The following is a 52,017-nucleotide window of genomic DNA, read 5'->3' on the forward strand; positions in this document are numbered from 1 at the left end:
ATCGTCCGGCCGATCATCCGCTGCAGTTCTACGCCGCGACCAAGCGCGCCAACGAACTGATGGCACACAGCTACAGCCATTTGTTCGGGCTGCCGACCACGGGGCTGCGTTTCTTCACGGTGTACGGCCCCTGGGGGCGTCCCGACATGGCGCTGTTCCTGTTCACCAGGAGCATCCTGGCCGGCGAGCCGATCAAGCTGTTCAACAACGGCAACCACACGCGCGACTTCACCTATATCGATGACATCGCCGAAGGCGTGATCCGAGCCAGCGACAGTCCTGCCGCCGGCAACCCTGCCTGGGATTCCGGCCATCCGGACCCGGCAACGAGCATCGCGCCTTGGCGCATCTTCAACATCGGCAACAACAATCCGGTGAAGCTGACCGCCTATGTCGAGGCGCTGGAAGACGCGCTCGGCCGCAAGGCCATCATCGAGCTCTTGCCGCTGCAGGCCGGCGACGTGCCGGACACCTTCGCCGACACCTCGGCTCTGCAAGACGCCGTCGGCTATCGCCCCGGCACGTCCGTGTCCGATGGGGTAGGGCGGTTCGTCGAGTGGTACCGGGCGTATTTTGGTAACGACTCTAGGATATAAGCCGGGGCTGGCATCAGCTTTTTCCAGGTGTAGTATGGCTACCACTGCTGCCGAGGGGGTTTGGGCATGTCAGGGAGAGCTTCTTGAAAGGAATTATCCTTGCGGGAGGTAGTGGAACACGCCTTTATCCGCTGACGCTGGCAGTCTCCAAGCAAATTCTCCCGGTATACGACAAGCCGATGATCTACTATCCGCTGAGCGTACTGATGCTCGCGGAAATTCGCGAGATCCTGGTTATTTCGACGCCGCGAGATCTGCCCGTTTTCCGTGAATTGCTCGGCGACGGATCGGATTTTGGGCTGGATATCTCCTATGCGGAGCAGCCGCACCCCAATGGGCTTGCCGAAGCTTTCATCATCGGCCGCGACTTTATCGCCAAGGACAGTGTGTCGATGATCCTGGGCGACAACATCTATTTTGGCGACGGGCTGTCGCAGCTTTGCCGCACCGCCGCTGCGCGCGACACCGGCGCTTCGGTGTTCGCCTACCGCGTCGATGATCCTGAACGGTATGGTGTCGTATCCTTCGACAAGGCCACCGGAACCGCGCTCACCATCGAGGAAAAGCCGCAAAAGCCGAGATCCAACTGGGCCGTCACAGGGCTGTATTTCTACGACAACACCGTCGTCGACATCGCTTCGTCCATTCAACCTTCCGCCCGCGGCGAGCTCGAGATCACGGCGGTCAACAACGCCTATCTTGATCGCGGCCTGCTGCATGTGCACCGGCTGGGGCGTGGCTATGCCTGGCTCGACACAGGGACCCATGACAGTCTGAACGACGCGTCTTCCTTCGTGCGCACGATCGAACATCGGCAAGGCATCAAGGTCGCTTGTCCTGAGGAGATCGCCTTCGAGCAGGGCTGGCTGACGGCAGAGCAAGTGCTGCAACGCGCAACCCGGTTGGGAAAAAACGAATATGCCGCCTATCTGCGCCGGCGCGTTGCCGATCTGTCGGAGGGCTGAACCTTGGAGATCAGGTCCCTCGGCCTCGAAGGCGTGCTGGAAATTGTTCCAAAGCGGCATGGCGATGCACGTGGTTTCTTCATGGAAACCTATAGTGCCGAGCGCTTCGCGCAGGCTGGGATAAAATTGCATTTCGTCCAGGACAACCATTCCTATTCCGCGGCGGCAGGCGTCTTGCGCGGGCTCCATTATCAGCTTGCGCCCCGCGCCCAGGACAAGTTGCTGCGTGTGATCCGCGGTCGAATCCTGGACGTTTGTGTCGACATTCGCCACGGTTCGAAAAGCTTTGGGAAATGGATGGCTCACGAGATCTCGGCCGAAAATGGCAACCAGATTCTGGTGCCAAGGGGCTTCGCACATGGCTTTGTGACGCTCGTGCCCGACACCGAGGTGCTCTACAAGGTCACCGACACCTATTCGCCCGAGCATGAACGCTCGATCCGTTTCGACGATCCCGCCATCGGTATCGAATGGCCTTCGCTGGCTGGCGGGTTTCAGCTTTCGGACAAGGACCTCAAGGCGCCGTTACTTGCCGACGCCGAAGTGTTTGCCTGATGAGGATAGCGGCATGAATTTCCTGGTGACAGGTGGGGCTGGCTTCATCGGTTCGGCGGTGTGCCGGCATCTGTGCGCCAATCCGGCCTACCGGGTGACCAATCTCGACAAGCTCACCTATGCCGGCAACCTGGCCTCGCTGCGCCAGATCGAGAACGCGCATAATTATCGCTTCGCCCATGCCGATATCTGCGACGAGAGAGCGGTGCTGGACATACTGCGCCGTGACGATATCGATATCGTCATGAACCTCGCCGCCGAGAGCCATGTCGACCGTTCCATCGACGGGCCCGGCGCCTTCATCGAGACCAACATCGTCGGCACCTACCGCATCCTCAATGCGGCGCTCGAATATTGGCGCGGCCTTGCCGACGACCGGAAAAGCCGCTTCCGCTTCCATCATGTCTCCACCGACGAGGTGTTCGGCGATCTGCCTTTCGATGGCGGCATGTTCGTCGAGGAGACGCCTTACGCACCGTCCTCGCCCTATTCCGCCTCGAAGGCAGCCTCGGACCATCTGGTGCGGGCGTGGCACGAGACCTACGGCCTGCCGGTCGTGCTCTCCAACTGTTCGAACAATTACGGCCCCTATCATTTCCCCGAAAAACTGATCCCGCTCGTTATCCTCAACGCGCTCGACGAAAAACCACTGCCGGTCTACGGCGCCGGCGCCAATGTGCGCGACTGGCTTTTCGTCGAGGATCACGCGCGGGCCCTGGAACTGGTGGCCACCAAGGGGACGCCGGGCGAGAGCTACAATGTCGGCGGCAATTCGGAACGGACGAACCTCACCGTCGTCGAGACGATCTGCGACCTGCTCGACATCAGGCGTCCCCGCAGCGGCGGCAAGCGCTATCGCGAGCTGATCTCCTTCGTCACCGACCGTCCCGGGCACGACCGCCGCTATGCCATCGATGCCTCCAAGATCGGCCGCGAACTCGGCTGGGCACCCAGGGAGAATTTCGACAGCGGCCTGGCCAGAACCGTGGACTGGTTCCTCGACAACAAATGGTGGTGGGGGCCGATCCGCGAGCAGCGCTACGCCGGTGAGAGGCTGGGTGAAGCGCGCAAGGGTGGCGCGTGAGGCTCGTCGTCACCGGACGCGACGGCCAGGTCGCGGCAAGCCTGCTGGAGGCCGGCCAGGCGCACGCCGGTGTGGAGGTCGTCGCCATCGGCCGTCCGGAGCTCGATCTGGCAAGACCCGAGACCATCGTCGACGCCATCGCGCTTGCCAAGCCGGATGTCGTCGTGTCGGCCGCCGCTTACACGGCGGTGGATCTGGCAGAAGACGAGCCCGACCTGGCCTTTGCGGTCAACGCGACCGGCGCCGGCAAAGTTGCTGAAGCGGCAGCGCGGCTCGGCGTTCCGGTCATCCATCTTTCGACCGATTACGTCTTCGACGGCAGCGCTTCTCGTCCCTATCTCGAGACCGACGCGACGGCACCGCTCGGCGTTTACGGCGCCTCCAAGCTCGCCGGTGAACAGGCGGTGGCCGCCGCCGGCCCGCGCCACCTGATCCTGCGTACCGCCTGGGTCTACAGCCCGTTCGGCAAGAATTTCGCCAAAACCATGCTGCGGCTGGCTGCCGACCGCGACGAGATTTCGGTGGTGGCCGATCAGTGGGGAAACCCCACCTCGGCGCTCGATATCGCCGACGCCATCCTGCATGCGGCCGCGATGCTGCATGGCGACAAGAGCGTCAGCGCGTTCGGTACCTATCATGTGGCTGGCACGGGCGAGACCAACTGGAGCGGCTTTGCCCGTCACATCCTGGATACAAGCCAGGCGTCTGGTGGATCCTGGGCTGATGTGCGCGATATCGCCACCAAGGACTATCCGACCAAGGCGCGGCGCCCTGCCAATTCGCGGCTGTCGAGCGCGAAATTCGCCGCCGTATTCGGATGGAGCGCGCCGGAATGGCGAGAATCCACCGAGCGGGTCGTGCGCCGCATCCTGGATCGTCCGTGAACAGCTCGCAGTTTTCAATCGACGCTTGATTTGCCCACTCGCCAGGCTTGGTCCGTAGCCCTCAGGGTCGCTGTAGCCTGAATCCCCTGCAGCGTGTTGAAATCGAACTCGGTCCCGTGTCCGACATTGACAAGCCATTGCGCGAAACCTAAGCACGGGCAACTTGGGTGTCAGGTGGGGGCTTGGCAATTCACGGAGAGCTTCTTGAAAGGAATGCTCCTTGCTCGAGGCAATGAGAGCCGGCTGTACCCAGTAATATTAGCGGTCTCTAAGCAAGAACTGCCGGTATATGAAGATCAGGTCGCTGGCTTTGATCTATAGTAGTGCGCTGTCCGATGGTGTCGCTCTCCAGCCTTCATGCTGTCGCAGGCTTCGACAGGTGAGGGGCCTAGTCGCAATGCGCGCCGGGGCGGCATTCCTGGAAAAAGGTAGCTATCCGTGACGCTAAGGTTCGGCACCAGCGGGCTGCGCGGTCTCGTCAGCGAGCTCAGGGGACCTCCGGCGCGCACCTATACAATTGCGTTCGCACGCATGCTTTTGGGGCGAGGTGTCTTGAGCGAGGGCGACAAGATCCTCGTTGGACGTGACCTTCGCTCGTCGAGTCCCGAGATTGCGGGGATTGTCCATGCTGCGATCGCCGAAGCCGGTTTGGTGCCGGTCGATTGCGGCACCTTGCCCACGCCGGCACTCGCACTTTATGCCACCGGCAAAAGTGCCCCGGCGATCATGGTGACCGGCAGCCACATTCCCGACGACAGGAATGGGCTCAAATTCTACCGGGCGGACGGCGAGATCGACAAGCGCGATGAGCTTGAGATTGTAGCAATCCACGCAGGCTTGCAGGCCGCCAATCGACCAGAGCCGTCAGTTGAACCCGTCCAGCTGGGCTCCGAACCGTCCGCAGACTACAGGGCTCATTTGCTTGGCTTCTTTCAGCCGGATAGCCTGTCTGGTCTCCGGGTCGGCGTCTACCAGCATTCGTCCGTGGCAAGGGACATTATTGTCGATATGCTTTGTGCGTTGGGGGCCGAGGCGGTTCCCCTGGGCAGGTCCGCCCATTTCATTCCGGTGGATACCGAAGCGCTCAGGCAAGAGGATCTATCGCTTCTCAAAGGCTGGGCGGCGACGGAGCCGTTCGATGCCATCGTGTCCGCTGACGGCGATGGCGACCGGCCGCTTGTGGCTGATGCACATGGCAGTTTCGTGCGCGGCGACCTGATCGGCGCGATCACGGCGCGTTTTCTGGATGCCGACTGCATCGTCACGCCGGTCAGTTCCAATTCTGCCCTGGAGCGCTGCGGGCATTTCGCGACGGTGCTGCGCACACGCATAGGCTCGCCCTATGTCATCGAAGGCATCGGCACGGCCCTCGCTCAAGGGGCGAAATGCGTCGTGGGCTTCGAAGCCAATGGCGGCGTTCTTCTGGGTTCATCCGTCGAGAAGGATGGCCGCACGCTCGCAGCCTTGCTGACCCGGGATTCGCTGCTGCCAATTCTCTGTGCGCTGTCAACGATTGCGGCGACAGGTCGCCCGCTCGCCGAGATCGCGGCCGGTTTCGGATTCCTCGCCGCGACGAGCGGCCGGCTTGAAGGCGTCTCGGCGGAAGACAGCGCGTCTTTCCTCAAAGGACTGGCGACGGATGCCGTCTATACCGGAACTCTTTTCGAGGTTCTCGGGGGCGTCGCTTATATTGACAATCGCGACGGCGTGCGTATCACCGCCCGCAACGGAGAGGTTGTTCACTTCCGTGCGTCCGGCAACGCGCCCGAATTGCGGTGCTACATTGAGGCAAAGACAGAATCCCGCGCAGACGAATTGCTCGGTTGGGGTCTTGACCTCGGCCGAACTCAAATCCTGGAAAGCTGAAGTTTGACCAATATCGTTCCTGTCATCATAAGTGGCGGTGTCGGTTCCCGCCTCTGGCCTATTTCTCGTGCGTTGCACCCAAAACCCTTTATTCCCTTGCCGGGAGGGGGAACCCTCATTCGCAGGACCTACGCCCGCGCGGCCGGACTTGCAGGCGTCGATCAAATTGTGACGGTCACCAACCGCGATCTGCTGTTCCTGACGGCGGACGAGTATGCGGAGGTGGCGGCGCCAGGTGTAAAGAACACGTTCCTGCTGGAGCCGTTCGGGCGTGACACGGCGGCCGCGGTCGCGCTCGCCGCGTTGCAGGTCGCGCGCGACAATCCATGCGCGGTTCTGGTTGTGCTGCCGGCCGATCACCTGATCTTGGACGAAGCCGGCTTTGGCGCGGCCGTGGCGAAGGCGGCGGCGATCGCGGCCACGGGACGGATCGTGACGTTTGGCATGAAGGCCGAGAGCCCTGAAACTGGGTTTGGCTATATCGAGGCCGAGGGCGACACGGTCCTTCGGTTCGTGGAAAAGCCGAATGCGGAACGAGCGGCCCAATTTATCGCCAGCGGTCGTTTCTTCTGGAATTCGGGCATGTTCTGTTTTGCGGCCCGCTCGATGATCGCCGCGATGCAGGAACTGTGTCCGGATGTGTTGTCCAATGCGCGCACGGCGCTCGATAAAGCCAGGACAAGCGATGCCGCGGACCGCACCACTGTTGAGATAGACAGGGATGGCTTCGCCGCCGTTCCTGCTGTTTCCATCGACTATGCGGTCATGGAGAAAGCGAAGAACGTGGGTTTCGTGCCCTGCAGTTTCGATTGGTCCGATATCGGCTCATGGAACGTTCTTTCGAAGCTTGTTCCAGCCGACGACAGCGGCAACCGCACGACCGGGGAGACAATGCTCCATGGCGTGACGAACTGTTACGTGCACAGCGAAGACCGGCTTGTGGGGCTTGTCGGCGTCTCGGATCTTTTGATCGTCGACACGCCGGATGCGCTTCTTATCGCCCACAAGGATAAGGCGCAGGAGGTCAAGGATCTCTACAATCGCCTCAAGACGGAGGGGCATGAGGCGGCAACCGTGCACCGCACCGTGCATCGTCCATGGGGTACCTATACCGTCCTGGAGGAAGGTCCGCGCTTCAAGATCAAGCGCATCGAGGTAAAGCCGAACGCGCGGCTCAGCCTTCAGGCGCATCATCACCGCTCCGAGCACTGGGTGGTGGTGAGCGGGACTGCGAAGGTCGTCAACGGCCAGAGTGAAATCCTGCTGGCGACAAACCAGTCCACCTATATCCCGTGCGGCCACAAGCACCGCCTCGAAAATCCCGGCATTCTTCCGCTCGTCATGATCGAAGTGCAGAGCGGGGAATATCTTGGCGAAGACGATATCGTGCGGTTCGATGATGTCTATGGCCGCGCGTGATCCGAAGACAACCCATCGGGCACATCTGCGAATTGGGTACGTTTTGCGTTTTTGGGCAGACGGTTTGCATTTCCTGAAATAGCGATCAAGAAGGTAGAGACAGGTTCACCATGAATTCCAAAACAGCGTTTATCACCGGCGTGACCGGGCAGGATGGAGCCTATCTCTCGAAGTTCCTGCTTGAGAAGGGATACGAGGTCCACGGCCTTTTGCGGCGTAGCGCCTCGGCCGATGTGGTCGGTTCACGGCTGAAATGGCTTGGCATTGCCGACAAGATCGTGCTTCACGACGGCAATCTGACGGATCTCTCCGGCCTCATCCGGGTACTCCAGGACGTTCGCCCGGCCGAAGTCTACAATCTTGCCGCCCAGTCCTTCGTCAAATCGTCTTGGCAACAGCCGCTTTTGACTGGCAACGTGACGGGCATCGGCGCAGCCAACGTGCTGGAAGCGGTGCGGATAACGTGTCCCGAAACCCGTTTCTACCAGGCATCCTCTTCGGAAATGTTCGGGCTGATCCAGGAACCGATCCAGTCGGAAAAGACCCCGTTTTATCCGCGCTCTCCCTATGCTGCGGCCAAGCTCTATGCACATTGGATGACGGTCAACTATCGCGAGAGCTTTGGGCTGCACGCGTCGAGCGGCATTCTCTTCAATCATGAATCGCCCCTGCGCGGCATCGAATTCGTCACCCGCAAGATTACCGACGCTGTCGCGCGTATTAAGCTTGGGCTGCAGGACAAGCTGGCGCTCGGCAATTTGGACGCCAAGCGAGACTGGGGTCACGCACGCGACTATGTGGAAGCTATGTGGCTGATGGTGCAGCAAGACACGGCAAGCGACTATGTGGTCGCGACGGGTAAGACCGTGTCGGTTCGGGACTTCTGCAAGCTCGCCTTCGAACATGCCGGTCTCAATATGGAGGATCACGTTTCTATCGACGAGCGCTTCCTGCGGCCTGCGGAAGTCGAAGTTCTGCATGGCAATCCGACCAAGGCCAAAGAGAAGTTGGGCTGGGAGGCAAAGACGAGCCTCAAGGAACTCGTGATTGAGATGGTCGAAGCCGACCTTGAGCGTGTAAGACGTGACCGACACCTTTGAGGCGCGGTTAGCGAGGTCGGCATGCGGGTTTTGATCACGGGCGCGCGGGGCTTTGTCGGTCCCTATGTCCATGACGCGTTGCGCCGCATCTGCGGTCGCGACATGACGGTTGTTGCGACCTCCAAGGACGGAGGACCGCATCCCGTATTTGGTCAAATCGGAGCGCTCGACGTGACGGACAGGGCTGCTGTTCGTGAGGCTGTTGCTCGTCACAAGCCGACGCACCTTGTCCATCTGGCCGCCGTCGCCGCCCTTGGCGCCGCCCAGGCTGACCCTGAAAACACCTGGCGCATCCACGTCCAGGGCGCGCTCAACGTGGCCCATGCCATTCTCGACGAGGCGCCGGAATGTTGGTTGATCTATGTCGGGTCGGGTCTGGTTTATGGCGAGACCGCAAAAGCTGGCCGGCCGGTTGACGAAAATGCACTGCTTGCACCGATGGACGACTATGCCGTGACCAAGGCCGCGGCCGATCTCGCCTTGGGTGCGCTTTCCCGTCACGGCCTTAAATGCATTCGAATGCGCCCCTTCAACCACACGGGTCCAGGGCAAACCGAGGCATTTGCCGTACCTGCCTTCGCCATGCAGATCGCGCGGATTGAAGCAGGTTTGGCTCCGCCGGTCATTCGCGTCGGCAATCTTGACGCGAAGCGGGATTTCCTGGACGCGCGAGACGTCGCCAGCGCTTATGCGTACGTCGCCTTGAACAGCGACGGTCTCGTGCCCAACACCATCTTCAATGTTGCTTCGGGCATCTCATGGCGGATGGGAGATATTTTGGAGCAGCTCCTGGCGCGAAGCAGTGTCAAGATCGTCACCGAACAAGATCCGCTGCGGCTGCGACCGAGTGATCTGCCGTGCATTTTGGGGGATGCGACCCGCGCCCGAACGCGTCTTGGCTGGGTGCCTGAGCATCCATTCGAGGAGGCCCTTGCCGCGGTTCTGAAGGATTGCCGCGCACGGGTGGCCCAAGCGTAGAGAACTGCAGTCGATGCACTTTGAATCAATACCCTTTCACCAACCAATTGACAGTCAGAATTCATGAACGAGGTAAGGTATCACGCCATCGAGACCTGCCGTGTCGGCAAGGACAGGGATCTCGTCTCCGTGCTCAATCTTGGCGAGCAGGCGCTCACCGGAGTGTTTCCCAAATCGGCGTCTGAACCCGTGACCAAAGGGCCGCTCGAGCTGGTCTGGTCTCCGTCCAGCGGACTTCTGCAGCTGAAACATTCCTATGAGCCGAGCGAAATGTACGGCGACAATTACGGCTATCGCTCGGGCCTCAACCAGTCGATGGTCGATCATTTGACGCATAAGGTTCGCTTCCTGGAGAGGCTCGCCTCGCCACGCGGCGGTGACGTCGTTCTCGACATCGGAAGCAATGATTGCACGACCCTCAAGGCCTATTCGACCGCGGGGTTGACGCGCATGGGCATCGATCCGACGGGCAAGAAATTTGCGCAGTATTATCCGGACGATGTGAAACTGGTGCCTGATTTTTTTTCGGCCGAGGCATATCGGAGCATCTCACAAAAGCGAGCCAAGATCGTGACGTCCATTGCGATGTTCTACGATCTTGAGGATCCCATCGCCTTTGCGCGTCAGGTGGCCGAGGTCCTTGCCGAAGACGGCATCTGGCATTTCGAGCAAAGCTACATGCCATCCATGCTTCGCCTCAACTCCTATGACACGATTTGCCACGAGCATGTCGAGTACTATTCCCTCGGCGTTGTTGCGAAGATACTGGAAGCGGCTGGCCTCAAGGTCGTCAACGTTGTCATGAACAACATCAACGGCGGCAGTTTCGCTGTCACGGCCACCCACAAGGGCAACACAAGCCTCAGACCCGATCAGCCGGTCATCGATTGGCTGCTGGAGCAGGAAGACCGCATGGGATTGGCCACGCCGCGGCCCTTTCGCGACTTCGAGGAGCGCGTGTTCCGGCACAAGGACGACCTGTCACGTCTTATCAGGACACTCGTGGCCGACGGCAAGAAAGTGCTGGGCTACGGCGCTTCGACCAAGGGCAATGTCGTCCTGCAATTCTGCAACTTCACGCAAGCCGAGATCCCGGCCATCGCCGAAGTCAATCCGGAAAAGTTTGGCCGCATGACCCCTGGGACGCACATACCGATCATTTCTGAAGCCGAAGCGCGCGCGATGAAGCCGGACTATTTTCTGGTCCTGCCTTGGCATTTCAAGGACGGTATCCTGCGTCGTGAACGCGAATATCTCGCCGACGGTGGGAGATTTATTTTCCCGTTCCCCGAGATCGAGATAATATAGACAGGGTTTTCAAGGATATCGCCGGTTTCTGGAAGGTGGAAATACGACAGAAGGCTGAAATCATTATTTCTTGTGGTTTCTAGGATCGGTCGACTTGGCTAACCGTCAAACTGTGTGACAGGAATGCTGATTTTCATTGCCGGAATGCCGCGCAGCGGATCCACCTACTCCTTCAACGTTGTCAGGCGGGCCCTGTCGCGGAGAGGTAGTGTTGCTTCGGTCACTTCCGACAAACGCGCACAGTTTACGTCGAACGAGACTGCCCATGCTATCTATAAGGCACATGATGCCGACGATGAGCTGCTCTCTTTGCTGCGGAGCGGCTCGGTAAAATCGATCTGCACCATCCGAAAGCCGGAAAGCGCGGTTCTCTCGTGGCTAAACACGTTCGGAGGAGAACCTGCGCACGTGGTCGATACGGTGATGCTGCCGTGGATGCGCCTCTACGAACGGATAGCGGCGCACTCACTCATCCTCAGTATGGACGAGATTGAGAATCGAAGGCTTCTCTCTACATGGAAAGTCGGTCGGTATGTTTGTCCAGACTATAGCCTGTTGGAATGGGCTAAGGATTGCCACGATTTGAGCAAACGCCGTGTTTCACACCTTCTGAAGGAAATCGAGAGCAGGAAGCGCCAGGTCGTCGACGGCGGGTGGACTTACTATGACGAAGAGACTTTTTTTCATCGTCGACATATTTCAGACCGCAACCAGTTCATAACGAAGCCTGATGTTTTGGCGGACATTCGCAAGCGTTTAGCCCCCTGGTTAGACAAGAATGGCGATCTCATACGATTAGACCGTAACTTGATGTCGCCAGGGCAATAATGTATCGAACCTTTCGCACACAGCCGGGCCTGGGCAGAACACACGATCGGGACATCTCGACATATGCTGCCGACTAAAACGGGCGTCCTCGCAGAAGCCTTCGCCGACATAAGAGCCGCGCTGAAGAAACACCATCTGGCGACGACGTTCAGCTGGCAGGACGTGGCCCAGCGCTACCGACGCTCGCGGGTCGGAGCGTTTTGGCTGACCATCAACATGGGCGTGCTGATCGGCGCGCTCGGCTTCGTCTTTGGCACCCTCTTTCGCACGCCGATGCAGGAGTTTCTCCCCTACATTTGCGTCAGCCTGATCTTCTGGGGTTACATTTCGTCGTCGATCAACGAGGGATGCATGGCCTTTATCGGGGCCGAGGGCATCATCCTTCAGGTGCGCATGCCGCTGTTCACCCATGTGTTGCGCGTGCAGTACCGCAACGCCATCATTCTGGGCCACAACATTCTCATCTACCCGCTCGTCCTGCTGGCCGTCGGGCGCATGCCGACATGGCACGTTTTCCTGGCGCTGCCCGGCTTTGTCATCTTGTCGCTCAACCTGCTCTGGATCATGCTCATTTTGGGTGTGCTGTGCGCACGCTACCGCGACATGACGCAGGTGATGCAGAACCTCCTGCAGGTCATCATGTACCTGACCCCGGTGATGTGGATGGCCCGAACGCTGCCCGAGGGCATCTCGCGGCTGTTGCTGGACCTCAATCCCTTCTACCACTTCATCAGCGTCGTGCGCGACCCGCTGCTGGGCGAACTCCCGTCCGCGACGGGCTGGATGGCCTGCATCGTGTTTGCGATCGTTGGCTGGACGGTCGCGCTGTCGCTGTTCGGCCGTTATCGTCACCGCATCCCCTATTGGCTATGATCCCTGCTATGGCTTCCATCATATTGGCCGGCGTCTCGGTCGAATTCCCGGTCTTCAACGCGGCAAGCCGCTCGCTCAAGAACAGGGTGCTGAGCGTCGCCACGGGCGGCGCGATCGACCGTCGGGGCGATGGCCATGTCATCGTGCGCGGACTTGAGGATGTGAGCTTTTCGGTGCACGAGGGGGACCGGATCGGCCTCGTCGGCCACAACGGTTCCGGCAAGACGACGCTGCTGCGTGTGCTGTCGGGCATCTACAGGCCGACGAGCGGCTCGGCGGAAATCCACGGCGAATGCGTATCGCTTATCAACATCTCCCTGGGCATCGATCCGGAAGCGACGGGCCGCGAGAACATCAGGCTGCGGGCAGCGATGATGGGCATGCGGCCGAACGAATTGCGCGAGCAATTCGATGACATCGCCGAGTTCACCGGACTGGGTGATTTTCTGGACATGCCGTTCCGGACCTATTCGTCGGGCATGCAGCTACGCCTGGCGTTCTCGACCTCGACGGCGATCCGGCCGGAGATCCTCGTGATGGACGAATGGCTTTCGACCGGCGACGAGGACTTCAAGCAAAAGGCCGACCGGCGGCTGCGTGAGATCGTGGAGACGACCAAGATACTCGTCCTTGCCAGCCACTCGCGCGATCTGCTTCGAAAGAATTGCAACCGCATCCTGTGGATGGAACATGGCCGCGTGCGGATGGACGGCCCCACCAATCAGGTTCTGACAGCCTATTTCGGTTGAGTTCATCGTCTGGAAACAAGAATAAATGCAAACAGGTTGTAGACGATGCCAATCGCAACCTCGTATGTTTGTCCAGGCTGATGCCCGGCTAGGGCGCGAACGGATGAGACAGTGTGATAAAGAAGAAAATTCGATTCGATCCGTCGAACCCGCTCTTCGCGCTACCTGCTTAGAGATCCGAGAGACGGCGCGTGACAATAGGCCGAACTAGGCCCCAATCGAGATTTGGACACAACGGTACTTCCTTTGACCTTCATTTCATACGCCCAGAATTTTGAAGATGTTATGCTTTGGCGGGCGCTCAAGCATATTCCGCAAGGATTCTGGATTGATGTGGGCACCGCGGACCCGGACGAATACTCTGTTACGCGGGCCTTTAGCGATCATGGCTGGTGTGGGATCAACATCGAGGCCAATCCACCCTATGTGGCGCGCATCGCGGGCGCGCGCCCACGCGATGTAACTTTGGGTGTCGCAGCCGGCGCCAGTGCGGGGAGCGTGCCTTATAGTCGCGGTCGCGAGTGGCCGTGTGAATCTGAGCGTCGAGCTTCCGCCGGTGTCGTCAGACAAGACCGCCCATTCATTCTGGCCTATCAGGCTGCGCGATTAGCCAAATTCAGTTGGTTTGTAGTGACTATTAAAGGGTGGTCGCCGCCCTTTTCTGGAGAACTTTGATGGCAGCCAGCATCATGAACCAGTACCGCAATTTTGAGGAGCGATTCAGAGGAGACCGGGAATCCATCCTACACACATTTTCCGTGTATCTGCCGCTCTTGGACGTCATTCGTTCCGAGAGCGATGCCGATCCAACTGCGCTTGATCTCGGCTCCGGAAGAGGAGAATGGTGCAGTCTTTTGAAAGGTAGGGGATGGCTGTGCACTGGGGTCGAGAACAATCCCACGATGATCGCGGAGGCTGAAAGCAACAACTTTGTATCGGTCAACGCGGATGCTCTCGAATTTGTCAGAAACACGAAGAATGAGAGCTACGATGTCGTTACAGCTTTTCATCTGGTTGAGCATCTCCAAAGCGAATATGCCATAGAGTTGCTGGAGCAGATTTATAGAACACTGAAACCCGGTGGGATTATCATTGTTGAGACGCCAAACCCAGAGAATCTCGCTGTCGCAACTTGGGCGTTCCACATGGATCCAACCCATGTTAGGCCGATACCGCCACCGTTAATGGTCTACTACGCTGAGCTTGCTGGCTTCAGGGCGAACAGGATTCTTAGACTCAACGGCAAACCAGCCGCCGAGGATTTTGGCCCTATCCAATCGTTGATAAACACACTGTTTAGCTTGGGACCCGATTATGCGCTGGTCGCGTTGAAACAGTCGGGCCTAGATACAGCCAGAAAATTGAAATTTGAATCGTATTGCGCATCTGTTCCGCAGCAAGGACCCGCTGACATGCGACGTCTCATGCAATTGGCGGAAGAAGCCGATGCGGTTCATGCTCGTCTTAAAGGTGTTGAACATGCACTAGAGGAGAACAGGCGTGAACATGCGTCAAAAGACATCGCGGTGGAGAAATTTATAATTGAACAGATGGAAATGAATTATGTGATACATTCGCACTTGCAGGAAATAAAGAGCAGGGTGTCAAATATTAACCTCTCCTGGATGGTCACGGAGGCACTCCAAAGAGTGCAACGTCAATCTCGATCATCGGCAAAGAGAATTTTTTATAAGAGTAAAAATATATTAAGAACTTACCCGCGCTTGTGGCGTCATCTTGACAGGTCAATTAGGTGTTTTCCGACCCTCCACCGCTATCTGGCGCGCGTATCGTCCTACCCTCCTTTGACCGAAGCATATCCAACACTTTTGGAAAAAGGCTTCCTGATTGACTTTCCCGATGTGACGGCCAAAGGGATCGAAAATTTCACTGAACGATCCATAAAATTTATTGGCCATTTCAGCGGAACATACAGCCTCGCCTATATCAACCGCAATTTGGCTGAGAAGATGTATTCGCTTGGGCTGGGACGGATCAATATCGTCCCATTTCATGGACGACGTGAGGACGCTATTTCGACCCCCAACGATACATCGACGGCGGTTCTCACGCGCATGATGCGGGATGGGTTTGCCGACGAATCCTATATTACCCTTGTTCACCATTTTCCGGTGCTGGACCGCTCGGATGACGACAAGCGCGCCTATATCATGTTTTTCTGGGAGGAATCGTCAATCCCGTTCGGAACAATCGAAAAGCTGAATGGCTACGACGCCGTTGTCGCTCCGTCTCGTTTCGTAATGAAAACGCTGCAGGACAACGGCTGTCGTAGGCCAATCGTATTGGCGCCGCCGCCCGTCGTGGATATTCCGGCCGCAGAACCGAAATCCCCCCGGGTGTCAGGGGTAATCAATCTTCTGCACATCTCTTCCTGCTTTCCTAGGAAAGGTGTCGATCTTCTTCTGTCAGCGTTCGACGTCGTCTCGAGAAATCATGATATCCGCTTGACTATAAAAACATTTCCTAATGAGCACAATAATGTCGATCAGCTGATTTTAGACATCGTGGCTCCAGAATTTAGAAATAATATTCGCGTCATTTTTGATGACTATACGACTCTGAAAATGCAGGAACTTTACGATCAATCAGATGCGATAGTCCTACCATCTAGGGGCGAAGGTTTGAATTTGCCGGCCATCGAAGCGGGACTTCGTTATCTTCCCGTGGTTGCAACCGGTTTCGGTGGACAAGCGGATTTTCTCTCCGATGAGAACAGCTGGCGAATTCCCTTTCACTTCGTTCCTTCCTCGTCGCACTTATCCAGCGGTGCATCATTTTGGGTTGAACCTGACCAAAAGGCATTAGCCTCTATACTCGACGACCTGATCAGCGATCTTGGCGCGGGAGGAAGCCGCTCGCAGCGACGGGCGCGACTGCTGTTCGACCGGGTGAGTCAGCTTTATGCTTCGGACGATGCGGCCAAGCATTTTTTAGGCGCTATTAACAGAATTGAGGAGATAGAGGAGGGCTTTAAGCGACCGCTTGGTTTGACGGTGGTGTCGACTTGGCGTGAGCCATGCGGGATTGCAGATTACTCGGATCGTTTGATCGGCGCTTTACATCTTAAAGATGTTTCAATTGTCGGTCCAAAAAATAAAGTTAGGGAAACTCATACCTCTACGTCGAGCGAGGATGTGAGGGTAACAAGAGAATGGTTAAAGAACGCCCCAACATCGGGATTTGCCAGCGCGGATATCAGATTATGGAAAGAAGTTGTTTGGTTTCAACATCATTTTGCCTTTTACGAAATTGATAGAGAGCTACTATTAACTGTCAAGGAGCTTAAAGCTTTAGGGAAGGTCGTTTTCATCACGCTACATACTTCGCGGCCAATTCTACAATTTGATTCGGCGCGACGGAGCACTGTTGTAGAAACCCTGAAGCTTTTTGATCGAGTCATCGTGCATACAGTGACTGACCTCAACAATTTGGGTCAATGCGGGCTGGGTCACAACGTGACAGTTATGCCGCAGGGCATTCCATATCGCGGCAACACCCGCCCTGCAGAGAGATTGACCAAGCGGATCGGATCCTTTGGCTTCTTGTACCAACACAAGAATGTGAGGGCATTAATCGAGGGGTTTGCGAAATTTATCGCGGCCCGACACGATGGCGAACAATTCAGGCTGTGTCTGCTGAATGCTGTTCGCACGGATTCCAATTCGAAGGAGGAGCTTGAAAATTGCAAGAAAATGATAAGAATCATGGGTCTTGAAGATCAAGTAGAGCTGTACCCGGATTACCTTGAAGAAGCGAAGGTTGAGGAAATGCTTTCGGAGTGCGACTTGGTCGTACTTCCCTACTTGGATAATCCAGAATCTTCCAGCGCCGCTGTAAGGACCGCTTTGGCTGCCTGCGCGTTTGTAGCCACATCTCCTGCACACCTGTTCGATGAGGTTCGCGGGATAACGATCGGGTTGAACGGCTTCGCCCCCTCGAATATTGCAACCGCCTTACGTGAATTCTATGACGATCCCAGAGGGTCCAATCTCGATAATATCGCCAAGCGTCGATCGGAGTGGGTGGAAGAGAACAGTTGGGAACGGATAGGGCAACGCTCATTGGCGATGATGCTAGGCGCCAGAGCTGAGGTCTGAGATTGTCAGTATAGGCAGCCGCCGATAATTCCCCCGGTCCGGTTGCCGCTGAAATGTCCTACCTGCTTCCGGAGATAGGCTTGAGAATCGGCATCGATGGCAGGAATCTCGGCTCATCCACCGATCGAATCGGCCGGTTCTTCCACAATTCCATCCGACTGGCCGCAGCTTTGTGCCCGCAAGGATAGGGGGTTCGGTCTCTCGAAGCCGGTGGCGCGCTAAAGCGGGGAGCATAGCCCGGCCCCTGACGCTCTGCCCAACCCGAAATCAAAAAAACTCTGGCGATGGCTGCAACTCCACGCTATGCGATGACTGCAGCGGGGGCTGAGGATTAGAACTTCGAAGCGATCGGCGAGGGATGTCATTCGATCGCGCGAGGCTGTAATGTTCGAATCCTTGCTGGAGTATAGTACTGGCCAATGACTTCCTATGTAAAAGCCGTATCCGGAAGTCGGCCGAAGATGCGGCGCGCCTTCATCATGGTCCAGGATTTGGCCATGGTCCTGGTTGCGGTGGCGCTTAGTCTCGTCCTCTCCAGATCAGACCTTTCGTTCGATGCGTTCTCCTACGAAGGCTTTGTCACCTGGGCGGGGGTCGTTCTCATCAGCCACCTGCTGTTCAGATATTGTGGCCTCTACACCACGATCTGGCGCTTTGCCTCGACCCCGGACTTTTTCAACATTCTGAAGAGCTGCGCGATTCTGACGGTTGTGCTTTATACCGTTTCGCTGATGTCTCGTTTCCTCCAGCCCGTGGCTGGCCTCAACGAACGCCAATTCATCGTCTTCTTCCTCGTTTCCTTCACCATCATATCGGCGCCTCGGCTGTTCTACCGATTTCTTCGCGACGGCGCGAGCTGGGGCATCCTCACCCAGAAGGCCAATAAAACACAGGCCAAGCGGGCGCTGTTCGTCGGTCGGCTTGGCGAGGCCGACCTGATCATTCGCTTCACCCGCACGGCAGAGCCGGCCGACTATTCAATCGCCGGCATCATGGCGACCGAGCGCGGCGCTCCGTTGGGCACACGGATTCAAGGTGTTCCCGTGGTGGCGTCCCGGCCGCGCCTGATCGATGTGCTGGAGGACTTCGCCGCCGGCACCAAGAGCATCGACCTGCTTATTTTCGGCAGCGGCGTCGAGCATGAGATCGAGGAATATTCCGAGCTCGTGCGTGTTGCCCGCCATGGCGGCATAGCCGTCGTACAGTTCTCGAGGCTTTCGCAGCTGGGGCAGGAGGGAAAGATCGTTCTCGACGAAGTCGAGATGGAAACGATCCTGCGCCGTCCGACGGTGCCGTCCGACATCGAACGCATTGGCGCTTTCGTCGGCGCCAAGCGCGTCCTGGTGACCGGAGGCGCAGGGTCTATCGGCCGCACACTGGTCAAGCGGTCGCTGGAGCTGGGGGCAGGGGCGGTGCTGGTCGCCGACAATTCCGAGTTCGGCATCTTCCAGTTGAGCCAGTATGTCGACGAGAAGGACCATGATCGCCTGAAGGTCCGCATTGTCGATGTCGCGGACCGGCGCCAGATGACGCGTGTCGTCACGGAATTCAAACCGGACATCATCTTCCATGCCGCCGCGCTCAAGCACGTTCCGCTGCTCGAGGAAAACTGGGAATCGGCCATCCAGACCAATGTTTTCGGCACGCTTGTCTGCGCTGAGGTTGCCGCCAAATGCGGCGTTCCGCAGTTCCTGCTCATCTCGAGCGACAAGGCGGTGGATCCGACCTCGGTGCTTGGCATCACCAAGAGAGCGGCCGAGCAGCTCGTCAGCTCCCTGCACGAAAGCCATGCAATCGCGGCGGATGGGCGTCGTTCCGGCACCAAGTTCATAGCCGTGCGGTTCGGCAATGTGTTTGGCTCCAATGGTTCGGTGGCGACGATCTTCCAGGCACAGATCGAGGCCGGCGGCCCGGTCACGATTACCGATCGACGCATGACCCGCTATTTCATGACGGTGGCGGAAGCTGTCGACCTCGTCATCATGGCCGCCGCTGACGCACAGTCGCGTAACGGCAAGGACGACTATGCCATCTACATGCTGGACATGGGCAAACCCGTGCCGATTCTCGAAGTCGCGGAAACCATGATCCGCATGGCCGGCAAGACGCCCTATGCGGATATCCCGATCCGCTTTACCGGCATCAGGCCCGGCGAGAAGCTGCATGAGACGCTGCAGGGCGCCAATGAAGAGATCGTCACGCTCGACATCGCCAAGATATTCGGTCTCAGGACCGATGTCGTGGCGTGGCCGGCGATTCAGGCCGCACTGGCTGCGCTGCAGGCGGCAATGAAGAACCAGGACAAGGCTTCCGCCCTTGCCGTGTTGGCGGAACTCCATCGGCCGGAGACATCAGCGTCAGACACGCGGCAGGAAACTGGCTCGAGAACAGTCGGGCAAGCAGGTTAGAGACGTTGCAGCTGACGGTTGAACGGCGAGATCTTCCTGGGATATCGATCCCGCGCTGGCGGTTTTAATGATCCGGGGAAGGCTGTGAAGCGACTGAAGCGAGCCTTCGATCTCGTCGCGACAGCCCTGCTGTTGCTGGTGACGTCGCCTGTTCTATTGCTCTGCGCGCTTGCGGTGCGGGCATCGTCGCCCGGTCCGGTGATCTTTTCGCAAACGCGGGTCGGCCGCGATGGTGTGTTGTTTCGCTGCCACAAGTTGCGGACGATGGTCCAGGGAACGCCGTCCTTGCCCTCGCACGAAGCGCCGGCGAATGCCGTGACCGCGGTCGGAAAGATCTTGCGGAAGTTCAAGCTCGATGAGCTGCCGCAATTCTGGAATGTTCTCAAGGGCGAGATGAGCCTGGTCGGGCCGCGCCCTTGTCTGCCGACACAGACGGAACTGATCGAGCGTCGCAGGCGGCTGGGGGTTCTGGCAGTACGTCCGGGCATTACCGGCATGGCCCAGATCAGGGGCATCGACATGTCGAACCCACAGCTTCTGGCCGAAACGGATGCCGCCTATCTCAAGGCGGCGTCGTTCTGGCTCGACCTTCGCATCCTGTTTGGAACGCTCTATCGCAACGGCGGCGATTGAGCGTTTTCGAGCCGCGCTATCTCGGCCAGCCGCTCCAGCGTGCCGGTTTCCGGCAGCCAGCCTTCCGATACGAGCAGGGAAGGGTCGCATATCTGTGTCGCGGTCAAGCTGTCCCAGGACGTCCGCTTGCCCAACAGGATCGCGGCTGCCCGCAACGGCCCGGCCGGCACGGCTACCAGGCGCGTCGGCCGTCCGAAACCGCTGCGAAAGGCGCCGACGATGTCAGCGATCGAAACCGGCGGCACATCGCCGGCAACATAGATCGGGCACAGCGGTCCCGAATGGCTGAGCAGATGCCACACCGCGCCTGCCGCCGATTGCGACGACAACAGCGAGCGGGTTCCCGTCAGCGCGCCTGCCGGCAACGGCAGAGCCGTGTCGGCCAGGCGCATCAGTGTCGCCAGGTTTCCTTTCATGCCGCTCCCGTAGACCGGAGGCAGCCGCAGCACGGCGGCGTCGAAACGGCCATGCGACGCATAGGTGTCCAGCACCCTGATCTCTGCTTCGCGCTTCGAGCGCCCATAGGCGCATTGCGGATCGGGTATCGTGTCCGCGTCGATCGTTGCGCTGACGCGCGCGCCGATCACGGCCCGGATCGAGGAGAGCTGGATAAACCGTCCGCTTGCCTGTTCGGCCGCCGCTTGCGCCAACCGTGCGCTCAATTCCGCATTGGCCTGCCGAAAATCGGCTTCGGTGGCATTGCCTTCATCATTGTTCAGACCCGCGCAATGGACGACATCCGTAACGTCCCTGGTAAGCGCCAGGAAGGCAGCCGTCGGCGCATCGAAACCGGGCATCTGCACGGCGTCATGTCCGGGGCCAAGCCTCTCCGGGTGGCGGGACGCGAGGCGGAGCTCGGCGCCGGCCTTTCGAAGCTGGCTGACCACCTGACGGCCGATAAAGCCCGTCGCGCCTGTGACCAGGACTTTCATCGCCTTTGCCCTGAACGCCTATTGGGTGACGGATGGACGCATCTGCTCTTCCATCGTCGGCGAAAGGATTGGGTCTTCCGCCACCGGCGCCAGCTCTCGTTCGTCCGTCATCGGCGTAAGTGCCTGGTCTTGCGGCAACGGAGCCTGACGTCCGGAGGCGAGATACGTTCCCGACACCAGGAAGACCATCAGCATCGAGTCCAGAATGTCGTGGCCGACCAGGATGCCTGTCATTCCGGCCGTGAGATAGGTGATCACCACGATGACAATCATGGTGGCGCCGAACCGCTCGATCGCATCGGTGCTGTTTCGCAGGACCAAGGCGGCATTCCTGGCGGCAACGACAAAGATTGCCGCCAGCGTCACCGCGCCCAGGATTCCCGCCTGCACCAAGGCGGTCAGGAAGCCGTTGTGGAAATGGCTGAAGCCTGCATCCATTCCGAACTGATCGCGGAAGCCCTGTTTTATCAAGGTCTGGGTGGCACCCACTCCATGTCCGAACAGGGGCATCTCACGAAACGCCTTCAGGCCGATATCCCACACGGCGAATCGCAATCCGATGGGCGTCGTGTAGTCACCATGGGTCGCGAGCGCGTCCAGGTCGGAGCGCAGAAAGTCGACACGCCCGGATATCGTCTGGAAACCGACGGCCGCGATCACGGCGCCGACCGCCACCAGCAGCACCAGCAGGCGAATGGCATTCCTTCCTTTCAGCCTCTGTTGGTTGATCAGCAGGACGGCGATGCCGGCGATCAGCAGCGACAGCCAGATAATGCGCGTACCGGAGTAGATGATGGCGATCGTTCCGCCAAGGGCTGCGCAGATGAGGGCGTTCCTGTGTCTCTCGATACCCGACAAGGCACCAGCCACACAGACCATTACGGCAAGGCAAAGCACCTCCGCGAACACGATCGCATTGCCGGCCCCGCCCTTGGCCCTCATCCCCACCCAATATTGCTGGATAACGGCCAGCAGCAGCGCGACGAAACAGGCGGCCAGGCTGCTGAGCACGATGATGCGGACGAGCGTGGTTTTCTGCGTGATGCTCCAGGTTGAATAGGAGATCGGGAAAAGCAGGAAGGTCACGAGCGGAATAAGGCGTGGCGCATCCCGGACGATCGCATTGTTGACAATGGACGCCACGATATTGGCCGTGCAGTAGGCATAGATCGCGATCGTCAGCGCCATCATCGCCCTGTCGATGTTGTAGCGCCTCTTCTTCAAGGCGATCAACAGGACGGACCACAGGCCGCCGCCATTGAACACGAAGCTGACCAGCGATCCCAGGACCGGTGGAAAAAAGAAGCAAAGAATGGAGAAGTAGATATTGATCCGCGACGGCGTAAGTTGCGGTCTGATGGACGAAAGCCGGTTCAAGTTTCGGGCTCGCTGTTCTCGAGTAGCTTAATGCGGCACATCCCGTTCAGCGGAACCGAATATGCTCGCCTCGAATTGCCCATGCCTGATGACGCATCTTGCCCGCTTCCGCAGGTTGTATAACGGCTGGACGGTCTTTTCGATAGTGCGCCGGGGCTTGTTGTCACGGAAAATCGGCGGCCCGGCGCCCGTCGATTGGCAAAGGGCGCCAGGGGTGTTTGTCGTCATGGTCTCCCGAGTAATATTTTTCCTGCCTTTTCCCGGCTGGCGGCCTTGCGAACAGAAATTTTCGGGTTATGGCGAAAGCGTGGAAAATTCATTCCCGAACCGACCGCTGCCGGGCTAGTCTTGCATTGTTCTGCCCTGCGCCGATCTGCTAGAACGCCCGCACGAAAACACTTTGTCCAGAAGCGAAGCTTGAACCGGGCGCAAAAGGCTCGATGATTTGACGCAGGGTCTTCTGTCGCAAGGCACGAGAGAACGCTCACAGTCTATGACCATAGCACTTACGCATCTGCAGCGGCTTGAAGCCGAGTCCATCCACATTTTCCGCGAGGTCGCGGCCGCCTTCTCCAAGCCGGTCATGCTGTATTCGGTCGGCAAGGATTCATCCGTGCTGATGCATCTGGCAATGAAGGCGTTCTATCCCGCCAAGCCGCCGTTCCCGTTCCTTCACGTCGATACCACCTGGAAATTCCGCGAAATGATCGCTTTTCGCGATCAGATGGCGCAAAAACTCGGCTTCGACCTTTTGGTGCATGTCAACGAAGACGGCGTGCGCGACAAGATCAACCCGTTCGACCATGGCTCGAACACCCACACCCATGTGATGAAGACCGTGGCGTTACGCCAGGCGCTCGACAAATACGGTTTCGATGCCGCCTTTGGCGGCGCCCGTCGCGACGAGGAGAAGTCGCGCGCCAAGGAGCGCATATTCTCTTTCCGCAATGCCCAGCATGTCTGGGATCCGAAGAATCAGCGCCCCGAAATGTGGAAGATATTCAACACCCGCATCGCATCGGGCGAATCGATCCGCGTCTTCCCGCTGTCGAACTGGACCGAACTCGATATCTGGCAGTATATCCTGCAAGAGAACATCCCGATCGTGCCGCTCTATTTCGCCAAGGAACGGCCGGTGGTGGAGCGCGACGGCATGCTGATCCTCAAGGACGACGATCGCATGAAACTGCGCCCCGGCGAGACGGTCGAGAACCGGCTGGTTCGGTTCCGCACTTTGGGCTGCTATCCGCTCACCGGCGCCATCGAATCGGATGCCGACACGCTCGAAGCCATCGTCGGCGAGATGCTGACCGCGCGCACCTCCGAGCGGCAGGGCCGCCTGATCGACCGTGATGAAGCCGGCTCCATGGAAAAGAAGAAGCGCGAGGGATATTTCTGACCATGCGTCACATCATGGCAAAAAGCCTCGCCCCCACCGACAGTGTCAGCGACTATCTGGCCGCGCAGGAGAAGAAGTCGCTGCTGCGCTTCCTGACCTGCGGTTCTGTCGATGACGGCAAGTCGACGCTGATCGGTCGTCTTTTGTCCGACACCAAGCAGATTTTCGAGGATCAGCTTGCCGCGCTCGAACGCGATTCGCGCAAGCATGGCACTACCGGTGACGACATCGATTTCGCGCTGCTGGTCGACGGCCTCGAGGCCGAGCGCGAGCAAGGCATCACCATCGACGTCGCCTACCGCTTCTTTGCGACGCCCAAGCGTAAGTTCATCGTCGCCGACACGCCCGGCCACGAGCAGTACACCCGCAACATGGCGACAGGCGCCTCGACAGCCGATCTGGCGATCGTGCTGATCGATGCAAGGCAGGGGGTGTTGCGCCAGACAAGGCGCCATTCGATTATCGCCTCGCTGCTCGGCATCCGTCACATCGTGCTGGCCGTCAACAAGATCGATCTCGTCGATTTCGACCAGGCGGTTTTCGACCGGATCGTCGAAGACTATGGCCAATTCTCGCGTGATCTCGGCTTCCAGACCATCGTGCCGATCCCGATGTCGGCCCGTTATGGTGACAATGTCAGCAGCCGGTCGCAGAACATGCAATGGTATTCCGGTCCGACGCTGATCGAGCACCTCGAGACCGTTTCGGTCGAAGAGGCTGCCGTCGAACAGCCGTTCCGTTTTCCGGTGCAGTACGTCAACCGCCCCAATCTCGACTTCCGTGGTTTTGCCGGCACGATCGCGTCCGGCGCCATCGCGCAAGGCGACGAGGTCGTCGTCGCCAAATCCGGCAAGTCCTCGCATGTCAAACGCATTGTCGCTTATGGCGGCGATCTCAAACAGGCGGTGGCCGGCCAGGCCATCACGCTCGTCCTCGACGACGAGGTCGAGGTCTCCAGAGGCAACATGCTGGTATCGCCAGCTGCTCGGCCACAGGTGGCCGATCAGTTCGCCGCCAACATCGTCTGGTTTGACGAGCATGCGTTGCTGCCGGGCCGTTCCTACATCCTGCGCACCGAAACCGACCAGACCAGCGCCACCGTCACCGATCTGAAATACCGCATCAACGTCAATGACTTCGCCCATGAGGCGGCCAAGTCGCTTGAAATGAATGAAGTCGGCATCTGCAACATCTCGACGCGGGCGCCGATCGCTTTCGATCCCTTCGCCGAGAACCGCACCACCGGCGCCTTCATCCTGATCGATCGCATCTCGAACGCCACCGTCGGCGCCGGCATGATCGTGCACTCGCTGCGCCGTGCCGAGAACATCCATTGGCAATCGCTTGATGTCGGCAAGCGCGTGCGCGCCGACATAAAGAACCAGCGGCCCGCCGTGTTCTGGTTCACCGGGCTTTCGGGCTCCGGCAAGTCGACCATCGCCAACTTGTTCGAGAAGAAGCTGTTCGCCACCGGCCGGCACACCTATATCCTGGATGGCGACAATGTCCGTCACGGTCTGAACCGCGATCTCGGCTTCACCGATGCCGACCGCGTCGAGAACATCCGCCGGGTGGCCGAAGTGGCCAAGCTGATGGCCGATGCCGGGTTGATCGTCATTGTTTCGTTCATTTCGCCGTTCAGCGCCGAACGGCGGATGGCCAGGGAATTAATGGCCGACGGCGAGTTCATCGAGGTCTTTGTCGACACGCCCTTCGAGGAGTGTGCCAGGCGTGATCCGAAAGGCCTCTATGCCCGCGCGCTGAACGGCGAGATCAAGAACTTCACCGGTGTCGATTCCCCATACGAAGCGCCGGAAAAACCGGAAATTCATCTGAAGACGCTCGGCAGATCGGCGGAAGAGATGGTAGATGCCCTGGAACACTGGCTGAACGAGCGTGACATTGCCGAAGACCAATATGACAGCGGCGGCGGTATCTGACGACAGGTCGATGCTGGACGTCTTCGAGCGGCTGGCGCTGGCGGCCGGACGCGAGGTCATGCGCGTGTTCCACGCCGGCTGTGCGGTCGACCGGAAATCGGACGCCTCGCCGGTAACCGAGGCGGACCGCGAGAGCGAGAAGATCATCCTCGCCGGCCTGCGCGCCGCATTTCCCGACATTCCCTGCGTGGCAGAAGAGGAAGCGGCGGCCGGAATCATGCCGACCGATCTTGGCGAGGCCTTCTTCCTCATCGACCCGCTCGACGGCACCAAGGAATTCGTCAATCGCCGCACCGACTTCACCGTCAACATCGCGCTCGTGCGCCATGGTGTGCCGGAAGTCGGCGTCGTCTTCGCACCTTGCACTGGCCGCTTCTTTTCGGGACGGCCGGGCAGGGCGGAATCCCTGGAGATTGATGGCGATTACCAGATCGTCGGCCGCCGGCCGATTTCGGTGAGAACGGCAGCAGCGCCGCTGGCCGTGGTCGCCAGCCGCTCCCACAACACGCCGGAAACCGAAGCCTATATTCGCGACCTCGGTGCCGCCGAGATCGTCTCGGTCGGTTCGTCCTTGAAATTCTGTCTTCTCGCCAGCGCCGAGGCGGATGTCTATCCGCGCTTCGGACGCACCATGGAATGGGACACCGCGGCGGGCGACGCGGTGCTGCGCGCGGCGGGCGGCACGACACGCACGCTGGACGGCAAGCTCTTGGCCTACGGCAAACGCGACCAGGCCGACGACGAGGATTTCGCCAACCCGCATTTCATCGCCAGCGGCAGGGCAGGGGCCAACCCCGTCTGAGACCGGCTGCCGACTACTCGGCCGCGGCCTGCGCCGAGTTCGAGCCGATATAGTTGCGGATCGTCTCGATGATCCGATCCTGGTCGGCCTTGCTGAGATAGGGGTGCATCGGCAGGCACAGGATGCGCTTCGGCAGGTCCTCCGACACGGCAAGGCCTGTCGGGGTGCGCGGATAGTCGCGATAGGCGACCTGGGCGTGCAGCGGCTTCACGTAGTAGATGACGGACGGAATGCCCTTTTCGCTCAGATGCGCCTTCAGGCCGTCGCGCTTGGGCGTCTCGATGGCGTATTGCGCCCAGGCCGAACGGCTGCCGTCGAGGTTGCGGGCGGCAGCCACGACATCGCCAAGCCCTTCGGCATAGCGGTTTGCCACCACCTGGCGTGCGACCATCTCGTCTTCGAGAATGGCGAGCTTTTCGATGAGGATCGCCGCCTGCAGCGTGTCGAGCCGCGAATTGATGCCGACGTGGACATTGTCATATTGCGTCTCGCCCTTGCCGTGGAAGGCGAAGGAACGCAGCTTGTCGGCCATCTTGTCGTCGTTGGTGAACATCGCGCCGCCGTCGCCATAGCAGCCAAGCGGCTTGGCCGGATAGAAGCTGGTCGAGCCGACATGGCCGAAGGCGCCGCACATCTTACCGTCGAGCGACCCGCCCATCGACTGGGCGGCGTCCTCGATCACCAGCAGTCCTTCGCGGTTGGCGATCGCCATGATCGCATCGTAGTCGGCGGCAAGGCCGAACAGGTCGACCGGGATGATCGCCTTCGGCTTCAGCCTTCCTTCCTTCCTGATCATGGCGATGGCCGCTTCGAGGCTGGCGATGTCGATATTGTAGGTCACCGGATCGACGTCGACGAAGACGGGTTCCGCCTTGGCCAGCGCCACCACTTCGGCGGTGGCGGCGAAGGTGAAGCTCGGCACGAACACAGCATCCCCTGGTCCGATGCCGGCGGCAAACAGCGGCAGCAGCAGCGCATCGGTGCCGTTGGCGCAGGCCACGACATGCTTGGTGCCGACATAGGCGGCGAGCTTCTTCTCGAACTCCGCCACCTGAGGGCCCAGGATGTAGCGACCGTCTTCGACGACATGGTCGATCGCGGCCTTCAGCCGGTCGCGGATACGTTCGCGCTGTGCGCCTAGATCGATGAACTGCATGTCGGCCTCTAAACGGTGGAGTACGTTCTCGCCCGAACCGGGGTTTGCGATACGTACATAAACAACAACTTAACTGGCCCGCTGGTACCAGACTTGGGCCGGTCGAGAAAGCCGGCCCGGCTGCAGCGCAGGTTGCCCAGGTGTCGCAGCCTGTTACTTCAGGCCTTCCCCGGTAATGCCAAAGATGCCGGAAATCCGGGCTTCGCCAGGCATAGACTGGCAAGTTTATCGCGTCTTTCCGGCTCGCGGAAACATAAAGTGATCAGCCTTTGGCGCGGCTTGCAGCCCACTGACGGCCAGATCAGGCGATTTCGTGCCGCCACGGCGGATTGGCGCCAGCGCGCGACACGGTCACCGCCGCCGCCTTTGCGCCGAGCGCCAAGGCCTTGCGGATGGCGTCTTGCGTAAGGGTGCCGATGGCCGCCTTGGTCAGCAGGCCCTGTTCATGCAGCGAGGCGAGGATGCCGGCGTTGAACGTGTCGCCGGCTCCGACGGTGTCGACCACCTCGACCTTCTCCGGCATCACGGTGACGGCATGGTCCTTGGTGTAACCAACCGCACCTTCGCTGCCATGCGTGACGACGATCAGCTTGGGGCCGCGGTCGAGCCAGTTGCGGATGACATCCTCATGCGAGCCGGCTTCGCCGAACCAGTTCAGGTCCTCGTCCGACAGTTTCACGATGTCGGCCATCGCCATCATGGCGCGAATGCGCTTGAGGTGCTTTGCCTTGTCCGGGATGAAGTTCGGCCGGATGTTGGGGTCGAGCATCATGACGCGGCTTGCGTGTTCGCGCCGCATGAACTCTTCATAGGCGGCGCCGGCGGGCTCCGAGATCAGGCTGATGGCGCCGAACAGCATGGCTTCGATCTCGCCGCCGAGCACCGGCAGGTCATCGATCGTCAGCATGCGTCCGGCGGTGTTCTCGTCATAGAATGTGTAGGTCGCCTGACCGTTGGTGAGCCGCACGAAGGCGAGCGTGGTCGGCCTGGGCGAGGTGTGGGCATAGGTAGAGCTGACCTTGCTCGCGCCGAGCGCATCCCTGAACTGGCCACCGAAAAGGTCAGACGACAGGCCGGAAAAGAAGCCGGCCGGCGCGCCGAGCCGTCCAAGCGCGATCGCCGTGTTGAACACCGCGCCGCCGACATAGGGGGCAAAAGCCGGCTCACCTTGCGTCGTGGTGCGCGGCAGCATGTCGATCAGGGCTTCGCCGCAGCAAAGGATCATGGTTTTCTGGTCTCCGGCGGATAGATCACGCCCTTGCGGATGATGATGTTGGCGTAAAGCCTCGGCTCGCTTGTCGCGACGATGGCATGCGCCGATTTGACCCGTGCATAGAAGTCGGCGCCGGCCAGTGCAACCACCTTGCGGCCCGGTGCGTGCCTGGCGCAGACCGCCTCGATCTCGTGATGGACTGGATCGGCAATCGAGGGATTGCCTTTGACCGAGGCGCGAAACAGGGCTTCCGGAACGGCGTCGTCGACCGGCAGCACGCTCAGGATCGCATCGAGCACCGGGATGAGATGATGACCGTCGGCCCGGACCAGGCGCCTTGCCTGCTCCTCTGCCGGATAGTTTCCGTCGACAAGGGCGATCTCGTCGCCATGGCCCATGGCGCGCAGTGTCGCCAGAAGGTCCGGTCCAAGCAGCGCCGGGATTCCGATCAGCATTCAGGCACTCCTGGAAATCGTCGTCGAGCCGATCAGAAAGCGTTCGGAAAGCGGCAGGCTGGCGCCGCCGAGCGCCCGGGCGTGGATGCCGACGGTTCCTTCGCGAACGATGGGAAGTTTCAGGCCTTCGCCGTCGATTGTCGCGATGGCCGCGACGATGGCATCGACCAGCCGGCGGCGCACCGCCTGCGGCATCCAGCCGTCGACCACTGCCGCCTCGAAATCGATGACCGAGGACGCCGCGACGATGGCATAGGCAAGCGCCTGCGAGGCATTGGCGATCCAGTCGTCGAGTTCGGAACCGATCTCGCCCCAATCCTCGGGCGAGGTCCACAGATGCGAGGCCTCGACGCCGCGGGCATTGAGCGCTTTCTCCAGCATGGCGATCGAAGCCACGTCGATCAACTGGGTCGGCTTGCCGTCCGGTCCGGGCACCGGCATCGAGCCGAGCGCGCCGGCATTGCCGGTCGGGCCGCCGAACAACCGGCCATTCAGCACGATGCCGCCGCCTGCGAAGGCACCGATGTAGAAATAGACGAAGTCGCGCGCGCCACCCGCCTGGCCGAAGACGAGCTCGGCGCCGCAGGCCGAGGTGGCGTCGTTCTGCAGATAGACCGGAAACTCGCATTGCGCCTGGATGTCGGCCCTGATGTCGCGGTGGCGCCATTCGTCCATGACGTCGCGCGGCGCGCCTGCGGTGTCGGCCCAGTTCCACAGTTCGAATGGCATGGCGATGCCGAGCCCGGCGATGCGCTTGTCCTGGGCCGGCGTCAGTTCGCCGCGCATCTTTTTCATGCCCTCGGTGACGAACTCTACAGTCTCGCGCGGTGCCGGATAGCGATAGGAGTGCTGCAGCATCGAGCGCACATGCCCAAGAAAATCGATCAGCACCAGTTCGGCGCTCCGGCGGCCGATCTTGAGGCCGATGAAGAAGGCGCCTTCCGGATTGAGCGCCATCGGGATGGAGGGCTGGCCGATCTTGCCACGCAACGGCGCCTGGCGCACCAGCAGGCCTTCTTCCTCCAGTTCGCGCATGATGACCGAAACCGTCTGTGCCGAAAGTCCGGTCATGCGGGCGATGTCGGATTTCGCCAGGCTGCCGTGCTGGCGCACCAGCGAGAGCACCAGCCGCTCGTTGTGGTCGCGCATGCCGCTCTGGTTGGTGCCGCGGTGAATCAGGCTGTCATTCGCTTCGGGCGAACCGTGCCTCGCAGTGGCGGTCTCCACCCTGTTCCTCCCATCGTTTCCCCTCAATGCTTTTGGGCCAGAATGAGTGAACGGTGCAAGGCTGTCAATAATAAATAAGAGTGATTTAATTATTGACAGCGACCGCGGTCTGGTGTCTGTTGAGGCGGCGTCCACGCTGGGAGAAATTTCGTAGGATGCGCCGTAGATGCCGGTGGCCGGCATCCGGAATGGTTCCACTGGGAGGAAGAACGTGACTAATACAAAACTGTTGAAATCGACCGTGTTTGCCGCGGCCGCCCTGGGTCTGATGGCGTTTGCGTCGTCCGCTTCCGCGGCCGGTGTCGGCGCTTGCCTGATCACCAAGACCGACACGAACCCCTTCTTCGTCAAGATGAAGGAAGGCGCGACCGCTAAGGCCAAGGAACTCGGCGTCGACCTCAAGACCTATGCCGGCAAGATCGACGGCGACAGCGAGAGCCAGGTGGCGGCGATCGAAAGCTGCATTGCCGACGGCGCCAAGGGTATCCTGATCACCGCATCCGACACCAAGGGTATCGTGCCGACCGTGAAGAAGGCGCGTGACGCCGGCCTGCTGGTGATCGCGCTCGACACGCCGCTCGACCCGATCGACGCGGCCGATGCGACCTTCGCCACCGACAACCTCGAGGCCGGCAAGCTGATCGGCGCCTGGGCCGCTGCCACGCTTGGCGACAAGGCCAAGGACGCCAAGATCGGCTTCCTCGACCTGACGCCGTCGCAGCCGACGGTCGACGTGCTGCGCGACCAGGGCTTCATGATGGGCTACGGCATCGACGTGAAGGATCCAAACAAGATCGGCGACGAAACCGATCCGCGCATTGTCGGCCACGACGTCACCAACGGCAACGAGGAGGGCGGCCGCAAGGCGATGGAGAACCTTCTGCAGAAGGACAACACCATCAACGTCATCCACACCATCAACGAGCCGGCAGCTGTCGGCGCATACCAGGCGCTCAAGGCCGTCGGCCTTGAAAAGCAGGTGCTGATCGTCTCCGTCGACGGCGGCTGCCCCGGCGTGAAGTCGGTGACCGAAGGTGTCATCGGTGCGACATCGCAGCAATATCCGTTGCAGATGGCCGCGCTCGGCATCGAGGCGATCGCCGCCTTCGCCAAGGACGGAACCAAGCCCAAGCCGACCGAAGGCAAGAATTTCTTCGACACCGGCGTCAATTTGGTGACCGACAAGCCGGCCAATGGCGTGAAGTCCATCGACACCAAGGAAGGCCTCGCCAAGTGCTGGGGCTGATGCTGGTCTGACCGGCAATTACCGAACTCGAGCGGTTGGGGCTTGATCCCCGACCGCTTCGGGTGGACGATGGGTCGCGTGACCGCGAACAATCCCGGCTGCAGACCGGAAAGGCGTGGACGGGCGTCGGCGCTAGGCTGACACCTCACGGGGAGGAAACATGGCTCAAGCTCAGGAATTCGAGAAGGTTCTCTCGGGCAGCGACACCAGCGTTGCCGCGTTCGACGAACACAAATCGGCCGTCAAGCGCATCCAGCATTTCCTGCATTCGACGCCGGCGGCAGTGCCGCTGATCGTGCTGGTCCTGTCGATCATCATTTTCGGCATCGCCATCGGCGGACGTTTCTTTTCGTCCTATACGCTGACGCTGATCCTGCAGCAGATCGCCATCGTCGGCATTCTGGGGGCCGCGCAGACGCTGGTCATCCTGACTGCCGGCATCGACCTCTCGATTGGCGTCATCATGGTGATTTCAGCCGTGATCATGGGCAATTGCGCGGTCAGTTACGGTATGCCGGCCATTCTCGCCGTGACGATCGGGCTCGCCGCCGGTGCGGCCTGTGGACTGCTCAACGGGTTGCTGGTCGCCTACATGAAGCTGCCGCCCTTCATCGTGACGCTTGGCACCTGGAACATCGTCATGGCCACGAACTTCATTTATTCGGCCAATGAGACGATCCGCGACACCGACGTCGACACCCAGGCGCCGCTGCTGCATCTGTTCGCCCTGAGCTTCAAGATAGGCACGGCGGTGCTGACGCTAGGCGTCATTGCCACGGTCGTGCTCGTGATGATCCTCTGGTACGTGCTCAATCACACCGCATGGGGCCGCCACGTCTACGCCGTCGGCGATGACCAGGAGGCGGCGAAGCTGTCGGGTATCCAGACCAAGAAGGTGCTGGTGACGGTCTATACACTTGCCGGGCTGATCGCCGCTTTCGCTGCCTGGGTTTCCATCGGTCGCAACGGTTCGATCTCGCCGTCCGCAGCCGTCACCGACTACAATCTTCAGGCCATCACCGCGACGGTGATCGGTGGTATTTCCCTCTTCGGCGGGCGCGGCTCGATCCTGGGCACGTTGTTCGGCGCGATGATCGTCGGCGTCGTCTCCATGGGTCTCAACATGCTGGGCGCCGATCCGCAATGGAAAGTGCTGCTCACCGGTGTGCTGATCATCGGCGCCGTGGCGATCGACCAATGGATCAGAAAGGTTTCGGCATAGTCATGACCCAGGAACCCATCCTCACCGCGCGCGGTCTGATCAAGCGCTATGGCCGCGTCACCGCCCTCGACAATGCCGACTTCGACCTATACCCCGGCGAAATCCTTGCCGTCATCGGCGACAATGGCGCCGGCAAGTCGTCGCTCATCAAGGCGATTTCCGGCGCGGCCGTGCCCGACGAAGGTGAAATACGGCTCGAAGGCAAAGCCGTCGCCTTCAAGTCGCCGATGGAAGCCCGCGAAGCCGGTATCGAGACCGTCTACCAGAACCTGGCCCTGTCGCCGGCACTGTCGATCGCCGACAACATGTTCCTCGGCCGCGAGATCCGCAAACCCGGCTTCCTTGGCCAGTGGCTGCGCATGCTCGATCGCCCGGCGATGGAAAAGCGCGCCCGCGACAAACTCACCGAACTCGGCCTGATGACCATCCAGAACATCAGCCAGGCGGTGGAGACGCTCTCGGGCGGCCAGCGCCAGGGCGTGGCGGTGGCGCGCGCCGCTGCCTTCGGCAGCCGGGTGGTTATCATGGACGAACCGACGGCCGCCCTTGGCGTCAAGGAGAGCCGCCGCGTGCTCGAACTGATCCTCGACGTGAAAAAACGTGGCCTGCCGATCGTGCTGATCTCGCACAACATGCCGCATGTCTTCGAGGTGGCCGACCGTATCCACATCCATCGCCTCGGCCGTCGCCTCTGCGTCATCGACCCCAAGCAATATACGATGTCCGATGCCGTCGCTTTCATGACCGGCGCGAAGGCGCCTCCGGAGGCTGCGCTCGCCGCCTGATTGTCAAATTGCCGCAGGGTAAGCCGGAGCGCATTCATCTAAATCGATTGAATATATGTTGCAATGCAGTAACATGGGCTGGGATGAATGGTGAAAGCCGGTATGATCATTGCAACCGCACGAGAGGCAGCATGACGCGCGCGATGACATCCGAAACCCTTCCTCCACTGCTCGAAAATCCTGATCCGAAGACGCTCGCAAGGGAAGTCTTGGTGGCCCTCAAATACCGGGTCGGCAAGGATACCACCGTCGCGACCCAGTACGACTGGCTGACGGCCTCGATCAAGGTCGTGCGCGACCGCATCGTCGATCGCTGGATGCAGGCAACGAAAGAGGCCTACGACCAGCAGGAAAAGCGCGTCTACTATTTGTCGCTTGAATTCCTCATCGGCCGCCTGATGCGTGACGCCTTCTCCAATCTTGGCCTGATGGCCAATATGCGCGAGGCGCTGTCGTCGCTCGGCGTCGACCTCGATCTCATCGCGGCGCTCGAACCCGATGCCGCGCTCGGAAATGGCGGCCTTGGCCGGCTCGCTGCCTGCTTCATGGAAAGCATGGCGACCGTCGACATTCCGGCACACGGCTACGGCATCCGCTACGCCAACGGCATGTTCCGCCAGGAGATTCAAGGCGGCTGGCAGGTCGAACTGCCCGAGACCTGGCTCGATCACGGCAATCCCTGGGAATTCGAACGGCGCGAACGCTCCTTCGAAGTCGGTTTCGGCGGTTCGGTGGAGTCCATCACCTCGAAGGATGGCCGGCTGGAGCGCCACGTCTGGAAGCCGACCGAACATGTCCTGGCCGTCGCCTACGACACGCCTGTCGTCGGCTGGCGGGCAAACCGCGTCAACACGCTGCGGCTGTGGTCGGGCATGCCGGTCGATCCGATCCTGCTCGACAAGTTCAATGCCGGCGACCACATCGGCGCACTGGCCGAAAGCAACAAGGCGGACGCGCTGTCGCGCGTGCTTTACCCCGCCGATTCCCATATGGCCGGGCAGGAGCTCAGGTTGCGGCAGGAGTATTTCTTCTCCACCGCCTCGCTGCAGGACATCGTGCAGCGCCATCTCAGCCAGTACGGTGACCTGAAGTCGCTGCCCGACAAGGCGGCGATCCACTTGAACGACACCCATCCGGCGATCGCGGTGCCGGAGCTGATGCGGCTCTTGATGGATGTCCACGGCATGGACTTCGATCTCGCCTGGGACATCACCAAGCGCACCTTCGGCTACACCAACCACACGCTTCTTCCCGAGGCGCTGGAAAGCTGGCCGGTGCCGTTGTTCGAGCGGCTCTTGCCGCGCCATATGCAGATCGTCTACGCCATCAACGCGCAGGTGCTTCTGGAGGCACGCGCCACCGACCAGTTCTCGGATGAGCAGATCGGCCGCATCTCGCTGATTCAGGAAAACGGCGACCGCCGCGTGCGGATGGGCAACCTCGCCTTTGTCGGCTCGCACTCGATCAACGGTGTCTCGGCACTGCATACCGAGCTGATGAAGGAAACGGTGTTCGCCGACCTGCACAAGCTCTATCCCGATCGTATCAACAACAAGACCAACGGCATCACGCCGCGGCGCTGGCTGATCCAGTGCAATCCTGGGCTGACCTCGCTCGCCCGTGAGGCGATCGGTGACCGCTTTCTCGACGACATCGACGCCATCAAAGGGCTCGAGGGCTTTGCCGATGACAGCGCGTTCCGGGAAAAATTCGCGGGCGTCAAGCGGCAGAACAAGGTGCGGCTGGCCAATCTCGTCGCCGACCGGCTCGGCATCAAGGTCGACCCTTCGGCGCTGTTCGACATCCAGGTCAAGCGCATCCACGAATACAAGCGCCAGCTCCTCAACATCCTCGAGGCGATCGCACTTTACGACCAGATCCGTTCGCATCCCGAACGCGACTGGATGCCGCGCGTGAAATTCTTCGGCGGCAAGGCGGCGCCCAGCTATCACAACGCCAAGCTGATCATCAAACTCGCCAACGATGTCGCCAAGGTCATCAACCGTGATCCGGCGGTGCGTGGCCTGCTGAAAGTGGTGTTCGTGCCGAACTACAATGTCAGCCTGGCCGAAATCATGATGCCGGCCGCCGACCTGTCCGAGCAGATTTCGACCGCGGGCATGGAAGCGTCGGGTACCGGCAACATGAAGTTTGCGCTGAACGGCGCGCTGACCATCGGCACGCTCGACGGCGCCAATGTCGAGATCAAGGAATGCGTCGGCGACGACAACATCTTCATCTTCGGCCTGACGACGGCTGAAGTGGCCGAGCGGCGCAACAATGGCTACAACCCGCGCGCCGTGATCGAGGGTTCGTCCGAACTGGCGCAGGCTGTGGCCGCTGTTTCGTCCGGCGTCTTCTCGCCCGATGATCCCAATCGCTACCGCGAACTGATCAACGGCCTCTACGACAGCGACTGGTTCATGGTCGCCGCCGACTTCGACGCCTACGCCGCCGCCCAGCGTGATGTCGACGCCGTCTGGCGCAACAGCCCGGATTGGTATGCCAGGGCAATCCGCAATGTCGCGCGCGTCGGCTGGTTCTCGTCCGATCGCACGATCCGCCAATACGCGAAAGAAATCTGGAACGTGCCTGCCTGATGTGATTGCATGAGGCCACGAACAATGTGGTCCCGGTGATGCTGGTTGAATGCCAACGCGCATCATCAGAAACAAACACCTGGTGCCCTGGGAGGGACACTGCCTGATGAGGAAGCCGCGCGCGACCGCTGCGACAAGCGGGCCGGACGGACTGGCGCCAGCCAGCGATGTTGCGGCGATTGTCGCCGGCACGCATGGAGATTCGTTTGCGGTCCTCGGTGTCCATGAGGTCGGCAAAAGCCTGTTTGCCCGTTGCTTCGTTCCGCATGCCGAGACCGTCACCGCCTATACGCTGACGGGCATCGAGGCTGGTCAATTGTCCAGGCGAGACGATGCCGGCTTCTTCGAAGGCGGATTGTCGATCAAGAAGCGGCAGCCGCTGCGCTATCACGCGCGCAATGCCGGCGGCGACTGGTGGCTGACCGATCCCTATTCGTTCGGCCCGGTGCTCGGCCCGTTGGATGACTATTACATCGCCGAGGGGTCGCACCTCCGGCTGTTCGACAAGCTTGGCGCGCATGTCATCGAGCATGAAGGCGCCACCGGCGTGCATTTCGCCGTCTGGGCTCCCAATGCAAAACGCGTCTCGGTGGTTGGCGATTTCAACGACTGGGATGGCCGCCGCCACACGATGCGCGATCGCCGCGACACCGGCATCTGGGAACTGTTCGTGCCCGACATCGGCGCCGGGCGACCCTACAAATACGAGATCATCGGGCCCGACGGCGTCAGGCTGCCGCTCAAGGCGGACCCGTTTGCGTTCAAATCCGAACTGCGCCCGGCCACGGCCTCGGTTGTCGCCGTGCCGCCGGCGCATGAATGGGGCGATGAGGCGCACCGCAATTTCTGGCGCAATGCCGATCACCGGCGCGAAGCGATCTCCATCTACGAAGTCCACGCCGGGTCCTGGCAGCTTCGCGACGACGGCACGTTCCTGTCATGGGACGAACTGGCCGACCGGCTGATCCCCTATGCGGTCGAGACCGGTTTCACCCACATCGAATTCATGCCGATCTCCGAACATCCCTATGACCCGTCCTGGGGTTATCAGACAACCGGGCTTTACGCGCCGTCGGCTCGCTTCGGCGATCCGGACGGCTTTGCCCGTTTTGTCGATGGCGCGCACCGCGCCGGCGTTGGCGTCATCCTCGATTGGGTGCCGGCGCATTTCCCGGTCGACGCGCATGGCCTGGCCCATTTCGACGGCACCGCGCTTTACGAGCATGCCGATCCGCGCAAGGGCTTCCATCCCGACTGGAACACCGCGATCTACAATTTCGGCCGCCGCGAGGTCATATCGTTCCTGGTCAATAACGCGCTGTTCTGGGCCGAAAAATACCATGTCGACGGTTTGCGCGTCGATGCGGTCGCCTCGATGCTCTACCTCGACTATTCGCGCAAGGCCGGCGAATGGATCCCCAATGAGAAGGGTGGCCGCGAGAACCTCGAGGCGGTCTCTTTCCTGCAGAAGATGAACAAGGAGGTCTACGGCCACCATCCCGGCGTCATGACCATCGCCGAGGAATCGACCTCATGGCCGAAGGTTTCGGCGCCGGTGCATGAAGGCGGGCTGGGGTTCGGCTTCAAGTGGAACATGGGCTTCATGCACGACACGCTGGAGTATTTCTCCAAGGAGCCGATCTTCCGCAAGCACCACCACAACGACCTGACCTTCGGCCTGACCTACGCCTTCTCGGAGAATTTCGTGCTGCCGCTCTCGCATGACGAGGTGGTCCACGGCAAAGGCACGCTGCTGGGCAAGATGGCCGGCGACGACTGGCAGAAATTCGCGACGCTGCGCGCCTATTACGGCTTCATGTGGGGCTATCCCGGCAAGAAGCTCTTGTTCATGGGACAGGAATTCGCGCAGCGCCGCGAATGGAGCGAGGCGCGCGCGCTCGACTGGAACCTGCTCGATTTCCGCCCGCATCGCGGCGTCTGGCAGACAGTACGCGATCTCAACTATCTCTACCGCTCTCGCCCGGCGCTGCACGGCCGCGACTGCGAGCCGGAAGGGTTTTCCTGGCTGATCGTCGACGACAGCCAGAATTCGGTTTTCGCCTGGGTGCGCAACGCGCCGGGCGGCAGCCCGGTGGCCGTCATCTCCAACTTCACGCCGGTGCCGCGCGACAATTACCGCGTGCCGCTGCCGAAGGCCGGCAAGTGGCGCGAGATCATCAACACCGACGCATCCGAATATGGCGGCTCCGGCATGGGCAATGGCGGCATGGTCGAGGCAAGGGCGGAAGGCAAGAGCATCTCGGCGACGATGCTTCTGCCGCCGCTGTCGACAATCATGCTTGAACTCGTTGTCGACTGAGCCCGTCAAGGCCGACGAACAGGGCGAGACTTGAGTAACTTGGGAGGGTAGAAATGGCAGACTTGAAACGGACCCAGCCGCTGGCGCGCGATGCCATGGCCTATGTACTGGCCGGCGGCCGTGGCAGCCGCCTCAAGGAACTGACGGACCGTCGCGCCAAGCCGGCGGTCTATTTCGGCGGCAAGACGCGCATCATCGATTTCGCGCTCTCCAACGCTCTCAACTCCGGCATCCGCCGCCTTGGCGTCGCCACCCAGTACAAGGCGCATTCGCTGATCCGCCATCTGCAGCGCGGCTGGAACTTCCTGCGGCCGGAACGAAACGAGAGTTTCGACATCCTGCCGGCCAGCCAGCGCGTCTCGGAAACGCAATGGTATGAAGGCACGGCCGACGCCGTCTACCAGAACATCGACATCATCGAGGCCTATGGCCCGGAATACATGGTCATCCTCGCCGGCGACCACATCTACAAGATGGACTATGAGCTGATGTTGCGCCAGCATGTCGATGCCGGCGCCGATGTCACGGTCGGCTGTCTCGAAGTGCCCCGCATGGAAGCGACAGGCTTCGGCGTCATGCATGTCGATGCCAAGGACAACATCATCGCCTTCGTCGAAAAGCCCGCCGATCCGCCTGGCATTCCGGGCAACCCGGACTTCGCCTTGGCCTCGATGGGTATCTACGTCTTCAAGACCAAGTTCCTGATGGAGCAGTTGCGCCGCGACGCCGCCGAGCCCGGCTCCAGCCGCGACTTCGGCAAGGACATCATCCCCTATATCGTCCAGCACGGTAAGGCGATCGCGCACCGCTTCACCAAGTCCTGCGTGCGCTCGACCGCCGAGAATGAGGCCTACTGGCGCGATGTCGGAACGGTCGACGCCTATTGGGAAGCCAATATCGACCTGACTGATATTACGCCCGAGCTCGACCTCTACGACCGCGACTGGCCGATCTGGACCTATGCCGAGTTGAAGCCGCCGGCAAAGTTCGTCCATGATGAGGATGGCCGGCGCGGCTCGGCCGTTTCTTCCCTGGTCTCGGGCGACTGCATCGTCTCCGGCGCTTCGCTGAAGAAGAGCCTGATCTTCACCGGCGCCCGCATCAATTCCTATTCGACGCTGGAAGAAGTCGTCATGCTGCCGGACGTTCATGTCGGCCGGAACGCAAAGTTGAAGCGCGTCGTCATTGACCACGGTGTAAGGATACCGGAGGGCCTGGTGGTCGGCGAGGATCCCGCGCTCGACGCCAAGCGCTTCCGCGTTTCGGAGAAAGGCATCTGCCTGATCACACAGGACATGATCAACAAACTCGGGCTCTAGAGCTATTCCAGGAAAAGTGTGAGAACGGTTTTTCCGCGGGAATTGCTCAAAACAGGATCGGGATAGACGCATGCAGGTTCTGTCGGTCACGCCCGAGATCTTTCCGCTGATCAAAACCGGCGGGCTTGCCGACGTAACCGGCGCGCTGCCCATCGCGCTTGCTGCCAAGGGCGTGACCATGCGCACGCTCATTCCGGGCTTTCCCGTGGTGATGGACGCCTTCAAGAAAAAGAAGGCCGTTTATCAATATCGGCTGCTGCAGGGTGGCAAGGCTTCCGTCCATGCCGTCCAGCTTGCCGGGCTCGATCTCTTCGTGCTCGACGCGCCGCATCTGTTCGACCGCCCGGGCGGCCCCTACGGCAATGCGTCTGGCGCGGACTGGCCGGACAATTGGCGGCGCTTCGCGGCGCTGAGCCAGGTTGGTGGCGATATCGCCGGTGGTGCCATATCGGGCTATCAACCTGACATCGTCCACGCCCATGACTGGCAGTCGGCGATGACGCTGGCCTATATGCGCTACGGCAAGGCGGTCGGCGTCCCATCGATGATGACCGTCCACAATCTCGCCTTCCAGGGCCAGTTCGGCGCCGGCATCTTTGGCGAGCTTGGCCTGCCGGCGGTGGCGATGGCGCTTGACGGCGTCGAATATTATGGCGGCGTCGGCTTCCTCAAGGCCGGCCTGCAGGCCGCCTGGGCGATCACCACGGTCAGCCCCACCTATGCGCAGGAAATACGCTCGCCGGAATTCGGCATGGGCCTGGACGGCCTGATCAACATGCGCTCCAGCGATCTCTATGGCATCGTCAACGGTATCGACACCGCCATCTGGGATCCGGAGACGGACAAGCATCTGGTGTCGAACTATACGGCCGCGACGCTCAAGGCGCGGGCGCCGAACAGGGCCGCCGTGGAGGAACGCTTCGGCCTCGATCGCGACGACAGCCCGATTGTCTGTGTTATCAGCCGGCTGACCTGGCAGAAAGGCATGGACATATTGGCGACGGTGATCGACGGCGTCGTCGCGACAGGCGCGCGGCTGGCCATACTGGGCTCGGGTGATGCGGGCCTTGAAGGTGCGCTGCTTGCCGCTGCCGCGCGCCACCGTGGCCGTATCGGCGTGGTCATCGGCTATGACGAAGGGCTGTCGCACACAATGCAGGGCGGCTGCGACGCCATCATCATCCCGTCACGCTTCGAACCCTGCGGACTGACGCAGCTTTACGGCCTGCGCTATGGCTGCGTGCCGGTGGTCGCCCGCACTGGCGGCCTCGCCGACACCATCATCGACGCCAACGAGGCGGCGATGGCGGCCGGCGTGGCGACAGGGTTCCAGTTCGCTCCCAACAATGGCGGCGCGATGCTGCACGCCATCCGCCGCCTTGCCGACGCCTATGCCAATCCCGCGGCCTTCGAGACCATCCAGTGCCAGGGCATGAAGTCCGACGTGTCGTGGGACCGAAGCGCGGAAAAATACGTCGAACTCTATCGCCTGCTGCTTTCGAAAAGGGTTGCCTGAAGCATGATACGGACTGTCCCCACCAAACCCTATGCCGACCAGAAGCCCGGCACGTCGGGCCTGCGCAAGAAGGTGCCCGTGTTCCAGCAGGAGCACTATGCCGAGAACTTCATCCAGTCGATCTTCGACGCGCTCGAGGGCTTCCAGGGCAAGACGCTGGTGATCGGTGGCGACGGCCGCTTCTACAACCGCGAGGTCATCCAGAAGGCGATCGCCATGGCGGCCGCCAACGGCTTCGGCAAGGTCATGGTCGGGCAGGGCGGCATATTGTCGACGCCGGCCGCCTCGCATGTCATCCGCAAATACAAGACCTTCGGCGGCATCATCCTGTCGGCCAGCCACAATCCCGGCGGCCCGCATGAGGATTTCGGCATCAAGTACAATGCCGGCAATGGCGGCCCGGCGCCGGAAAAACTGACTGACGCGATCTTCGCCAAGACCAAGGCGATTTCGAGCTTCAAGACATCTGACATCGAGCCGATCGACATCGACACGATCGGCACGGTCAAGGCCGCCGGCATGACGGTCGAGGTCATCGATCCGGTCGCCGACTATGCCGAGCTGATGGAAAGCCTGTTCGATTTCGACGCGCTGCGCAAACTGTTCAAGTCAGGCTTCCGCATGCGCTTCGACGCCATGCACGCGGTGACCGGTCCCTACGCCAAGGAGATCCTCGAAAACCGGCTGGGCGCGCCGAACGGCACCTGCCGCAACTTCAAGCCGCTGCCGGATTTCGGCGGCCACCACCCGGATCCGAACCTGGTCCACGCCAAGCATCTCTACGACGAGATGATGGGACCGGATGCGCCGGATTTTGGTGCGGCTTCCGACGGCGATGGCGACCGCAATCTGATCATCGGCAAGGGCATCTTCGTCACCCCGTCGGATTCGGTGGCGATGCTTGCCGCCAATGCCCGCCTGGCGCCCGGCTATAAGGATGGGCTGAAGGGCATCGCCCGCTCAATGCCGACCAGTGGCGCCGCCGACCGCGTCGCCGAAAAGCTTGGCATCGGCATCTACGAGACGCCGACCGGCTGGAAGTTCTTCGGCAATCTGCTCGACGCCGGTATGGCGACGATCTGCGGCGAGGAGAGCGCCGGCACCGGCTCCAACCATGTCCGCGAGAAGGACGGGCTTTGGGCGGTGCTGTTGTGGCTCAACATCCTCGCGGCACGCGGCGAAAGCTGCAAGCAGGTCGTCACCGAGCACTGGGCGGCCTATGGGCGCAATTATTATTCGCGCCACGACTATGAAGAGGTCGAGAGCGACCGCGCCAACGCGGTGGTCGACGAACTCAGGGCCAAGCTCGGCTCGCTGCCCGGCACCAGCGTGCGCGGCCTGAAGATCGCCAAGGCCGACGACTTCGCCTATCACGACCCGGTCGACGGTTCGACCAGCGAGCACCAGGGCATCAGGATCCTGTTCGAAGGCGGCTCGCGCGTCGTCTTCCGGCTCTCCGGCACCGGCACGTCGGGCGCGACGCTGCGCGTCTATATCGAGCGCTACGAGCCGGACAAGGCGAGGCACGATCTCGACACGCAAGAGGCGCTCGCTGATCTTATCGCCGCCGCTGACGATATTGCCGGCATCAAGAGCCACACCGGCCGCAACAAACCGAGCGTGATTACTTGAGGGTGGTGGTGAGGGCTTTCCCTTCTCCCCTTGTGGGAGAAGGTGGCCGAGCGAAGCTCGGTCGGATGAGGGGTGCTCCAGCTTGGCGCAAACCGACGTCCGGATCACGGACGCCTCATTTCTTCCAACACCCCTCATCCGTCTCGGCGCTGCGCGCCGATCCACCTTCTCCCACAAGGGGAGAAGGGGAGGCGCTGGCATGAACCAACTCGGCGCCACCATCACCTCCGAAGGCATCCGCTTTGCAGCCTGGTCTTCGTCGGCCCGTCGACTCTGGGTCTCTATCTTCGACGAGCAAGACAATCGGGAAATCGATCGGGCGGAGCTGAAGCCGGAAGGCGAGGGGGTGTATGCGCTCTTCGTCTCCGGCCTTGCGGCGGGCACAAGGTATGGCATTCGTGCCGACGGCGACTATGCGCCTGAACGTGGCCTGTGGTTCGATCCGGACAAGCTGCTTGCCGATCCCTACGCCATCGAGATCGACCGCCCCTATGCCTATCACTGGCGGCTCGCAGCGCGGCGCAATGAGGGTGCCGATACCGCGCCGCTGATGCCCAAGACTGTGGCGAAAGCCTTGCCCACTGTCCCTGTGCTGCCGCCGCTGTTCCGTCCGGGCGGCCTGGTCTACGAGCTGAATATCCGCGCCTTCAGCAAGCTGCATCCGGATGTGCCCGAAGCGCAGCGCGGCACCATCGCGGCGCTTGCCCACCCTGCCATCATCGCGCATCTGAAGCGCCTCGGCGTCTCCGCCGTCGAACTGATGCCGGTGACGGCGTCGATCGACGAGCGGCATCTGCCGCCGCTGGGCCTGAGCAACGCCTGGGGCTACAATCCCGTCACCTTCATGGCGCTCGACCCGCGTCTTGCGCCCGGCGGCCTGGCGGAATTGCGCGACACGGTCGCCGCACTGCGTCAGGCCGGCATTGGCACCATCCTCGATCTCGTCTTCAACCACACCGGCGAGAGCGACCGGCTGGGGCCGACGCTGTCGTTGCGCGGGCTCGACAATCAGGCCTACTACCGGCACCAGCCGGATGGCAGGCTGGTCAACGACACCGGCACCGGCAACACCGTTGCCTGCGATCATCCGGTGGTGCACGAGATGGTGCTCGACACGCTCCGCCACTTCGTCCGCCACGCCGGCGTCGACGGCTTCCGCTTCGATCTGGCGCCGGTGCTGGGCCGCGTTGACGGCAGGTTTGATCCCGCGGCGCCCTTGCTCGCGGCGATCGCCGGCGATCCCGTCCTTGCAGATCGCGTCTTGGTCGCCGAACCCTGGGATATCGGTCCTGAGGGCTATCAGCTCGGCAACTTCCCGCCGCGTTTCCTCGAATGGAACGATCGCTATCGCGACGATGCCAGGCGCTTCTGGCGCGGCGATGCCGGCGCTGTGGGAGCATTGGCGACGCGGCTTGCCGGCTCGTCCGATATTTTTGGCAAGGTCGGCCAGCCAGCCAGCCGGACGGTCAATTTTATCGCCGCCCATGACGGCATGACGCTGGCCGACATCGTCGCCTATGAGCGCAAGCACAATGCGGCCAATGGCGAGCAAAACCGCGACGGCCACAACGACAATCTGTCCTGGAACAATGGCGCCGAAGGCGAGACGGGCGATGCGGCGATCGCCGATGCCCGCTTCGGCGATCGGTGTGCGCTGCTCGCTACGCTGTTTGCCTCGCGCGGCACCATCATGTTGACCGCCGGAGACGAGTTCGGCCGCACGCAGCAGGGCAACAACAACGCCTACGCGCAGGACAATGCCATCACCTGGCTAGACTGGGCCGGTCGCGACCAGCTGCTGGAGGATTACGTGGTGGCGCTATCGGCGCTGCGGCGTGCTTTGCCGATCCTGGCCGATACGAATTTTCTGACCGGTCAGGTGGCGGAGGGAGCAGCCATCCCCGATGTCGCCTGGCTGACCGAGACCGGGATGCCGCTCGCCGAGGCCGACTGGAACGATCCCGGGCGACATCGTCTCGTCATGCTGCTCGGCGATATGGAGGGCAATCGCCTTGCCGTCATGGTCAATGGCGACCGCCGCCAATGCGTCTTCACCTTGCCGGCCCGAGAGGGCTTCGCATGGCAGCCGGCGGTCGAAACGCAGGCGCTCGACCTTACACGGCCGTTGCCCGGTCGCAGTGTCAATTTCGCGATCGAGCGCAGGGCGGCGACGAAGACCCGTGCCAGGAAAGGTTCATGATGGCTGACGACAACACCGCGCAGGGGGCCGAATGGTGGCGCGGCTGCGTCATCTACCAGGTCTATCCGCGCTCCTTCCAGGACACGACCGGCGACGGCAGCGGCGATCTCAGGGGTATCACCACGCGGCTTGCCCATATCGCCTCGCTTGGCGTCGATGCCGTCTGGCTGTCGCCCTTCTTCAAGTCGCCGATGGCCGATATGGGCTATGACGTCTCGGACTATCGCGACGTCGATCCGATGTTCGGTTCGCTGGAGGATTTCGACGCTCTGGTCGCCGAAGCGCACCGGCTCGGACTGAGGGTCGTCATCGACCAGGTCTTGTCGCACTCATCCGACAAGCATGAATGGTTCATCGAAAGCCGTGCCAGCCGCGACAATCCCAAGGCTGACTGGTACGTCTGGGCCGCTACCAAGCCCGACGGCAACGCGCCCAACAATTGGCTGTCCGTCTTCGGTGGGCCGGCCTGGGAGTGGGATTCGACCCGACGGCAATATTACATGCACAATTTCCTCGCCTCGCAGCCCGACCTGAATTTCCACAATCCGGACGTCCAGGATGCGCTGCTCGACACGGTGCGCTTCTGGCTGGAGCGTGGTGTCGACGGTTTCCGGCTCGACACGGTCAACTACTATGTCCACGACCGCTGGCTGCGCAGCAATCCGCCTTTGGCCTCGAGCGTCGCCGGCACCAATGGCGAGACCAACACCTACCTCTACCAGGAGCATCTGTTCGACAAGACACAGCCGGAAAACCTGGCCTTCCTCAGGCGTTTCCGCGCGCTGCTCGACGAATATCCAGACCGCGCCGCCGTCGGTGAAATTGGTGATGAGGGTCGCTCGCTGCAGACGCTGGCCGCCTACACCTCCGGCGGCGACAAGCTCCAGATGTGCTACACTTTCGATTTGCTCGGCGCGCAGTTTTCGGCGGCGCATGTGCGCGGCTGCGTCGAGGCCTTTGAGCATGCGGTCGCCAACGGCTGGGTCTGCTGGGCGTTTTCCAATCATGACGTGGTGCGCCATGTCAGCCGCTGGACAGGGCCGGATGGCGATGCCGACGCGGTGGCGAGATTCTCGATCATGCTGCTTGCCTGCCTGCGCGGTTCGATCTGCCTCTATCAGGGCGAGGAACTCGGCCTGGAGGAGGCGGAGCTTGCCTATGAGGATCTGCGCGACCCCGTCGGTATCCGCTTCTGGCCCGGTGTGAAGGGCAGGGATGGCTGCCGCACGCCGATGGTCTGGGAGGCCGGCGCCGACAATGCGGGTTTCTCGACGGGCAAGCCTTGGCTGCCGGTCCCGGCCAGCCATCGCGCCCGCGCCGTCGATGTGCAGAACGGCAGCGACCAATCGGTTCTGTCCGCCTACCGCACGACGCTCGCCTTGCGCAGGCGCCATCCGGCGCTGGTCAGCGGTTCGATCCGCTTTCTCGACGCCGAGGGTGATGTGCTCGCCTTCATCCGCGAAGGCGGCGGGCAGAGGCTGCTCTGTGTCTTCAATTTCGCTGGGGAGCCGGCGAATTGGCCGTTGCCTATCGGAGCTGTCGCGCCGGTCATGGATGGCGGCGCTGTTGTCGAGGAAGAGGCGCTCTCGCTGCCGGCTCTCGGTTGCTTCCTTGGCCGGCTCGATTGACCGGCGCTTCTGCCGTCTTACGGGCAAGCACTCGCTTGGCGTAGAATGCCCTACTGAACCAGCACGGCGCGTCCGCAGGTCGCTCCAGTGACACGCACGTCGGCCTGGCCGACGCCGACACCCAGGGCCGACAGCACATTGTAGAGCAAGTCGTCGACGGGCGCCGTTACGTTGTTGAGCAGCGTCACCACCGCCGGCTTGACCGTTCCGAGCAGGGCGGTGAGATCGATACCGAGACCAAGCACATTGGCCGAAAGCGACAGGTTGTTGACCAGCGACGTGGTGAGCGACTGCGAGATGTTGCGCGTCGAAACGGTCTTCACCGTCTTGTTGGCGATGTCGGTCGCGTTGAAAGTCAAGGTTTGCGGGCTGTTGTTGGTGACCGCGGTCGCGGCGGAGCCCATCACCTGGATCAAGGGAATGTTGATCAGCAGCAGATGCAGACTCACATCGGCGATGTCGGCGTCGGTGAAGGTCTGCGGCTGGCTGAAATCTGCGAAGCCGGAGGGATTGTTGCTGTTGGCCAGGTTCAACTGGGCAATGCCGGGGTGCGCGGCGATGGAAACGCTGATGCTGGAGGGACCCGTCGGGCAGGAGATGTCCGTCAGCTTGGCCTCGGCGTAGGCGACTTCCACATTGAGCGGCAGATTGACGGCCAGCAGGCTGATGCCGCCGCCGAGACCTGGCGTGCCGACACCGACGGAGGCCGTCAGTTTGATGCGCGTTTGGGCTGTCCGCACGGTGGTGCCGATGCCATCGATCGCCAGCCAGGGCGAGGATTGCGCCGGCTCCCCAATGGCGATGCTGAGCTGGGTGTTGAGCAGCCCCGGGACCGTGGCGCCGAGATTGATCGCGGCCTGGTTGGTGCCGTTCGCGAGCACGGCGGCGGCGGTCAGCATGCCCATGGCGCTTGCGTCGACGCCGAGGCCGGACGGCTGTTGCCCGAGCCCCAGGCTGCCGACGGAACCGAGGTCGACAAGACTGCTGAGCGGGATCTTGACCGTGCTGGTCGACTTGGAGGCGATGGTTTGCAGGGCGACCTTGGCCGTATTGCCGAGTCCAGGAACATTGGCCATGGCAGTGGCGATCTGGCCGACTGTCGCCTTCGAGGCCAGCACGTCCGAATAGGTGCCGGCCGTGATGTTCAGCTGTGTGGCGAGCGCACTGACGAAGGAAAGCACGCTGACATCGGCCGAGATCAGTCCATTATAGTCCATGACGCTGAGCGAGATGTTGCCGCCGAGAAGTCCGCTCAGCAAAGCGTTGAGGATGCCGCCATTGACGCTGAGCAGTCTCGATCCGACCGAGAAAGTCGCCTGCGGCGTCATGCTGGCCGTGGCTTGGGTGCCGATGACCGGTGTGGGGATGAGCGAGCTCGCGAAATAGCGGGCAGGGATTTTCGTCAGCGTGACACGCACCGCATTGTACGGTGTTACGCCCGCCTGGAAGCGCTGGGTGACATTGGTGGTCGACGAGGCGTATCGGCCTTGCGTCACCGTTACCACCGTCTTCCCGACAGCCGGGGCAATGGTCTGGCCCGAGGCTTGAACGACGACACCCGGCATGCCGTTGTCGGTAAGCGTGGTGACGACCGCTGTGTTGACATTGTTGATGTTCGAGGCGGCGGTAATCGCCGCCAGGTCGACCATCGCCTGGGCTTGCCGGCGCTCGGTGTAGATGGAGGCTTCATCGATGGCCACCGCCGCCAACGCCAGCGCGACCGGCGCGCTCAGGGCGGTCATGACGGCGAAGTTCGCCTTCTTGTCGACCAGCAGACGCTGGGCGATCCGGCCGATCTTGGTGCGCGCGCGCAGCAACATTCAGATACCTCCGACCCTGATCGTCGACTGGCGCGTGATCGTGGTCCCCGGCATGGCTATGCCCGGGAACAGATTCCAGATCGGCAGGTTGCGCGCATCGTACGAGATCGACACCACGAACTGGCTGCCATCGGCCACGCTGTCATTGGCCTGGTAGGTCAGTTTGCTGGCGTCCACGAACGGGTAGCCACCGGCATTGTTGGTAAGGTAGCTGGCCACCAGCGTCTGCCGCTCGGTCTGGTTCAACCCGGCGATGGCCGTCCGCGCGGCATCCGCCGCGATCTGCTGGATCGAGTTGGCAGCGCCAAAATAAATGCCGTACGCAACCATTCCGAGTAGAAGGAGGATAAAAAGCGGCGACAGCAGAGCGAACTCGACCGCCGAAGTTCCCGAATTGTCTGTTCGGAATGCACGCCTTCGGACCCTGGAAATGAGGTTCTGAACCATGCTGTCAGCATGCCAAATTTCGCATGCAGAAAGCGAAAACTCCAGGCACAACCTGGGGATGTGTGCAATTGAAAATGCCGCTCTAATTTAGCCGTTGCTTCTTCGATTCTGAGGATTGACTTAGGGTCAATCAGTACTCGGTTGAAAAGAGCTTACCTCCTGTCTAGTCTCCTGCCACCAGCCGCCGGAGGGAACCGGCGGCGCGCTCAAAGGAACCAGGCATCGGTTCCGGGGCGTCAACACTTAAAGGCGCGCCAACGGCTGCGCCGACAGGGAGAACTTCATGCTGAAAAACATGCTGAAGGCGACGGTATTCGCCACCACCATGGCGGTAGCCGCTGGCGCATTCTACACGCCGGCTTTCGCCGAGAGTGTCTACAACAGGGGCACCGCCGCCGAATCGGAATCGGTCGACCCGCACAAGACCTCGACTGTCTATGAAGCCAATGTGCTGCGCGACCTGTTCCAGGGACTGGTCATGCAGGACGAGAAGGCCAACCTCATTCCGGGCGCCGCCGAAAGCTGGACGGTATCGGATGACGGCACCGTCTACACCTTCAAGCTGCGCAAGGACGGTCAGTGGTCGGACGGCAGCCCGGTGACGGCGGACGACTTCGTCTACGCCTTCCACCGGCTGGAGGACCCTGCAACCGGCGCCGAATACGCCTCGATGCTGTACCCGGTGAAGGGCGCGGAGGATTTCAACACCAAGAAGGGCAAGCCCGAGGACATGGGTGTCAAGGCGATCGACGCCAACACCCTGGAAGTGACGCTGAAGGCTCCGACGCCGTACTTCCTGGAGATGCTGACTCACCAGGCGACCTATCCGGTCAGCAAGGCCTCGATCGAAAAGCTCGGCGCCGACTGGATCAAGCCCGGCAAGCTTGTTTCGAACGGCGCCTATACGCTGGCCGAATGGGTTCCCAACGACCACATGAAATTGGTCAAGAATCCGAAATTCTGGGACGCTGCTACCGTCAAGTTCGACGTGGTCAACTACATCCCGACCGAAGACCGCTCCTCGGCGATGAAGCGTTTCGAGGCCGGCGAACTCGACAGCTATGACGATCTGCCGACCGAACAGCTCGCCGATCTCAAGACCAAGTTCGGCGACCAGATCCATGTCGGCCCGTATCTCGGCACCTATTACTACGCGATCAAGACCGACAAGGCGCCGTGGAACAACCCCGAGCTGCGCACTGCCATCTCGATGGCCATCGACCGCGATTTCATCGCCGAAAAGGTCTGGCAGAACTCGATGCTGCCCGGCTATTCGATGGTGCCTCCCGGCATTGAGGGCTACACGCCCGCAATGGCCAAATACGCCGAGATGCCGCAGATCGACCGCGAGGACGCGGCCAAGAAGATTCTCGAGAAACTCGGCTATACACCCGAGCATCCGCTGAAGATGGAAATCCGCTACAACACCTCGGAGAACCACAAGAACACCGCGGTCGCCATCCAGGAACAGCTGAAGCCGCTCGGCGTCGACGTCACGCTGCTCAACACGGACACCAAGACGCACTATTCCTTCCTCGAGCAGAAGGGCGACTACGACGTGGCGCGTGCCGCCTGGATCGCCGACTACAAGGATCCGGAAACCTTCCTCGGCATCTCGCGCAAGGCCAGCGGCAACAACTACTCGAACTACAACAGCCCGGCCTATGAAGCGGCCATGGACAAGGCGGCGGCCGCCGGCGGCAAGCCCGAAGAGCGCATGAAGGAACTCTCCGAGGCCGAGCGCATTCTCGTCGACGATGTCGGCCAGATCCCGCTTCTCTACTACAGCTACCACGACATCGTGTCCTCGAAGCTGCATGGCTTCGTCGACAATGTGATGGACGTCCATCCGTCGCGCTTCGTCAGCAAGGACTGATCCCTGGCCAATCCGCCGCGCCCTGAGAGGCGCGGCGGTGCTGGTTTGCCATCGCATCGGCCCGGGACGCGGAATCGATTTTCGGAAAATCCGGTGCGAAGATTTGAAGGCTGGAGCACGATCATCCAACCGGATGGGCGTGTTCCGGATCAAGTGGGGCACCGATGCTGCGATACGTATTCCGGCGGCTTTTGACCGCCATACCGACGCTGTTCGTTATCGTGACGATGGCGTTCTTCCTGATGCGCGTCGCGCCAGGCGGCCCATTCAACCAGGAGCGCGGGCTGAGCCCGGAGATCAAGGCCAACCTTGAAGCCCAGTTCGGCCTCAACGATCCGCTCTGGCTGCAATATGTCCACTATCTCGGCAATCTCTTGCGCGGCAATTTCGGTCCGAGCTACAACATGCCGGACTTCACCGTCACCGAACTGTTCGCCAAGGGCCTGCCCATTTCCGTCCAGCTCGGTGCCTCGGCGCTGATCCTGGCGCTGCTGCTTGGCAGCGTGCTCGGCACCATTGCCGCGCTCAACCAGAACAAGCT

At 61.0% G+C, this 52,017-nt stretch carries 40 protein-coding genes (1 of these 40 cut by a window edge); 32 read left to right on the forward strand and 8 right to left on the reverse strand.

What is annotated here, in order from left to right; genetic code table 11:
* From AC04SF_RS04135 to AC04SF_RS04215, 17 genes are all read left to right on the forward strand, one after another.
* On the forward strand, positions 1 to 596 hold the 3' portion of the coding sequence (locus AC04SF_RS04135) for an NAD-dependent epimerase (RefSeq protein ID WP_488476615.1). Its footprint begins 439 nt before the window's first position; 596 of the gene's 1,035 nt are visible here — the last part of the coding sequence; the start codon falls outside the window, past its left edge; its stop codon occupies positions 594 to 596.
* Positions 597 to 679: 83 nt separating this feature from the next.
* Positions 680 to 1,561 (forward strand): glucose-1-phosphate thymidylyltransferase RfbA, encoded by an 882-nt coding sequence (gene rfbA / locus AC04SF_RS04140; RefSeq protein WP_096456060.1) that lies wholly within the window; start codon positions 680 to 682, stop codon positions 1,559 to 1,561.
* A gap of 3 nt (positions 1,562 to 1,564) precedes the next feature.
* Positions 1,565 to 2,116 (forward strand): dTDP-4-dehydrorhamnose 3,5-epimerase, encoded by a 552-nt coding sequence (gene rfbC, locus AC04SF_RS04145; protein WP_488476616.1) that lies wholly within the window; start codon positions 1,565 to 1,567, stop codon positions 2,114 to 2,116.
* 13 nt (positions 2,117 to 2,129) lie between these two features.
* The gene (rfbB, locus tag AC04SF_RS04150) at positions 2,130 to 3,200 is read left to right on the forward strand and encodes a dTDP-glucose 4,6-dehydratase (protein ID WP_096456064.1); all 1,071 of its coding nucleotides are present in this window, start codon (positions 2,130 to 2,132) and stop codon (positions 3,198 to 3,200) included.
* Complete coding sequence (gene rfbD / locus AC04SF_RS04155; protein ID WP_488476617.1) at positions 3,197 to 4,084, forward strand: dTDP-4-dehydrorhamnose reductase; 888 nt, start codon at positions 3,197 to 3,199, stop codon at positions 4,082 to 4,084. Before rfbB ends, rfbD begins: the two co-directional genes overlap by 4 nt.
* Positions 4,085 to 4,522: 438 nt before the next feature.
* Positions 4,523 to 5,950, forward strand: a complete 1,428-nt coding sequence (locus AC04SF_RS04160; protein WP_488476618.1) for a phosphomannomutase — start codon at positions 4,523 to 4,525, stop codon at positions 5,948 to 5,950.
* Positions 5,951 to 5,953: 3 nt separating this feature from the next.
* The gene (locus AC04SF_RS04165) at positions 5,954 to 7,369 is read left to right on the forward strand and encodes a mannose-1-phosphate guanylyltransferase/mannose-6-phosphate isomerase (RefSeq protein ID WP_488476619.1); all 1,416 of its coding nucleotides are present in this window, start codon (positions 5,954 to 5,956) and stop codon (positions 7,367 to 7,369) included.
* 110 nt (positions 7,370 to 7,479) lie between these two features.
* Positions 7,480 to 8,469, forward strand: coding sequence for a GDP-mannose 4,6-dehydratase (gmd, locus tag AC04SF_RS04170; RefSeq protein ID WP_488476620.1), 990 nt, complete (start codon positions 7,480 to 7,482; stop codon positions 8,467 to 8,469).
* A gap of 21 nt (positions 8,470 to 8,490) precedes the next feature.
* Positions 8,491 to 9,447, forward strand: a complete 957-nt coding sequence (locus AC04SF_RS04175) for an NAD-dependent epimerase/dehydratase family protein (RefSeq protein WP_488476621.1) — start codon at positions 8,491 to 8,493, stop codon at positions 9,445 to 9,447.
* Between the two features lie 63 nt (positions 9,448 to 9,510).
* The gene (locus tag AC04SF_RS04180; protein ID WP_488476622.1) at positions 9,511 to 10,755 is read left to right on the forward strand and encodes a class I SAM-dependent methyltransferase; all 1,245 of its coding nucleotides are present in this window, start codon (positions 9,511 to 9,513) and stop codon (positions 10,753 to 10,755) included.
* A gap of 123 nt (positions 10,756 to 10,878) precedes the next feature.
* On the forward strand, positions 10,879 to 11,583 hold the full coding sequence (locus tag AC04SF_RS04185) for a hypothetical protein (RefSeq protein WP_488476623.1): 705 nt from the start codon (positions 10,879 to 10,881) through the stop codon (positions 11,581 to 11,583).
* Between the two features lie 63 nt (positions 11,584 to 11,646).
* A complete protein-coding gene (locus AC04SF_RS04190) occupies positions 11,647 to 12,456 on the forward strand; it encodes an ABC transporter permease (protein ID WP_488476624.1) in 810 nt (269 codons plus the stop codon).
* 8 nt (positions 12,457 to 12,464) lie between these two features.
* A complete protein-coding gene (locus tag AC04SF_RS04195; RefSeq protein WP_488476625.1) occupies positions 12,465 to 13,205 on the forward strand; it encodes an ABC transporter ATP-binding protein in 741 nt (246 codons plus the stop codon).
* 246 nt (positions 13,206 to 13,451) lie between these two features.
* The gene (locus AC04SF_RS04200) at positions 13,452 to 13,880 is read left to right on the forward strand and encodes a hypothetical protein (RefSeq protein WP_488476626.1); all 429 of its coding nucleotides are present in this window, start codon (positions 13,452 to 13,454) and stop codon (positions 13,878 to 13,880) included.
* Complete coding sequence (locus AC04SF_RS04205; RefSeq protein WP_488476627.1) at positions 13,880 to 17,323, forward strand: glycosyltransferase; 3,444 nt, start codon at positions 13,880 to 13,882, stop codon at positions 17,321 to 17,323. Before AC04SF_RS04200 ends, AC04SF_RS04205 begins: the two co-directional genes overlap by 1 nt.
* 419 nt (positions 17,324 to 17,742) lie before the next feature.
* Positions 17,743 to 19,731, forward strand: a complete 1,989-nt coding sequence (locus AC04SF_RS04210; RefSeq protein WP_488476628.1) for an SDR family NAD(P)-dependent oxidoreductase — start codon at positions 17,743 to 17,745, stop codon at positions 19,729 to 19,731.
* An 84-nt stretch (positions 19,732 to 19,815) separates the two neighbouring features.
* Positions 19,816 to 20,364 (forward strand): sugar transferase, encoded by a 549-nt coding sequence (locus AC04SF_RS04215; protein WP_488476680.1) that lies wholly within the window; start codon positions 19,816 to 19,818, stop codon positions 20,362 to 20,364.
* Here AC04SF_RS04215 and AC04SF_RS04220 read toward each other — a convergent pair.
* Positions 20,343 to 21,296, reverse strand: coding sequence for a UDP-glucose 4-epimerase family protein (locus AC04SF_RS04220; protein ID WP_488476629.1), 954 nt, complete (start codon positions 21,294 to 21,296; stop codon positions 20,343 to 20,345). The two genes, AC04SF_RS04215 and AC04SF_RS04220, sit on opposite strands and share 22 nt — an antisense overlap.
* Before the next feature lie 18 nt (positions 21,297 to 21,314).
* The gene (locus AC04SF_RS04225) at positions 21,315 to 22,673 is read right to left on the reverse strand and encodes an O-antigen ligase family protein (protein WP_488476630.1); all 1,359 of its coding nucleotides are present in this window, start codon (positions 22,671 to 22,673) and stop codon (positions 21,315 to 21,317) included.
* 493 nt (positions 22,674 to 23,166) lie between these two features.
* On the opposite strand from AC04SF_RS04225, the gene cysD reads away from it, so the two are divergent.
* The 3 genes from cysD to cysQ are packed head-to-tail and all read left to right on the forward strand — an operon-like array spanning position 23,167 to position 26,814.
* Positions 23,167 to 24,072 (forward strand): sulfate adenylyltransferase subunit CysD, encoded by a 906-nt coding sequence (gene cysD / locus AC04SF_RS04230; RefSeq protein ID WP_488476631.1) that lies wholly within the window; start codon positions 23,167 to 23,169, stop codon positions 24,070 to 24,072.
* Between the two features lie 2 nt (positions 24,073 to 24,074).
* On the forward strand, positions 24,075 to 26,012 hold the full coding sequence (cysN, locus tag AC04SF_RS04235) for a sulfate adenylyltransferase subunit CysN (protein WP_488476632.1): 1,938 nt from the start codon (positions 24,075 to 24,077) through the stop codon (positions 26,010 to 26,012).
* Positions 26,013 to 26,022: 10 nt separating this feature from the next.
* Positions 26,023 to 26,814 carry a 3'(2'),5'-bisphosphate nucleotidase CysQ gene (cysQ, locus tag AC04SF_RS04240; protein ID WP_488476681.1) on the forward strand — a complete coding sequence of 264 codons (792 nt, stop codon included), beginning with the start codon at positions 26,023 to 26,025 and terminating at the stop codon, positions 26,812 to 26,814.
* Positions 26,815 to 26,827: 13 nt separating this feature from the next.
* Here the strand turns inward: cysQ and AC04SF_RS04245 are convergent, their stop codons facing one another.
* The 4 genes from AC04SF_RS04245 to AC04SF_RS04260 form a co-directional block, all read right to left on the reverse strand.
* Positions 26,828 to 27,970 (reverse strand): DegT/DnrJ/EryC1/StrS family aminotransferase, encoded by a 1,143-nt coding sequence (locus AC04SF_RS04245; protein ID WP_488476633.1) that lies wholly within the window; start codon positions 27,968 to 27,970, stop codon positions 26,828 to 26,830.
* Positions 27,971 to 28,271: 301 nt separating this feature from the next.
* Positions 28,272 to 29,195 (reverse strand): carbohydrate kinase family protein, encoded by a 924-nt coding sequence (locus AC04SF_RS04250; RefSeq protein ID WP_488476634.1) that lies wholly within the window; start codon positions 29,193 to 29,195, stop codon positions 28,272 to 28,274.
* The gene (locus AC04SF_RS04255; protein WP_488476635.1) at positions 29,192 to 29,638 is read right to left on the reverse strand and encodes an RbsD/FucU family protein; all 447 of its coding nucleotides are present in this window, start codon (positions 29,636 to 29,638) and stop codon (positions 29,192 to 29,194) included. The genes AC04SF_RS04250 and AC04SF_RS04255 overlap by 4 nt, the downstream gene beginning before the upstream one ends.
* On the reverse strand, positions 29,639 to 30,865 hold the full coding sequence (locus AC04SF_RS04260) for an ROK family transcriptional regulator (protein ID WP_488476636.1): 1,227 nt from the start codon (positions 30,863 to 30,865) through the stop codon (positions 29,639 to 29,641).
* Positions 30,866 to 31,133: 268 nt separating this feature from the next.
* On the opposite strand from AC04SF_RS04260, the gene AC04SF_RS04265 reads away from it, so the two are divergent.
* From AC04SF_RS04265 to bglA, 10 genes are all read left to right on the forward strand, one after another.
* Complete coding sequence (locus tag AC04SF_RS04265) at positions 31,134 to 32,111, forward strand: sugar ABC transporter substrate-binding protein (protein ID WP_167448946.1); 978 nt, start codon at positions 31,134 to 31,136, stop codon at positions 32,109 to 32,111.
* A gap of 160 nt (positions 32,112 to 32,271) precedes the next feature.
* Positions 32,272 to 33,333 carry an ABC transporter permease gene (locus AC04SF_RS04270; protein WP_488476637.1) on the forward strand — a complete coding sequence of 354 codons (1,062 nt, stop codon included), beginning with the start codon at positions 32,272 to 32,274 and terminating at the stop codon, positions 33,331 to 33,333.
* A 2-nt stretch (positions 33,334 to 33,335) separates the two neighbouring features.
* Positions 33,336 to 34,118 (forward strand): ATP-binding cassette domain-containing protein, encoded by a 783-nt coding sequence (locus AC04SF_RS04275; protein WP_488476638.1) that lies wholly within the window; start codon positions 33,336 to 33,338, stop codon positions 34,116 to 34,118.
* Positions 34,119 to 34,249: 131 nt separating this feature from the next.
* On the forward strand, positions 34,250 to 36,718 hold the full coding sequence (locus AC04SF_RS04280; protein WP_488476639.1) for a glycogen/starch/alpha-glucan phosphorylase: 2,469 nt from the start codon (positions 34,250 to 34,252) through the stop codon (positions 36,716 to 36,718).
* A gap of 106 nt (positions 36,719 to 36,824) precedes the next feature.
* On the forward strand, positions 36,825 to 39,038 hold the full coding sequence (gene glgB / locus AC04SF_RS04285; protein ID WP_488476640.1) for a 1,4-alpha-glucan branching protein GlgB: 2,214 nt from the start codon (positions 36,825 to 36,827) through the stop codon (positions 39,036 to 39,038).
* A 53-nt stretch (positions 39,039 to 39,091) separates the two neighbouring features.
* On the forward strand, positions 39,092 to 40,357 hold the full coding sequence (gene glgC / locus AC04SF_RS04290; protein ID WP_096456126.1) for a glucose-1-phosphate adenylyltransferase: 1,266 nt from the start codon (positions 39,092 to 39,094) through the stop codon (positions 40,355 to 40,357).
* Positions 40,358 to 40,427: 70 nt separating this feature from the next.
* Positions 40,428 to 41,873, forward strand: a complete 1,446-nt coding sequence (gene glgA, locus AC04SF_RS04295) for a glycogen synthase GlgA (RefSeq protein WP_488476641.1) — start codon at positions 40,428 to 40,430, stop codon at positions 41,871 to 41,873.
* A gap of 3 nt (positions 41,874 to 41,876) precedes the next feature.
* Positions 41,877 to 43,505 (forward strand): alpha-D-glucose phosphate-specific phosphoglucomutase, encoded by a 1,629-nt coding sequence (locus AC04SF_RS04300; RefSeq protein ID WP_488476642.1) that lies wholly within the window; start codon positions 41,877 to 41,879, stop codon positions 43,503 to 43,505.
* A gap of 199 nt (positions 43,506 to 43,704) precedes the next feature.
* The gene (gene glgX, locus AC04SF_RS04305; RefSeq protein ID WP_488476643.1) at positions 43,705 to 45,705 is read left to right on the forward strand and encodes a glycogen debranching protein GlgX; all 2,001 of its coding nucleotides are present in this window, start codon (positions 43,705 to 43,707) and stop codon (positions 45,703 to 45,705) included.
* The gene (gene bglA / locus AC04SF_RS04310; RefSeq protein WP_488476644.1) at positions 45,702 to 47,333 is read left to right on the forward strand and encodes a beta-galactosidase BglA; all 1,632 of its coding nucleotides are present in this window, start codon (positions 45,702 to 45,704) and stop codon (positions 47,331 to 47,333) included. The genes glgX and bglA overlap by 4 nt, the downstream gene beginning before the upstream one ends.
* Before the next feature lie 50 nt (positions 47,334 to 47,383).
* Here bglA and AC04SF_RS04315 read toward each other — a convergent pair whose 3' ends face one another.
* Both AC04SF_RS04315 and AC04SF_RS04320 read right to left on the reverse strand, forming a co-directional pair.
* Positions 47,384 to 49,153, reverse strand: coding sequence for a hypothetical protein (locus AC04SF_RS04315; protein ID WP_488476645.1), 1,770 nt, complete (start codon positions 49,151 to 49,153; stop codon positions 47,384 to 47,386).
* A complete protein-coding gene (locus AC04SF_RS04320) occupies positions 49,154 to 49,600 on the reverse strand; it encodes a TadE/TadG family type IV pilus assembly protein (protein ID WP_096456137.1) in 447 nt (148 codons plus the stop codon).
* Positions 49,601 to 49,883: 283 nt separating this feature from the next.
* Between AC04SF_RS04320 and AC04SF_RS04325 the strand changes: the two genes are divergently transcribed.
* Both AC04SF_RS04325 and AC04SF_RS04330 read left to right on the forward strand, forming a co-directional pair.
* On the forward strand, positions 49,884 to 51,476 hold the full coding sequence (locus AC04SF_RS04325; protein WP_488476646.1) for a peptide ABC transporter substrate-binding protein: 1,593 nt from the start codon (positions 49,884 to 49,886) through the stop codon (positions 51,474 to 51,476).
* Between the two features lie 164 nt (positions 51,477 to 51,640).
* On the forward strand, positions 51,641 to 52,017 hold a 377-nt coding region (locus AC04SF_RS04330), incomplete at its 3' end, for an ABC transporter permease family protein (protein WP_488476647.1).

The sequence above is a fragment of the Mesorhizobium sp. CNPSo 4671 genome (assembly GCF_057784245.1).

Coding starts and splice junctions, on each gene's coding strand:
- rfbB (WP_096456064.1), top strand. CDS start 2,130: ATGAATTTCCTGGTGACAGGTGGGGCTGGCTTCATCGGTTCGGCGGTG.
- gmd (WP_488476620.1), top strand. CDS start 7,480: ATGAATTCCAAAACAGCGTTTATCACCGGCGTGACCGGGCAGGATGGA.
- AC04SF_RS04175 (WP_488476621.1), top strand. CDS start 8,491: ATGCGGGTTTTGATCACGGGCGCGCGGGGCTTTGTCGGTCCCTATGTC.
- AC04SF_RS04180 (WP_488476622.1), top strand. CDS start 9,511: ATGAACGAGGTAAGGTATCACGCCATCGAGACCTGCCGTGTCGGCAAG.
- AC04SF_RS04185 (WP_488476623.1), top strand. CDS start 10,879: ATGCTGATTTTCATTGCCGGAATGCCGCGCAGCGGATCCACCTACTCC.
- AC04SF_RS04190 (WP_488476624.1), top strand. CDS start 11,647: ATGCTGCCGACTAAAACGGGCGTCCTCGCAGAAGCCTTCGCCGACATA.
- AC04SF_RS04195 (WP_488476625.1), top strand. CDS start 12,465: ATGGCTTCCATCATATTGGCCGGCGTCTCGGTCGAATTCCCGGTCTTC.
- AC04SF_RS04205 (WP_488476627.1), top strand. CDS start 13,880: ATGGCAGCCAGCATCATGAACCAGTACCGCAATTTTGAGGAGCGATTC.
- AC04SF_RS04210 (WP_488476628.1), top strand. CDS start 17,743: ATGACTTCCTATGTAAAAGCCGTATCCGGAAGTCGGCCGAAGATGCGG.
- AC04SF_RS04220 (WP_488476629.1), bottom strand. CDS start 21,296: ATGAAAGTCCTGGTCACAGGCGCGACGGGCTTTATCGGCCGTCAGGTG.
- cysD (WP_488476631.1), top strand. CDS start 23,167: ATGACCATAGCACTTACGCATCTGCAGCGGCTTGAAGCCGAGTCCATC.
- cysN (WP_488476632.1), top strand. CDS start 24,075: ATGCGTCACATCATGGCAAAAAGCCTCGCCCCCACCGACAGTGTCAGC.
- cysQ (WP_488476681.1), top strand. CDS start 26,023: ATGCTGGACGTCTTCGAGCGGCTGGCGCTGGCGGCCGGACGCGAGGTC.
- AC04SF_RS04245 (WP_488476633.1), bottom strand. CDS start 27,970: ATGCAGTTCATCGATCTAGGCGCACAGCGCGAACGTATCCGCGACCGG.
- AC04SF_RS04250 (WP_488476634.1), bottom strand. CDS start 29,195: ATGATCCTTTGCTGCGGCGAAGCCCTGATCGACATGCTGCCGCGCACC.
- AC04SF_RS04255 (WP_488476635.1), bottom strand. CDS start 29,638: ATGCTGATCGGAATCCCGGCGCTGCTTGGACCGGACCTTCTGGCGACA.
- AC04SF_RS04265 (WP_167448946.1), top strand. CDS start 31,134: ATGGCGTTTGCGTCGTCCGCTTCCGCGGCCGGTGTCGGCGCTTGCCTG.
- AC04SF_RS04270 (WP_488476637.1), top strand. CDS start 32,272: ATGGCTCAAGCTCAGGAATTCGAGAAGGTTCTCTCGGGCAGCGACACC.
- AC04SF_RS04275 (WP_488476638.1), top strand. CDS start 33,336: ATGACCCAGGAACCCATCCTCACCGCGCGCGGTCTGATCAAGCGCTAT.
- AC04SF_RS04280 (WP_488476639.1), top strand. CDS start 34,250: ATGACGCGCGCGATGACATCCGAAACCCTTCCTCCACTGCTCGAAAAT.
- glgB (WP_488476640.1), top strand. CDS start 36,825: ATGAGGAAGCCGCGCGCGACCGCTGCGACAAGCGGGCCGGACGGACTG.
- glgC (WP_096456126.1), top strand. CDS start 39,092: ATGGCAGACTTGAAACGGACCCAGCCGCTGGCGCGCGATGCCATGGCC.
- glgA (WP_488476641.1), top strand. CDS start 40,428: ATGCAGGTTCTGTCGGTCACGCCCGAGATCTTTCCGCTGATCAAAACC.
- AC04SF_RS04300 (WP_488476642.1), top strand. CDS start 41,877: ATGATACGGACTGTCCCCACCAAACCCTATGCCGACCAGAAGCCCGGC.
- glgX (WP_488476643.1), top strand. CDS start 43,705: ATGAACCAACTCGGCGCCACCATCACCTCCGAAGGCATCCGCTTTGCA.
- bglA (WP_488476644.1), top strand. CDS start 45,702: ATGATGGCTGACGACAACACCGCGCAGGGGGCCGAATGGTGGCGCGGC.
- AC04SF_RS04315 (WP_488476645.1), bottom strand. CDS start 49,153: ATGTTGCTGCGCGCGCGCACCAAGATCGGCCGGATCGCCCAGCGTCTG.
- AC04SF_RS04320 (WP_096456137.1), bottom strand. CDS start 49,600: ATGGTTCAGAACCTCATTTCCAGGGTCCGAAGGCGTGCATTCCGAACA.
- AC04SF_RS04325 (WP_488476646.1), top strand. CDS start 49,884: ATGCTGAAAAACATGCTGAAGGCGACGGTATTCGCCACCACCATGGCG.